The organism is Flavobacterium sp. Root935 (genome assembly GCF_001429295.1).
Lineage (GTDB): Bacteria > Bacteroidota > Bacteroidia > Flavobacteriales > Flavobacteriaceae > Flavobacterium.
Genome location: NZ_LMJL01000011.1, coordinates 464 through 58,134 on the forward strand (window position 1 = coordinate 464; position 57,671 = coordinate 58,134).

41 protein-coding genes (1 of these 41 cut by a window edge) are annotated in these 57,671 nt (G+C 33.0%); 15 read left to right on the forward strand and 26 right to left on the reverse strand.

The genetic code is table 11. From position 1 onward, the window contains the following. Window positions 1–224: 224 nt before the first annotated feature. Window positions 225–1,172 carry a thioredoxin-disulfide reductase gene (trxB, locus tag ASE40_RS13865; RefSeq protein ID WP_057117692.1) on the forward strand — a complete coding sequence of 316 codons (948 nt, stop codon included), beginning with the start codon at window positions 225–227 and terminating at the stop codon, window positions 1,170–1,172. A 167-nt stretch (window positions 1,173–1,339) separates the two neighbouring features. Here trxB and ASE40_RS13870 read toward each other — a convergent pair whose 3' ends face one another. From ASE40_RS13870 to ASE40_RS13890, 5 genes are all read right to left on the reverse strand, one after another. Then, a complete protein-coding gene (locus ASE40_RS13870) occupies window positions 1,340–2,173 on the reverse strand; it encodes a GIN domain-containing protein (RefSeq protein ID WP_057117693.1) in 834 nt (277 codons plus the stop codon). Between the two features lie 85 nt (window positions 2,174–2,258). Then, window positions 2,259–2,993: a head GIN domain-containing protein gene (locus ASE40_RS13875; protein ID WP_057117694.1), complete on the reverse strand. Its 735-nt coding sequence runs from the start codon at window positions 2,991–2,993 to the stop codon at window positions 2,259–2,261. 4 nt (window positions 2,994–2,997) lie between these two features. After that, entirely contained in the window at window positions 2,998–4,719 is a 1,722-nt protein-coding gene (locus ASE40_RS13880; protein ID WP_057117695.1) for a PspC domain-containing protein, read from the reverse strand. Between the two features lie 3 nt (window positions 4,720–4,722). Then, the gene (locus ASE40_RS13885; RefSeq protein ID WP_008464689.1) at window positions 4,723–5,055 is read right to left on the reverse strand and encodes a PadR family transcriptional regulator; all 333 of its coding nucleotides are present in this window, start codon (window positions 5,053–5,055) and stop codon (window positions 4,723–4,725) included. A gap of 122 nt (window positions 5,056–5,177) precedes the next feature. After that, on the reverse strand, window positions 5,178–5,633 hold the full coding sequence (locus ASE40_RS13890) for a DUF4870 domain-containing protein (RefSeq protein ID WP_057117833.1): 456 nt from the start codon (window positions 5,631–5,633) through the stop codon (window positions 5,178–5,180). Between the two features lie 254 nt (window positions 5,634–5,887). On the opposite strand from ASE40_RS13890, the gene ASE40_RS13895 reads away from it, so the two are divergent. Further along, complete coding sequence (locus ASE40_RS13895) at window positions 5,888–6,340, forward strand: DUF4442 domain-containing protein (protein WP_057117696.1); 453 nt, start codon at window positions 5,888–5,890, stop codon at window positions 6,338–6,340. 143 nt (window positions 6,341–6,483) lie between these two features. Here ASE40_RS13895 and ASE40_RS22045 read toward each other — a convergent pair whose 3' ends face one another. The 9 genes from ASE40_RS22045 to ASE40_RS13935 all read right to left on the reverse strand — a co-directional run bounded on the left by ASE40_RS22045 (window position 6,484) and on the right by ASE40_RS13935 (window position 15,402). After that, window positions 6,484–6,642 (reverse strand): hypothetical protein, encoded by a 159-nt coding sequence (locus ASE40_RS22045; RefSeq protein WP_157848512.1) that lies wholly within the window; start codon window positions 6,640–6,642, stop codon window positions 6,484–6,486. Between the two features lie 108 nt (window positions 6,643–6,750). Continuing rightward, window positions 6,751–7,305, reverse strand: a complete 555-nt coding sequence (locus tag ASE40_RS13900; protein WP_057117697.1) for a hypothetical protein — start codon at window positions 7,303–7,305, stop codon at window positions 6,751–6,753. A gap of 40 nt (window positions 7,306–7,345) precedes the next feature. Then, window positions 7,346–7,693 carry a hypothetical protein gene (locus ASE40_RS13905; RefSeq protein ID WP_057117698.1) on the reverse strand — a complete coding sequence of 116 codons (348 nt, stop codon included), beginning with the start codon at window positions 7,691–7,693 and terminating at the stop codon, window positions 7,346–7,348. A gap of 173 nt (window positions 7,694–7,866) precedes the next feature. Further along, window positions 7,867–10,107 (reverse strand): multicopper oxidase family protein, encoded by a 2,241-nt coding sequence (locus ASE40_RS13910; RefSeq protein WP_057117699.1) that lies wholly within the window; start codon window positions 10,105–10,107, stop codon window positions 7,867–7,869. Between the two features lie 3 nt (window positions 10,108–10,110). After that, window positions 10,111–12,642 carry a heavy metal translocating P-type ATPase gene (locus ASE40_RS13915; RefSeq protein WP_057117700.1) on the reverse strand — a complete coding sequence of 844 codons (2,532 nt, stop codon included), beginning with the start codon at window positions 12,640–12,642 and terminating at the stop codon, window positions 10,111–10,113. A gap of 314 nt (window positions 12,643–12,956) precedes the next feature. Continuing rightward, on the reverse strand, window positions 12,957–13,517 hold the full coding sequence (locus tag ASE40_RS13920) for a helix-turn-helix domain-containing protein (RefSeq protein ID WP_057117701.1): 561 nt from the start codon (window positions 13,515–13,517) through the stop codon (window positions 12,957–12,959). Between the two features lies 1 nt (window position 13,518). Then, window positions 13,519–14,046 carry a DUF3347 domain-containing protein gene (locus ASE40_RS13925; protein WP_057117702.1) on the reverse strand — a complete coding sequence of 176 codons (528 nt, stop codon included), beginning with the start codon at window positions 14,044–14,046 and terminating at the stop codon, window positions 13,519–13,521. Between the two features lie 92 nt (window positions 14,047–14,138). Further along, window positions 14,139–14,465 carry a hypothetical protein gene (locus ASE40_RS13930; protein WP_241774372.1) on the reverse strand — a complete coding sequence of 109 codons (327 nt, stop codon included), beginning with the start codon at window positions 14,463–14,465 and terminating at the stop codon, window positions 14,139–14,141. A gap of 103 nt (window positions 14,466–14,568) precedes the next feature. Continuing rightward, window positions 14,569–15,402: an AraC family transcriptional regulator gene (locus ASE40_RS13935; protein WP_057117704.1), complete on the reverse strand. Its 834-nt coding sequence runs from the start codon at window positions 15,400–15,402 to the stop codon at window positions 14,569–14,571. A gap of 101 nt (window positions 15,403–15,503) precedes the next feature. Here ASE40_RS13935 and ASE40_RS13940 point away from each other — a divergent pair, with 101 nt between their 5' ends. From ASE40_RS13940 to ASE40_RS13955, 4 genes are all read left to right on the forward strand, one after another. Continuing rightward, the gene (locus ASE40_RS13940; RefSeq protein WP_057117705.1) at window positions 15,504–16,670 is read left to right on the forward strand and encodes an MFS transporter; all 1,167 of its coding nucleotides are present in this window, start codon (window positions 15,504–15,506) and stop codon (window positions 16,668–16,670) included. Between the two features lie 626 nt (window positions 16,671–17,296). After that, the gene (locus ASE40_RS13945; protein WP_057117706.1) at window positions 17,297–20,548 is read left to right on the forward strand and encodes a SusC/RagA family TonB-linked outer membrane protein; all 3,252 of its coding nucleotides are present in this window, start codon (window positions 17,297–17,299) and stop codon (window positions 20,546–20,548) included. 19 nt (window positions 20,549–20,567) lie between these two features. Then, complete coding sequence (locus ASE40_RS13950) at window positions 20,568–22,364, forward strand: RagB/SusD family nutrient uptake outer membrane protein (RefSeq protein WP_057117707.1); 1,797 nt, start codon at window positions 20,568–20,570, stop codon at window positions 22,362–22,364. A gap of 43 nt (window positions 22,365–22,407) precedes the next feature. After that, the gene (locus tag ASE40_RS13955; protein WP_057117708.1) at window positions 22,408–23,991 is read left to right on the forward strand and encodes a DUF4957 domain-containing protein; all 1,584 of its coding nucleotides are present in this window, start codon (window positions 22,408–22,410) and stop codon (window positions 23,989–23,991) included. Between the two features lie 207 nt (window positions 23,992–24,198). Here ASE40_RS13955 and ASE40_RS13960 read toward each other — a convergent pair whose 3' ends face one another. The 3 genes from ASE40_RS13960 to ASE40_RS13970 all read right to left on the reverse strand — a co-directional run bounded on the left by ASE40_RS13960 (window position 24,199) and on the right by ASE40_RS13970 (window position 25,956). After that, window positions 24,199–24,399, reverse strand: coding sequence for a hypothetical protein (locus ASE40_RS13960; RefSeq protein WP_057117709.1), 201 nt, complete (start codon window positions 24,397–24,399; stop codon window positions 24,199–24,201). Between the two features lie 70 nt (window positions 24,400–24,469). Then, a complete protein-coding gene (locus tag ASE40_RS13965) occupies window positions 24,470–25,390 on the reverse strand; it encodes a helix-turn-helix domain-containing protein (protein ID WP_241774373.1) in 921 nt (306 codons plus the stop codon). Between the two features lie 2 nt (window positions 25,391–25,392). Beyond that, complete coding sequence (locus ASE40_RS13970) at window positions 25,393–25,956, reverse strand: DUF6642 family protein (RefSeq protein WP_057117710.1); 564 nt, start codon at window positions 25,954–25,956, stop codon at window positions 25,393–25,395. A 185-nt stretch (window positions 25,957–26,141) separates the two neighbouring features. Between ASE40_RS13970 and ASE40_RS13975 the strand changes: the two genes are divergently transcribed. The 9 genes from ASE40_RS13975 to ASE40_RS14015 all read left to right on the forward strand — a co-directional run bounded on the left by ASE40_RS13975 (window position 26,142) and on the right by ASE40_RS14015 (window position 42,685). Next, window positions 26,142–26,747, forward strand: coding sequence for a nucleosidase (locus ASE40_RS13975; protein WP_057117711.1), 606 nt, complete (start codon window positions 26,142–26,144; stop codon window positions 26,745–26,747). A gap of 63 nt (window positions 26,748–26,810) precedes the next feature. Continuing rightward, window positions 26,811–27,326 carry a hypothetical protein gene (locus ASE40_RS13980; protein WP_057117712.1) on the forward strand — a complete coding sequence of 172 codons (516 nt, stop codon included), beginning with the start codon at window positions 26,811–26,813 and terminating at the stop codon, window positions 27,324–27,326. 313 nt (window positions 27,327–27,639) lie between these two features. Continuing rightward, window positions 27,640–31,773 (forward strand): hybrid sensor histidine kinase/response regulator transcription factor, encoded by a 4,134-nt coding sequence (locus ASE40_RS13985; protein ID WP_057117713.1) that lies wholly within the window; start codon window positions 27,640–27,642, stop codon window positions 31,771–31,773. A gap of 303 nt (window positions 31,774–32,076) precedes the next feature. Beyond that, the gene (locus ASE40_RS13990) at window positions 32,077–35,103 is read left to right on the forward strand and encodes a SusC/RagA family TonB-linked outer membrane protein (RefSeq protein ID WP_057117714.1); all 3,027 of its coding nucleotides are present in this window, start codon (window positions 32,077–32,079) and stop codon (window positions 35,101–35,103) included. Between the two features lie 42 nt (window positions 35,104–35,145). Further along, window positions 35,146–36,738 (forward strand): RagB/SusD family nutrient uptake outer membrane protein, encoded by a 1,593-nt coding sequence (locus ASE40_RS13995; RefSeq protein ID WP_057117715.1) that lies wholly within the window; start codon window positions 35,146–35,148, stop codon window positions 36,736–36,738. Between the two features lie 156 nt (window positions 36,739–36,894). Further along, window positions 36,895–37,992 carry an endo-1,4-beta-xylanase gene (locus ASE40_RS14000; RefSeq protein ID WP_057117716.1) on the forward strand — a complete coding sequence of 366 codons (1,098 nt, stop codon included), beginning with the start codon at window positions 36,895–36,897 and terminating at the stop codon, window positions 37,990–37,992. A 216-nt stretch (window positions 37,993–38,208) separates the two neighbouring features. Next, the gene (locus tag ASE40_RS14005; protein WP_057117835.1) at window positions 38,209–39,108 is read left to right on the forward strand and encodes a PKD domain-containing protein; all 900 of its coding nucleotides are present in this window, start codon (window positions 38,209–38,211) and stop codon (window positions 39,106–39,108) included. A 165-nt stretch (window positions 39,109–39,273) separates the two neighbouring features. Then, window positions 39,274–40,686 (forward strand): hypothetical protein, encoded by a 1,413-nt coding sequence (locus ASE40_RS14010; protein ID WP_057117717.1) that lies wholly within the window; start codon window positions 39,274–39,276, stop codon window positions 40,684–40,686. A 196-nt stretch (window positions 40,687–40,882) separates the two neighbouring features. Continuing rightward, window positions 40,883–42,685, forward strand: coding sequence for a glycoside hydrolase family 2 protein (locus tag ASE40_RS14015; protein WP_082586813.1), 1,803 nt, complete (start codon window positions 40,883–40,885; stop codon window positions 42,683–42,685). 469 nt (window positions 42,686–43,154) lie between these two features. Here ASE40_RS14015 and ASE40_RS14025 read toward each other — a convergent pair whose 3' ends face one another. The 9 genes from ASE40_RS14025 to ASE40_RS14065 all read right to left on the reverse strand — a co-directional run. Further along, window positions 43,155–44,366, reverse strand: coding sequence for an McrC family protein (locus ASE40_RS14025; protein WP_057117720.1), 1,212 nt, complete (start codon window positions 44,364–44,366; stop codon window positions 43,155–43,157). Further along, window positions 44,359–47,016, reverse strand: coding sequence for an McrB family protein (locus tag ASE40_RS14030; protein ID WP_057117721.1), 2,658 nt, complete (start codon window positions 47,014–47,016; stop codon window positions 44,359–44,361). The genes ASE40_RS14025 and ASE40_RS14030 overlap by 8 nt, the downstream gene beginning before the upstream one ends. Before the next feature lie 44 nt (window positions 47,017–47,060). Beyond that, window positions 47,061–47,837 (reverse strand): hypothetical protein, encoded by a 777-nt coding sequence (locus tag ASE40_RS14035; RefSeq protein WP_057117722.1) that lies wholly within the window; start codon window positions 47,835–47,837, stop codon window positions 47,061–47,063. Next, entirely contained in the window at window positions 47,834–49,438 is a 1,605-nt protein-coding gene (locus tag ASE40_RS14040; RefSeq protein WP_057117723.1) for an AAA family ATPase, read from the reverse strand. Before ASE40_RS14040 ends, ASE40_RS14035 begins: the two co-directional genes overlap by 4 nt. Before the next feature lie 7 nt (window positions 49,439–49,445). Beyond that, entirely contained in the window at window positions 49,446–50,660 is a 1,215-nt protein-coding gene (locus tag ASE40_RS14045; protein ID WP_057117724.1) for a restriction endonuclease subunit S, read from the reverse strand. Next, window positions 50,660–52,120, reverse strand: a complete 1,461-nt coding sequence (locus ASE40_RS14050; RefSeq protein WP_057117725.1) for an N-6 DNA methylase — start codon at window positions 52,118–52,120, stop codon at window positions 50,660–50,662. The genes ASE40_RS14045 and ASE40_RS14050 overlap by 1 nt, the downstream gene beginning before the upstream one ends. An 80-nt stretch (window positions 52,121–52,200) precedes the next feature. Next, entirely contained in the window at window positions 52,201–55,419 is a 3,219-nt protein-coding gene (gene hsdR, locus ASE40_RS14055) for a type I restriction-modification system endonuclease (RefSeq protein WP_057117726.1), read from the reverse strand. Between the two features lie 437 nt (window positions 55,420–55,856). Further along, window positions 55,857–56,696: a DUF4249 family protein gene (locus tag ASE40_RS14060; protein WP_057117836.1), complete on the reverse strand. Its 840-nt coding sequence runs from the start codon at window positions 56,694–56,696 to the stop codon at window positions 55,857–55,859. Between the two features lie 4 nt (window positions 56,697–56,700). After that, window positions 56,701–57,671, reverse strand: the 3' end of a protein-coding gene (locus ASE40_RS14065; RefSeq protein WP_057117727.1) for a TonB-dependent receptor. Its footprint extends 1,651 nt past the window's final position; the window shows 971 of its 2,622 coding nt (coding positions 1,652–2,622); its start codon lies beyond the right edge, outside the window; the stop codon is at window positions 56,701–56,703.

Below are 57,671 nucleotides of genomic sequence, written 5' to 3' on the forward strand. Positions count from 1 at the left end.
CCTCCTGCTCCCAAAGCAGGCGCGATAACCGGGCTACGCTACACCCCGATGATGTATTGTGGTACTGCCCGAAAGCGGATGCAAAGATATAAATAATTTTTGTTTACAAAAGGAAAAAATGAAAATAAATAAAACTTATTTGAACATAGTTATTTAGGATTTATTTTAGCCTTAATTTTTTATAATAAAGTTTACATTTGCATCACAAAAAAACTATACACGTTATGTCAGATACAATAGAAAAAATTAAATGCCTTATTATAGGTTCTGGCCCTGCAGGTTATACTGCAGCTATTTATGCAGCCAGAGCAAACATGAATCCGGTTTTATATCAAGGAATGCAGCCTGGAGGTCAGTTGACTACAACTAATGAAGTAGAAAATTTTCCAGGGTATGTTGATGGAGTTACAGGACCAGAAATGATGGTTCAGTTACAAGAACAAGCAAAACGTTTTGGCGCAGATATCCGTGACGGCTGGGCAACAAAAGTTGATTTTTCTGGCGATATTCATAAAGTTTGGATTAATGATTCAATCGAATTACACTGTGAAACTGTTATTATTTCTACGGGTGCTTCAGCTAAATATTTAGGATTACCATCAGAACAACACTATTTAAATATGGGCGGCGGAGTTTCTGCTTGTGCTGTGTGTGATGGTTTCTTCTACAGAAATCAAGAAGTAGTAATTGTTGGAGCAGGTGACTCAGCTTGTGAGGAAGCTCATTACTTATCTAAACTTTGTAAAAAAGTAACAATGCTGGTTAGAAGTGAAAAATTCAGAGCTTCTAAAATCATGGAAGAAAGAGTACGTAAAACAGAAAACATTGAGATTTTAATGAATCACGATACTGTTGAAGTTCTTGGTGATAATAATGTAGTACACGCTATTAAAGCATTAAACAAAACAACTGGTGAAACGATCGAAATTCCAGCAACTGGTTTCTTCGTAGCAATTGGACACAAACCAAATACAGACATTTTTAAAGATTACATTACGCTAGACGAAACTGGATATATTGTAAATACTCCGGGAACATCTAGAACAAATGTTTCAGGTGTTTTTGTAGCTGGTGATGCTGCAGATCAGGTTTACCGTCAAGCAATTACTGCTGCAGGAACAGGATGTATGGCAGCTTTGGACGCTGAGAGATATTTGGCTTCTAAAGAATAAATTTTTTAGTTTCAAGTTTCAAGTTTTCTTTTGTTTCAGGTTATTGGAGCGCTGAAATCTTTACAATAAAAAAAATCCCAGTTAAATTAGGCTGGGATTTTCTTCTTTATATTAATGTCTTAATTTCAACTTGAAACTTGAAACAAGAAAGACTTGAAACAATAAGTTTATTTAACCTTTTTGAATAATTTCGCTTCTTCAGAAAAACGAGTCAATTCGATTTTTGGATTTCCAAAAAGAGAAAGTTCTGCTTTATCTCCGATAGCCAATGAAAGTGTTGTTTCGGCAAAAATAGTTCCTACAGCATAATTTTCTGCAGTAACATTTGCATCTTTCAGTGTGAATTTTGTTCCTGTAAATACAGAATTGTTGTCTAATCTAATTGTAGCTTTTTCGGCAATACCTTCAATCGCAGCATTTGCTTTTTGGTACAAATCACATTTAAATTTGATAGCCGAAACCAAAGTTTTAACAGATGCATTTTTACTTAGTTGTAAACTTCCATCATCTGCTTTTAAATTTAATTCAGTTTTAGATTTGTCATCTGCAATTAAAGCGAATTTTTTAGCATTAACATTCAAAAACAGTTTAGAAAAGTCAAGACAGTTCATCGTGATGTCGTCTAATTGTAATTCTTGAATAGCATAAACGATAGCCTCATTTTTTGTAATAACTTTATTCAATGAACTAGTATAAGTAACTCGAACAGATAATTTTTTAAAAATAGACGATTCTTTGTTAGTGTATAGTCGAAGCGTTTTTTCTCTTAAATCCATTCCAACAATATCGTGTAGATTATCATCGGCTTCAATTTTAATTTCATTTTTCTCTCCGCGTTCCAAATAAACTTCCAAATTATCATCGACTTCAATGGCGTCAAAACTACCAACTTCTTTTATCGAAGTCGTTACAACTTTAGAACCTTTAATTTTTTCTCTTTTTTGTGCAAAAGTTAATGTTGTAACCAATAATAATAGGAGCAGCGCTGTACTTTTTTTCATTAATTCTAGATTTGATTTTGACAAATATAAAAAAATCATCCACTTTTGATGAATGATTTCTTTTATATTTAACAGTTACTTCTTTTTAGCTTTTGTTAATGTTTCCTCCAGAGCTTGCTGATTTTTCAACTGTTTTTGGAGAACCGCTGTAATCGATGTTTCCTCCGCTTGAAGCTTCTGCTTTTAAACTTACTATCGGATGTATAGAAACAGTACCGCCGCTTGAAGCCTCTGCATGAATATCGTTTGCCATTAATTTAGCCGCATCAATACTTCCGCCGCTTGAAACCGAAGTGTTAAGATTTAAAGCTTTGCCTTCAATAGTTACAGAACTTCCGCTTCCAGAATCTACAGAGATCTTATCTGATTCAATGTTTACTTGCATCGATGCTGCGCTTGAAGCTTCTAAAATTATATCTTGCCCTTCAATAACATTTTTACTTTGAACAGATGATGCGCTTGAAGCCTCTATTTTGTCAACAACAGGCATTTTTACGGTTACTTTTTTCATTGTAATGTTACGGAAAGAATTGTATTTACAACTAATTACCAATGTTCCGTTTTCTACTTTAGTTTCAATATCTTTTTGAAGATTATCATCGGCTTCAACCGTAATTTCTCTAGAATCAGATTGTTCGATTACTACGTCAATAGCATTACTTACTCTTATATTTTTAAAATCACCTTGAACAGTTCTTTTTTCGGTGGTAACATTCCCGCTTCCTTCGATTGTGTTCATATTAAAATTGCAAGAAGCAAATAATAAGGCAGTAACAGCAGCAATTATAAATTTCGTAATATGAATGATTATTTTTATCATGGCTTTAGTTTATTTTGATTATAACTCCGTTTTTGTCAGTGGTTAGCTTTCCTTTAGTTTTTTTTCCGTTTAAAACTTCTTTTCCATTAATTTTAACCGAAACTTCATTTATTGTGTCGTTTTCAATAGTATTTACTTCGTCAGAATCATTGTCATCATTATCGTCTGCAGGACAATTTAAACATCTCACTTTTGATCCTTCAACTTTATAATTGTAATCTCCGTCATAATTTAGATTGAAGAAATCATCATCAGAATTATAGTAATCTCTTATTGAAGAATCTGGTTTAATTAATTGTCCGTCTGGAACGTACAAATAAACATCTACTTCTTGTCCTCTAAATTTGTTTTTAACATCTGTCAGAAAATAATTATCCAAAATTAATTGATTTCCGCTAATTTGAAACTTATAATTAATTTTTTCTGCTCTTTTTTTAGCGTTTGTAAAAGAATTTCCTCTTGCACTTTTTTCTATTTGAATAAAAGGAGTAGTTTCATCCGTATGTAAGATATGTAAGCGAACATCATTTGAATAAATTAATTCATTGTTTGCCGAGTCTTGTACAAATTCAAAATCTCTGTAATTATTTAGACTTTTTGTGTAATAGTCACTGTATTTAAACTTAATATATAATGTGTCAGCGGCTTTGATTCCAAAAAGTTTTTTCTCTACGACTTTGTTATCATAAGAAATTTCAGTTGCTTGTTTAATTCCGATACTAATTACAATTGCAATTGCAATAATCCAAACAGCTAAAAGAGTATACTTTGTAATATTTCCAATTGATTTTAAGTTCGGAGATAACAATTTGAATCCTAAAAGTGTTAAGAAGAAAAACGGAATTCCGACAGCAAAAAGCATCAATAAACCAAATGACCAGATTGGATATTCTGTAAAGTTTCCAGCTTCTACAAAGTTTTGCCAAGGGAAATCAATAAAAATGTTTGTTCCTAAAGTAAAAACACCAATCAATAACATGATTAAAGTTGAAATTCCAGCTATGATTAGGACAACTCCTAAAAACTTAGCAAAAATTTTAAAAACCGTCATGATAAAGTCTCCAAATGAACTACTTATTCTCCCAGCTCCCGACTTTACCTGGTTTCCCATTTTGTCATAATCTGCATTTTTGAATTTTTCAGATAATGAATCAATTTCTTCACGCACTTTTTTTTCGATGTTCGAAATAGTTACCGGCTCTCCAGTCATTTCTAATTTTTCTGAAGTTGTAACTGCTTCAGGCGTTACAATCCAAAGAACAAAATAAGCTAAAATTCCAGTTCCAAAACCTGCAAAAACGAAGATTAAGAATATAATTTTAATCCAAACAGCATCAATTCCAAAATAATGTCCTAGCCCTGTAGCGACACCTCCAATTAAACCTTTTTCTTTATCGCGGTATAATTTTTTGTGTTTTCTTTGCCCAAAATCATTGTAAGATTGATTGGTGCTTTCTTCGTCCTCAATTCTATAATCTTCAGGTTGTCCCATCACCGTAATCACTTCGTCAACATCTTTCAGTCCAACAACATGTTTCTCGCTTTTTTGTTTTTCTGATAATAATTCAGAAACACGCATTTCGATATCTTTAATAATTTCATCTTGTCCAGAAGAGTTGTTAAGTGATCGTTTTATTGCGTCAAAATAGCGTGTTAATTTTAAGTATGCGTCTTCATCGATATGAAAAAACATCCCGCCTAAGTTAATATTTACTGTTTTGTTCATGACTTATTGATTTTGATTGGTGATTAAGTTTACAGCGTCGGATAATTCTGTCCAAGTACCGCTAAGTTCGTTTAAAAATGTTTGTCCTATTTCGGTTAATCCATAATATTTTCGTGGTGGCCCAGAGGTCGATTCTTCCCAGCGATAATTTAGTAAACCGTCATTTTTTAATCTAGTTAACAACGGATAAACGGTTCCTTCTACAACTAGTAATTTTGCGTTTTTTAAAGTGTCTAATATTTCAGATGTATATGCGTCTTTTTCTTTTAATACAGATAAGATGCAAAACTCAAGAACACCTTTGCGCATCTGTGCTTTTGTGTTTTCAATGTTCATAATTTCATTTTGTTTTTTTTTGATTGAACAATTCGTTTTTTGATTGATGATGATTAATTGATGATTGATCTCGAATTTATTCTATTAGAATGAGTTCGTATAACTTTTAACCTTTTCGATGATTACTTTATAAAAGGAATCGTTAGCGGATATTTGTACAATTCTCCGTTTGAAGCTTTTATAGAAGCGTAAATCACTAAAAAGAATTCAACAAATTTTAGTAATCCAAAAAGCACTACAGCTGTAATTCCTACACTTAGCATTCCAATATGGGCTTGGAAATTAAAGTTTCTGATGTGAATATTGTGGTCATTGAAAACAGCTTCCACTGGAATATTCTGCAAGAAAACAGTTAAGAAAATTGGTATAGCAATAAGTGCTAAGATCAAACTGTAAAGCAAAATACTTAACTGAAAGTTTAAAGCTTGTTTTCCGTGATGATCTGCAAATTCAGACTTGTCTTTATAATTTGTCCAAATGATTAGCGGAAAAATATAGTTCCCAAACGGAATTATATATTGACTTAAAGTACTCAAATGAGTAAATGATGCTGTATTCTTTTCTGATGTTTTTTCCATGATGAGTGGTGTTGTTGTTTCCATGATTAAAAGTATATAGTAATTTCTTATGCAAATATATGTCTAAAAGACAGTATCTTGTTTTACATAGTACCAAATATTAACAAAATATTAACAATTATAAACTTTTAGAATGCGATTTAAATTGTTGAAAATCATTTCTAAGTATTGATTTTATTGAGGTTTTTTCCATATTTAAAGAATATATTGTGCGTGCATAGTTTTTTTGTATTTTTACATAAAAAATATATCACATGGCAGTTTCAGTTTCCAAACTCAACAAATTTGTATTATTCAAATTACCATCTGCATACATTTGCGGTGTACGTGTAAAAGCAATCGACAAAGACCGATGTGTGGTTAGTGTTAAGCACAGATGGATCAATCAGAATCCGTTTAATTCTATGTACTTTGCTGTTCAGGCAATGGCGGCAGAATTGACAACTGGAGCTTTGGTGATATCACAAATTCAAGAAAGCGGTAGAAAGATTTCAATGTTAGTAGCCAATAACAAAGGAAACTTTACTAAAAAAGCAACGGGCAGAATTACATTTGTCTGCAATGACGGACATTTAATTGCGGATGCCATTAAAAAAACAATTGAAACAGGAGAAGGGCAGACTTTCTGGATGAAATCTATTGGAACTAATGAAGAAGGAGTTCAAGTTTCTGAGATGGATTTTGAGTGGAGTGTTAGATTGAAATAGTTTTAAAACTTTGCCACGAATTTGCATGAATTATTTTTACAAATGCATTAAGCATTTCTAATTCGTGAAAATTCGTGGCGAAAGAAGACCATAAAAAAAGGCCTCAAATATTTGAGGCCTTTTTCTTTGAAATTGAGTTTCAATTATTTTTTTGCACAACAAGATTTTTTGTCTTTTTTATCTGTTGTTTTTTTACAGCACGATTCTTTTTTAGCTTTTTCTTTTGTTGCTGGTTTTGTTTCTTGAGCAGTTACTCCAATTGAAAATAAAGCGACAGTCAAAATTGTGATTACTTTTGTCATTTTGTTTAAAATGTTTATGTTAGAAAGATTATAATTGGTAAGTCAAATATAAATTGATTTTCTTCCTGTAAGAATAGTTTTAATGTTAATGTTTTTGTAAAATGAATACTAATCTTCAGAATAAAACTGAGAGACCCAATTGTCAAAATCAGCTTTGTATTTTTCTTGCGCGCTTTCCAGAATTGGTTCTGTTTCGTCTATTGGATCTAGATTAAAGTTTTCTTTTAACCAGCTAATATACTCTTGTAGATTTTCGCTTTCTTCATAATCTTCATCTTTATAAAAGTAAGCTTCTTCGTGATCAACGCTGATTTCAGTATCAAAGGTCAGTAATTGCATAAACTCAAAAATGTTTTTTGCAACAATATGATAACCGCCTTCGTCACCAAAAACCACTACAGGTAATTCGTTTAAAGATTTGTTCGAGTCATTATTCCATAAAACGTACATAGAACCCGATCCGTTTGCTTGTGCAAAAGGCATTAGTTTATCTAAAAAAGCTTCATCTTCAGACCAGCTTGAAATTCCAGATTTATCATCTTCATAAAGACCGAAACCTTGAGAATAATTTTCATATCCTAGTTCGTCGTTTATTTCGAAAAATAGTGCTAATTCATTTGTAATTTGGTTGTTGAAATTCTTTTTGAAATCTTCTAAAGTCATAGTTGGTTTTTGTAGATTAATTTATGTTTATTAGCTGTTTTTATTTGAAAAAATCGTCATCAATTTTAATGTTTAACGATTTCATGATGATGCCTTTATAATTTTCTTTCAGCAAATGATTTATTGCACTTTGTGATTTATAAATGATTTTATAGTTATCATTTTCTATTTCAATGCTTCTTATAGATTTGCTGATTTCACGTATGTTTTCATCATTCCATTTTCCTCTTCCAAAATAAATATGTCCGACTCTTTCTTCTGGATTATGGTGAATTAAATTGAAAACAATTGAATCTCCTTTTTTCATCTCATCCAATTTATCGTTTTTAACTTTCGGATTGATAATAAGTTTTACCTTGACATTGCTTTTTCCTTTATTAGTAAACAAAATACCCTGTGAAGGATCACAACTTGTTAAGAATATGCAACAGAAAAGGGGTAGTATAAAATATAGCTTTCTCATACGTTATATCCAGATTATTGATTTTGAAAACTAAGATATAATTTATTTCATTGTTAAAATGCTTTAAATGAAGTTAAATAAATTACATGTTTTAAAAATCAATAATTCAAATTAACCCCAAACCCAATTCCCATATCGCTGTCATAATGTGTTGTAATTCCGAAGTTTCTGGCTACTATATATTTCAGCCCAGCCATATATTCTTTATCCGTATTCCACATTAAATTCATTCGAAGTCTTTGCGAAAGAGGAATATCTTTTCGTTCAAATTGTAAACGAACATTTCCATCCGTATAAACCTCAACTTGTGCTTTTATGAGCATTGGTAAAGTATATTCTACACCCGCACTAAAAACCGAACGATTGTCTTTGGTGTTTTTTTGACCAAAAATATTTTGTTCCTGTTCGTCCATTCCCATTTTTCGGTATCGCCAGTCAAAACCTATAAAAGGCATTAACCATTGATTCTTTCCAATGTAACGTCCAATATGTGTTTCCGTTTCATAACCATGTTTGTCGTTATAACCCAATCTCCATTCCGTTCCAATGCTCCAACGGGTGTTGCTGAACATCGCTTCACCATCATTTCCGTTACTGGCAAAATCATTTTCTGCCATAAAATGAAACATACGGTCGTCCATTTTCAACATTTTGAAAGCCATTTCAGGATGATGAATCAACGGATTTGGTGCTGAATTTTCGTAACTGAAAATTCTACCCATTCCAGCCATCATATGATATAAAATATGACAGTGGAAAAACCAGTCACCATCAGCATTTGCCTGAAACTCGATTGTGTCGGTTTCCATCGGCATAATATCGATGACATTTTTTAGCGGTGAATAATCGCCATGTTCGTTCAATATTCTAAAATCATGTCCGTGTAAATGCATCGGGTGGCGCATCATCGAACCATTGTACAGCACAATTCGAACGTTTTCTCCTTTTTTAATTAAAATCTTATCCGTTTCAGAAACTACTTTATTGTCTAAACTCCATACATAACGATTCATATTTCCAGAGAGCGTAAATCGTAATTCTTTTACTGGCGCATCTTTTGGTAGATTGGTTTTAAAAGGCGATTTCAGCATTCCGTAATTCAAAGTCACAATTTCGGAGGTTTCAGTGCTGTCACTTTTCATTTCCATCCCTTCCATATTATGACCAGAATGATCCATTGGTTTTGAATTTTCATCTTCACCAGAAATTTCGGGATACATTACGGCGTTCATGTCCATTTTATTCAAAGACATATTCATACCCATATCGTTCATTTCGCCGTTCATTTTCATCATGTCGTTCATCATTTTCATGCCTTCAAAATATTTTAGTTTTGAAAGATGATGAATGGGCTGTTTTTCTCCATTTCCTAAAAATAAAGAAGCAGATCCTGTTCGATCTTCGGCTGTAGCCAAAAAAGCAAAAGATTTATTATCTTCCGGAATTGTAACCACAATATCATAGGTTTCAGAAACGGCAATAATTAAACGATCCACTTCTACAGGTTCAACATCATTTCCGTCACTAGCGACAACGGTGATTTTTCCTCCGCCATAAGTCAGCCAGAAATAACTCGAAGCACCTCCGTTTGCAATTCTTAAGCGGACTTTCGAACCGGGTTTAAAATCAGAAAGTTGTTGCTCGTTTTTACCATTTAGAAGAAACTTTTCATAATAAACATCACTCACATCCATGGCATTCATTCGCTTCCATTCGTTGGTAACCTTGGTTGAAAAATGTCCTTGTTTTACTGCTTCGGCGTAACTTTGCGTTGTTCCTTTTTTAATAGCAAACCAATCGTTGGCATTGTGCAGCATTCGCTGAATATTCTCAGGTTTCAAATCCGACCACTCGCTTAAAATAACTGGAATTGTCGGTAAATCGTCGATTCCCTTTCTGATTGTTGAATCGTCTTTTTTCTTATTGATGATAAAAAGTCCGTATAAACCAATTTGTTCCTGTAAACCAGAATGACTGTGATACCAATAGGTTCCGTTCTGAATAATCGGAAATGTATATTTATGAATTGTTCCAGGCTCAATCGGCATTTGAGTTAAATACGGAACTCCGTCTTCTTTATTAGGCAGAAATAACCCGTGCCAATGCATCGAAGTACTTTCTTTTTTGAGATCGTTATGAACATAAATTTCTGCAATATCACCTTCGGTAAAAGTTAGAGTTGGCATTTGAATTTGCCCGTTAACAGCAATCGCTCGTTTTTCTTTACCCGAAAAATTGACAATTGTATCGCGAACGTATAAATCGTATCGCACCACTTTTTGTGCTTTTAGCTGAAAAGCAATTAAAAAAAGTACAAGTATATATTTGATCTTACTCATAAATTATAATTTTAAATTTCTTAATCGCAGAGCATTTACGATTACCGAGACAGAACTCAAACTCATTGCAACCGCGGCTAACATTGGCGAAAGCAAAATCCCTAAAAAAGGATATAAAATTCCTGCTGCAATTGGCACGCCCAAAGTGTTATATATAAAAGCAAAAAATAAATTCTGTTTGATGTTTGACATTACAGCATGACTGAGGTTTTTTGCTTTTACAATTCCGTTTAAATCGCCTTTTACTAAAGTAATTTTGGCACTTTCAATCGCAACATCAGTTCCTGTTCCCATCGCAATTCCGATATTGGATTGCGCCAAAGCAGGAGCATCATTAATTCCGTCACCTGCCATTGCCACAATTTTTCCTTGTGCTTGAAGGCGTTCGATTTCTTTCAATTTATCTTCCGGAAGGCAATCGGCTTTAAAGGAACTTAAATGTAAATGTTCAGCAACGGCTTTTGCGGTATTGTGATTATCGCCCGTCATCATGATAACTTCAACACCTTGAGCGATTAATTCTTTAATTGCTTTTGCACTATTTTCTTTGATGGCATCGGTAATGGCAACATAGCCTAAAACTTCTTTTTCAATAGCAATATATGAAATGGTTTTTCCAAGATTTTGCTCGGCAGTTACTTTACTTTCTAAATCATCAGCAACAGAAGCGCCTATTTCTTCCATTAATTTTTTATTTCCTAAAGCGACTTTTTTGTTTTCGATCGTTCCAATAACTCCTTTTCCAGCAATGGTTTCAAAACCCTGAACTTCTTTTAGAGAACTGTTTTTTGCTTTCGCGAAAGAAACTACGGCCTGCGCCAAAGGATGTTCGCTATGTTGATTTAAAGAGGCAATATTTTGAAGCAGAAAATCTTCGTCATTATGAATTGCAAATATTTTTTCTACAGATGGTTTTCCTTCGGTAATGGTTCCTGTTTTATCGGTAATTAAAACATCAATTTTATTCATGTTTTCTAAGGCTTCGGCATTTTTGATTAAGATTCCGTTTTGAGCGCCTTTTCCAACACCAACCATAACCGACATTGGAGTTGCTAATCCGAGTGCACAAGGACAGGCAATAATTAAAACCGCAATGGCATTGATTAATCCGTAAACGTAAGCGGGTTCTGGACCAAATTTTGCCCATGCAAAAAAGGTTACAATCGAAATAATAACAACTGTAGGAACAAAATATTTAGAAACACGATCGGCTAATTTCTGAATTGGAGCGCGAGATCTGCTGGCATCATTTACCATTTGAATAATTTGCGACAACATGGTTTCTGATCCTACTTTTTCTGCAAGCATTACAAACGATTTTGTACCGTTTATAGTTCCAGAAATTACCGCATCGCCTGTTTTTTTATCTAATGGAATAGGTTCGCCAGTAATCATCGATTCGTCGATGCTGCTTTCTCCAGAAGTAATTTTTCCGTCAACCGGAATTTTTTCTCCAGGTTTTACACGAAGTAAATCGCCTTTTTTAATATTGTGAATAGAAATTACTTTATCATTTCCATTTTCGACCAAAGTTGCTTCTGTTGGTGCTAATTTTAATAATTCTTTTATGGCTCCATTAGTTTGTCCGTGTGCTTTGGCTTCTAGCAATTGTCCTAATAAAACTAAAGTGATAATTACGGTCGCAGCTTCAAAATACAAATGAATCGTTCCGTGATGCGATTTGAACTCTGCTGGAAAAATATCTGGAAAAAACATTCCAACAATACTAAATAGAAAAGCAACGCTGGTTCCTATTCCAATTAAAGTAAACATATTTAAGTTCCAAGTCACAATAGATTTGTAAGCGCGAACGAAAAACATCCATCCTGCATAAAACAAAACAGGAATCGAAAATAAAAGCTGAACCCAATTCCACTTTTCGATGGACATTATATTGTAAAGTGGATTATTCGGAATCATTTCTGACATAGAGATAATGAATATTGGAAGCGTAAATAAAATCGCAATTTTCATTTTTTTCAATAAATCAGAATAAGTTTTGTTTTCTTCAATTTCAGAAGCCTGCATCGGAACCAAATCCATTCCGCAGATCGGACAATTGCCTGGTTCGCTTGAAACAATCTCCGGATGCATCGGACAAGTAAATTGCGTTGCTGTTATGGCAACTTGTGGTACTAAATCCATTCCGCAGACTGGGCAGTCTCCGGGTTTGTTGTATGTTTTGTCGCCTTCGCAATGCATTGGGCAGTAATAAACACCATTTGCGCTGTGCTGATGTACTTTTTTAGTTTCTGTTTTATGATGATCGTGATTGTCTTTTTTATGACCAGAACAGCAAGATTTAGCAGCTTCGCCATGATTTTTAGGAGAATCCATTTCAATAGTATAATTTCCCGCCGCAGTTAAAACTTCTTGGAATTTTTCGGTTGGAACATGTTTGTCCATTGTTATGGTTGCGGTTGGTGGATTCAGAGTTACTTCTGCCTGAACGCCTTCAACTTCATTTAAAGTTTTTTCGACTTTGGTTCGGCATCCGTTACACGACATTCCTGAAATTATATATTGATGAGTCATTGTATTGGTTTTTAAGTATTACAATGCAAATTTCCGAAGTATCTGTGAGTTCGGTTTGTATAATTTTGGGAATGATTTGTAAGATTTACTAAATGCTGTTTTTTAACGCAAAGAGCGCAAAGATTTACGCAAAGCAAGCGAAGGGTTATTTTTTTAAGATTTAAAAGTTCTCAAAGCTTTAGCATTATGAACTTTGCACATAAAAGTTAGCCACAGATTAAAAAGATTAACACAGATTTAAAAATCCTTTTAATCCTTATAATCTGTGGCTAATAAACTTTGTGTAAACCTTTGCGCTCTTTGCGGTTAAATAACTACAAGTTCTCGATCTGGATACGCTTTTTATCTTTCGATTGTTTGAACGAAGTAGGAGTAAAGCCCGTAATTTTTTTGAATTGATTGCTCAAATGTGCCACATTACTGTAATTTAAAATATCAGCAATTTCACTAAGCGAAAGCTCATTGTAAATTAATAGTTCTTTTACTTTTTCGATTTTCTGACTAATGAAATATTTTTCGATTGTTGTGTTTTCAATTTCAGAAAAGAGATTGCTCAGCGAATTATAATCCTGACTTAGATTTTCGGCTAAATAATCGGACAAGTTGATTTTTAAATCATTGTTTTTATGATGAACCAAATCGACAATTAAGTTCTTTATTCTTTCGACGGTTTTTGTTTTTTTATCGTCAATTAAATCAAAACCTAAAACTTGAAGGTTTTCTAATAGAACTTCTTTTTGCTCGTCGCTGATTTCTTTTTCCAGTTCGACTTCACCCAATTCAACAGAAATAGTAGGAAGTCCGAGTTTTTCGAACTCAGACTTCACAACCATTTTGCATCGGCTGCACACCATATTTTTGATGTAAAGCTTCATATTATTTAATCGTTTCTACCACATTTCCGCAAGTCAGCATAGAAGAACCATAATATGGGTTTTTAACTGCTTTTTCTTTGCTCAACCAATCAGCATCTGCCATTGGGCAGTATTGTTTGTAAATTGGCTGTTCTGGACTAGAAACTTTTATAAGGTCATATGTGTTTTTAGATAAAGATTTAAAAGTCTCACGTTGTTTTTTAAGATCTGTTGTTGCCGAAATATTTTTGGCATCAGCAGTAAGTTTTTTTACAACTTTCATCCAAACCGTGTGCTCATTACTTTTTAATTTATCCATTTTTACCGCAGTAATGGCATTTAGTAAATCTTTGGCTTTCGCCGAAGTTAATTTGCTGTCACTTTTTATAAGTGCATCCTTTACGGTAAAATAAGCGTCATACACATTTTGCAATTGAGAATCTGCAGCTTCAATTGCTGTTATTTCAGATTTAGCTGTGTTAGCTTGAATGTTATTTGCAGAAAATAATAGAGTGACTGCTGCTGTGATAGCTATAATTGATTTTTTCATTGTTGTTATGTTTTAAAAAGTATTAAGAATGTCCTTTTAGTTAAAAATTCGTTTTAAAAAAGACCCAATATGGGCTGTCAAAAATAGAATAGTTATATTTTCGGCTTCAGCCAAATAGAAGTAAAGCCAGAAGAAATAGTTACTTCAGGATAAAATGAAAAAGTATTTTTTAGAGAAAAATTAAATACATCGTTAGGTAAATTAAAATCATTTGAATTTAAAATAATGTATTGTAATGCTGAGGTATTGCAGCCTGTGTGAGTGCATTTTCCGTTGCAATTGTGTTTTTCTTTTTTGGTGTTTTTGTTTTCACAGCATTTTTTAGAACAGAAGTTTTCCTTTTTAGAAGTCATTTCCATGTTGTGACCACTATTGCATGCATAATTAAAACTCGGAGTTAAAAGGAAACTGAGTGTCATTAAAAACATGAATATGTGGATTTTTCTAGGCAAGGAAATTATTTTTTGAAATACAAATTTAACTAAAAATACTCGAGTAAATCATTTTTTAAGATTTTGATAACTAGAGTTTTTTAAAATCAGTTGGTTTCATGTTTTTGCGTTTTTTAAAATAATTAGTTAGATGACTTTCATCGGTAAAACCAAATTCATATGCAATTTGTTTAATTGGTAATTGATTGTTATGGAACCTTTTCTCGATTAAAGTTGTTCTCAGATTATGAATGTACTCGCGATAACTGATACTGAAAGTCCTTTTAAAATAAGCACTGAAATAAGTCTGGGCAATATTAAAATGATCTGCAATAACTTTTATCTGCACCAATTTGGGCTGGTAAATATTTTGATGAATATAATTGGCAATCTGTTCATTGTCTAAATGCGTCGATTTCATCTGCAGATTCATACCGCGAATCGTTTCTTTAATCAAACCAAAAATGGAAAGGATCTGGTAAAAAACAATCGGCGAAGAGGTGACATCTATATATTTACCATAGGTAACGATGTTTTCAACAGTATTTTTCAGGATAGTTTTACAGGGTTCGTCAAACTTCAAAACCGTTTCTTTGAGAATTTTATCCCGCATAAAACTTTCTGGTGTATTCACGAGGAATTCATCGCAGGTTAGATTTTGTTTGGAGTTGAAATAATTATCTGTGAATTTGATAAAAGTAAATTTGGTGCTCTTTTTAATATCAAAATAGTGTTTGTCGTCTGGCGAAATTACAAATAGATCTCCCGCTTTATAGGGTAGTAGGTTGTTATTTAGGTGATGAATTCCGCTTCCTTTTTTGATGTAAATAATCTCATAATAGGTATGAGTATGCGGAGGCAGATGAAACTTTTCTTCCTCAAATTCATCCAGAACAAGGGTTTTAAATTGATTTAATTTTGGCATAACTTAAATATACAATTTTATATCACAAATATACAATTTCTATCACTGCTAATGATGTTAATTTTGCAACGTAGAAATTTATTCCTTTCTACTTTAATGAAATGAAAAAAAGTCTTATTGCACTCTCTTTAGGAGGGTTAACTATTGGAATCACAGAATTTGTAATGATGGGCTTGCTGCCTGATATTGCTTCGGATATGAAAGTTTCAATTCCAGTGGCAGGATATTTAATTTCTGCTTACGCTCTTGGAGTTGTTATTGGCGCTCCCTTATTAGTAATCGCAGGAAGGAATTATGCACCTAAAAAAATGCTTTTAATATTAGCTTTAATGCTGGCTGTTTTTAATGCTTTGTCTATTATTGCTCCAGATTATAATTTTCTATTTGCCTCTCGATTTCTTTCTGGTCTGCCGCACGGAGCATTTTTTGGAGTAGGAGCGGTAGTCGCAAGCCGTTTGGCAGATAAAGGAAAAGAAGCGCAGGCAATTTCGATCATGTTTGCCGGATTGACTATCGCGAATTTAATAGGTGTCCCAATCGGAACTTATATTGGTCATCACTTTATTTGGCGTTATACCTTTGTATTAATTGCTTTTGTTGGTTTGCTGACCTTTTTAGCTATTTATTTATGGATGCCGAATCTTGAAAAGGGTGAAAGTGTGAATATGAAAACACAACTCCAATTTTTTAAGAAAACAGAAGCATGGTTAATTATCGGAATTACAGCGATTGGTTTTGGCGGTTTATTTGCTTGGATCAGCTACATTGCCCCGCTATTAATTAATGTGTCAAAATTTTCGCCAGAAGATGTTTCTTATATTCTGATTTTAGCCGGATTAGGAATGGTAGTTGGAAATTTTGCAGGTGGTAAACTAGCAGATAGATTTTCTCCAGCGCCAACAACGCTAGCATTGCTTCTGGTTATGTCAGTTGACTTGGTTTTGGTTTACTTTTTCTCCTTTAACCAATATTTTTCATTATTTCTAACTTTCCTAACAGGAGCGATATCATTTTCGGTTATTGCGCCAATTCAAATGCTGATGATTCGTACTGCAAAAGGCGCAGAGATGATTGCTTCGGCATCGCTTCAAGGAAGTTTTAATATTGGAAATGCATTAGGAGCTTTTTTAGGCGGACTACCTTTGGCTGCAGGACTAAGTTATTCTTCTCCCAATTTAATTGGAGTAGGAATGTCAATTATCGGAATGATTATAACGTTCATTTTGATGAAGCTACATCGTAAGCAATTAGCTGTACAGCACATTTAATAAATCTTTATAATTTTTTAAAGCCCTTAACTTTTGTTTAAGGGCTTTTTTTTGCTTTAAACGCACTGGTCTTAAATGAGAATTTTATTTCTAACCCTTTTACAATGCGTTTAAGTCAGAAAATACATTTTAAATTCTAAAGGGTTTTCGATTAAAAATTAATTTTTTTTTCGCCTTAGGCTCAATTTTAAGTGTAAAAATAACACCTAATAATTTCATAATTAATATTCATGTAATCGATTGTTTTTTTTATAAAAATCGAATCAAATGAACGATTAATAATAATATATTTAATATTTTATATTGGTTAAAATTATATATACCACATAAAAAATAAATAAAATTTTTGATATGTAATTTTTTTTAGGAATTTTTTATGACTTTTTATTTTTCGTTTAAAAAAAATATCTATGTTTGTGTAATCGATTACAACAATTTTTTTTAAGATACGAAATCGATTAAGTAATAAAGGCTGAAAAAAGATAAACAGGACACTATTATTGAATATTAAAAAATTCTCCTTCAAAAAAAAATCTGTAATAAATAAAATAGAATGAATTGAACGTAACCACAAAAAACCACTTAAACTAAAACGAAAAAAAATTAATTAACTTAAACAATCAACCATGAACTTTAAAGAACTATTAAACAAAGGAGCAGATTTTTGCTTTAAACTTGTTTTCTTACTGTGCTTATTGATCGGCAGTCAACTACACGCGCAGGGCACAACGATAGAGGGAACCGTGAAAGACGCTGCAGGACTTTCTTTACCAGGCGTAAATGTCTTGGAGAAAGGAACTAAGAACGGGACTTCTACTGACTTTGACGGTCACTATAAAATAAAATTAACCAACCCGAAAGCTGTCTTAAGTTTTTCTTTTATAGGATTTAAAAGTGTTGACGTTTCGACAGAAGGAAAATCTAAGGTAAATGCTACTTTGACTGAAGATTCTAATAACTTAAATGAGGTTGTTGTAATTGGATACGGAACATCTAAAAAATCTGATTTAACTGGAGCTGTTGCTACTTTTTCAGGAAGTGAAGTTAGAAAGATTCCAGTTCCAAACGTGGCAGAGGCTCTAACAGGCCGTATAGCTGGGGTTCAAGTAACTTCTTCTGAAGGATCGCCTGATTCTGAAGTTAGAATTAGAATTAGAGGAAACGGTTCTCTTACACAGGATGCATCTCCTTTGTATATAGTAGATGGTTTTCCAGTAAATAGTATAAATGATATTTCTTCTTCTGATATTGAGAATATGACAATATTAAAAGATGCTTCATCTACAGCGATTTATGGTTCAAGAGGTGCTTATGGGGTAATTATTATTACAACTAAAAAAGGTAAAGACGGAAAGATTGCTGTGAACTATAATATGTTTTATGGCATGAAAAAAATCGCAAATACTTTTGATGTTTTATCTCCGGAAGATTATGTTAAATGGAATTACGAATATGCTTTGCTTAAAGATAATACTGATTTAAGTTCTTATGAAAAATACTTTGGTAATTGGCAGGATTACGATATGTATAAAGGGATGAAAGGAAACAATTGGCAGAAACAAACTTTTGGACGTACTGGAGAGGTTCAAAGCCGTGATTTGTCTATAAGAGGGGGTACAGAAAAAATGAACTTCAATTTTAATTATGCTCATTATGACGAAGATGCTATAATGATTGGTTCAGGATATAAAAGAAACAATTTGTCTCTTTCGTTAAATTCTAAAGCTTCTGATAAAATTGATCTTTCTTTCACGGTACGTTATTCAGATACCGAGATTGATGGTGGAGGTTTAAACGAACAAAATGAAGTTTCTTCTGCAGATTCACGTTTAAAACATAGCGTGGGTTATGCGCCAATTCCACTTCCTGGTTTAACTACAGATGATACTGATGAAGCAGTTTCTGGTTATTTAGTCAATCCATTTGTAGCTATTGCAGATACAGATCGTCAGCAATTTAGAAAGAACTTTAATACTCTAGGTAGTTTTTCATGGAAGTTAACTGATAAACTGGTATTTAAAAGTGAACTTGGTTTAGATAATTATAATTATCAAGATTATCGTTTTTTCGGACGCTCTACTTATTATGTTAATAATAATCCTGCAGCCGAAAGACAAGGTATGCCAGCCTTAATGATGGGAGATAGAAAAGATACTCGTTTCAGAAATGCTAATACATTAAATTACGACTTCAAAAAATCCCTCGGTGAAGATCATAGCTTGAGAATTCTATTAGGAGAAGAGTCTATTAATTACGAAAGAAATGATGTTAGTAGTGTTATACAAGGCTTTCCATTGTTCTTTAACTTTGATCAAGCTCAAAAGTTAACAACTCAAGGAACTCCAATATCTGTTGATAATTACTATGCACCAGATGATAAATTACTTTCTTTCTTTGGCCGTGTAAATTATGACATTAAAGATCGTTACCTTTTTACAGCAACTTATCGTGCAGATGGTTCTAGTAAATTCTTAGGTGACAATAAATGGGGATTCTTTCCTGCTGCAGCAGCAGCTTGGAAAATTTCTGGGGAAGAATTTATGAAAAATGCTTCGTGGGTTAATTTACTTAAATTGAGAGTAAGTTATGGTGAAGCAGGTAACAATAATATTCCAACTGGACAAATGGTGCAGAGTTTCTTTTCATCTACCTCAACTTGGATTAATGGAGTTGATAATTATTGGGCTGCTTCTAAAACAATGGCAAATCCTGATTTGAAATGGGAGACAACCGTAACGCAGAATTTAGGATTAGATTTTGACTTGTTTAAAAATAAGGTAACCGGATCTGTTGAGATCTATAAAAATATCACAAAAGATTTATTAATGAATTTTCCAACTCCAGGAAGCGGTTATGATTTTCAATACAGAAACATGGGAGAAATTCAAAATTCTGGTGTAGAGGCGACTTTAAACTTAAATCTTATAGAAAAACCAAAGTATGGATTAAGTCTATCTTTTAATGCTGGATTTAATAAAAACCGCATCAATTCTATTGGTGTAATGGATAATTATGGATTTCCTTCAGGTTGGGCCTCTACTGCAATTGGAAATGATTATTTAGTGAATGTTGGACAACCTGTCGGTATTATGTACGGATATAAAAGTGCAGGACGTTATGAAGTATCTGATTTTACATATGATGGAACAAAATACACTTTAAAACCGTATTTCTTGCCAGATGGTGTTACAAGAAATCCAGAAGGAGTTGCAAGCGCATCAACAGTTGTAGGGACAATAGCACCAGGTTCTATGAAATTACAAGATGTTAATAATGATGGTGTCGTTGATGTAAATGACCGCACAATTATTGGAAATGCAAATCCAAAAAGTACCGGAGGTATAGTTTTAAATGCAAATGCTTATGGATTTGATCTTTCGGCAGCATTCAATTGGAGTATTGGGAATGACGTTTACAACGCTAATAAAGTTGAATTTACTACTTCAAACCCGAATGGACAATATAGAAATTTAACTTCAGAAATGGCAGATGGACAAAGATGGACAAATTTAGATCCTGCAACAGGACAATTAGTAACAGATCCAGCAGCATTAACTGCGCTTAATGCTAATACAACCATGTGGTCTCCATATATGGCTAGATATGTTTTTAGTGACTGGGCAGTAGAAGATGGTTCATTCTTAAGATTAAATACATTGACTTTAGGATATACCTCTCCAAGTTCCTTAACTTCTGCATTAGGAATATCTAAATTGAGATTTTATTTTACTGCAAGTAATGTTTTCACTATTACGGGTTATTCTGGACCAGATCCAGAAGCTTCTACAAGAAGAAGTTCGGCTCTTACACCGGGTGTAGATTACTCTGCATACCCGAGAAGCAGACAATTGATTTTTGGTTTAAACCTTAATTTTTAATTAAACAAAATTTCACAAGATGAAACATAAAATATTTATAGCAGGATTAATTTTAGCAAGTATTTTTACTTCCTGTTCAGACGATTATTTAGATGGAGAGGCAAAATCAACATTAAATGAAGCTTTAATTTTTTCTACCCCTGGATTAGCTGAAGGTGCAATAGATGGAATTAAAATTCCATTTGCAGAAACTAACTCTTACAGAGGTCGTTTTCTTCCTTTTTATGGTTTAAATACAGATGTTGAATGGTATAACTCTTCTCAGACTGTTAGTGATGCATCAGATTTATGTACTTATGATCCAAAACCAGAGAATTCTCAAATGAATACCACAAATAATGCCTGGGCAATGATGTACTCGGGAATTGAGCGTGCTAATGTTTGTATTCGTGGTTTGCGTGCATATGGTGATCCTCGTCCAGGTACTGAGTTAGGGTATTTGCTGGGAGAAGCATTAACGTTAAGAGCGATCTATTACGCAGATTTAGTAAAAGCTTGGGGAGATGTTCCTGCTCGTTTTGAGCCTATTGAATCAGCAACAATTTATATTCCTAAATCTAGTCGTGATGTTGTTTATAAACAAATTATTGCCGATTTAGGAGAAGCATCAACTTTAGTTCCTTGGCCTGGAGAAACTCCAGCTACAAGTAGTGTAGAAAGAATTAATAAGGCATTTGTAAAAGGTTTTCGTGCACGTTTAGCACTAGCCGCTAGTGGTTATCAGCAATATCCAGACGGTATAAGAAGAAGTACAGATCCAGAATTATCTGTTGCAAATATGTATGCATTGGCTTTATCAGAAGCTCGTTCTGTTATTTCAAGTGGAAAGGCTCATTTAGAATCTTCATTTGAAACATTTTGGAAAAAATACAATCAAGAATATTTAGTAGCGGGAGGAGAATCTTTATGGGAACTTCCTTTTTCAGATGGTAGAGGCCGTATGTTATTTACTTTTGCTGTTCGTCACACCACAAACGATCAATTCCATGCTAATGGAGCTAATCGTGGAGGAACTGCAGGACCGCTTCCTACTGTATTTTATGATTACGATCAAGCAGATACAAGAAGAGACGTAACTTGTGTTCCGTACAAATATGGAACAGCTGTAAACAACATTGCTAAGCAAGAATTAGGAGCGCTAAACACTTGGTATTTTGGAAAATATCGTTACGAGTGGATGACTCGTTTTGTTACTTCAACAAACGATGATGGAGTGAATAAAATTTACATGCGTTATGCAGAAGTTCTTTTGATTGCCGCTGAAGCAGCAAACGAATTAGAAGGCCCAGGTGCAGCAGCTCCATACTTAAAGGAAATAAGAAGAAGAGCTTTTCCTGCTGCAGTTCAATCAGTAAAAGTTGATAATTATGTAGATCAATTGACCAGCAAAGAAGCAATGTTTAATGCGTTGGTTGAAGAAAATAAATTTGAATTTACAGGTGAAATGGAGCGTAAGCAAGCGCTTATTCGTTGGAATTTGTTAAAAGTAAAATTAGACGAAGCTAAAGTAAATATGAAAAATTTAGCTGATCGTACTGGACGATATGCTGATGTCCCTGCCACTCTTTATTATAGATATAAAGCAGATAATGTAAGCTTGGAGATTTATGGTCTTAATCGTGGTGAAAGTACTAACCCTGGTACAGGTTATTCATCTATTCCGTGGACTTGGACGGGCGCAACTGCAGATACTAAGATAAATACTTTGTATAAACCAGGTATGAATCCAAATGATAGACAATTCTGGCCAATCTGGCAGGTTTTTATTGAATCTAGTAATGGAAAATTAGTTAACGATTACAATTATACTAAGTAAATCTCAAGAAAGAGTATCATTAATTTATTAAGACATTATGTTTATGAAAACAAAATATATATTTAAAGGATTAATAGTTATGCTATTGCTGGCACTGTCTTTTTCAAGCTGTGAAAGTTATAACGAAGCTTTAATAAATGAATTGGATGTAAGCAGAGAATTTTCACCAATTGGACTGAAGGCTACAGTTAGAAATCAAACTACAGTAGAATTAAATTGGACTGTTAAAGAAGATGCAGATCATTATGTAGTAGAATTTAGCGCAGATGATCCAGATTTTAAAACGATTTTTAAAACAGTAAATGTTGCTCCAACAGAACTACCTGTTCAAGTAGCGCTAGAAGGAGAAACAGTTTATTCTATTAGAGTGAAAGCAGTAAGTGCTGCAGGTTTAGAAGATTCTAAATGGTCTATTACTTCAGCGACGACTTTATCTGAACAGCTTTTCTTGGCTTCGATTGATGGTGATATTGAAGCAAAACAAGTTACTTTAAGATGGACACCAAACAGCAACGTTACACAAATTGTTGTTAACCCTGGAGCAATAACACATGTTATTACACCAGCCGAAAAAACAAGTGGTGTAGCTGTAGTAACAGGATTGACAGGAGAGACTTCTTACACAGCAGATTTGTTTAATGGTACTAAGAAAAGAGGAAATAAAGCTTTTACAACTGCAATTGATATCGGAACTGGTATTTTAGTTAAGAAAACAGATGACTTAATGCAAAAAATTGCAGACGCAGCTTCTGGAGCAGTTCTAGTTTTAGAGCCAGGAGATTACACAGCCGATAATCAAACGGGAGCAATTACGTTAAATAAATCAATTACATTAAGAGGATTACGCTCTTATGACAAACCAAAACTTCATGTGAATTTCGTATTAACAAATGGTTCAGCTAATCTAAGTTTAATAGATTTAGATTTAAAAGGTGACAAAGGAGCTGCCGGTGCTGCTGTTTCAGTTGTTAAATACAATGATAACAATGTTACATATGGTGCGCTTTTAATAAGCGGCTGTAATATTCATGACTATGGGGTATCATTGATTAGTGCAAACTTAGCCGCTTCTAAAATTGCTTCTGTTATAGTAGAGAATACTTTTGTAACAAATGTTCTTACAACTGGGGGAGAATTTATTGATGTTAGAGGTTCGCAAGTAGCTCAGCTTACTCTTAAAAACAGTACGTTTAATAATTGCGCAACAGCGAGGTATTTTATTCGTATGGATGCAGGACTTACTGGTTTAACATCAAATGTGTTAATTGATGCTTGTACTATTTCTAATCCAAATATGCTTGCTACTAATGGTAACGCAATTTTATACACAAGATTTGTTACAACTGCGGGAATAATTGTACGTAATACATTGTTTGCAGCTACGCCGGCACCTTACACAAGAGAGGCAGCAACACCAAATCCGACATTTACAAATAACAACTATTTCAATTCACCAAACTTAAATAGTACGGTTAATGCACTTGCAAATAACAGACCAGATTTGTCTGCATCTGCAACAGCATTAGATCCTCAATTTGTCAATGCCGCAAGTGGAGATTTTACACTTAAAAATCAAGCTTTAATTGATAGAAAAGTTGGAGATCCATATTGGTATGGTGGTAGATAACTAGAATTCATGGTTAATAAATAGGAAAAGCGGTATACAAGTAAAATTGTATATCGCTTTTTCGTTATTATTTTCATTTTCCAGTTTTACCGTAACTGAAAACTGTCAGTGAACACTAAAAAAATTATTCAATAACTAAATCAAACTTTTGCAATAAAATTTAGTTTCCATATTATCTGGTAAAAGATGTTGAAGGCGTTTTGATTTTTATTCCAATTCGATGCATTCAAAAATGCCATTGTTTAGAATTAGATTTGGAATATCAAGTTCACTGTCAACCCTTAAAATATTGTCGCAGTCTTCAAGATCAAAATTCCATAAAGTATTTGGCAATAATTCATGAAGCAGAACAGAAGCCGACTCAAATTTTGATGGACTGTCAACAGAAGTTTTAAATACATAAATCATAATTTGCGTTTTTGAACTGGCAAATTTCTGAAAAAAGTAAAGCTGTTTGTTAGGATTCTTTAATCAATAATTAGGACTTATCAATCATTTTTCGATAACGAATGGGTGAAATTCCTTCTGCTTTTTTGAAAAAACGACTAAAGTACGATTGGTCTTCAAATCCTACTTGTACTGCGATTTCGCCTACAGAAAGTGAAGTTTGAAACAGTAAATATTTGGCTTCTAATAATATGTTGTCGTCAATCCATTTTACTGCCGATTTTCCAGTTACTGTTTTGACACATTTATTTAAATGGTTAGGTGTTACGTTTAGCAATGACGCATAATAATTAACTTGATGCTGTGTTTTTATTTGATCATGAATAAGTTCCTTAAATTTTCCTGTGATTACCTCAGCGGCCGAAATCCCTTTAGAAGTTTTAACAGCATTTTTATTCATTTCATAAAATAAAGTAATCAAATACGACTGAACGATATTCAAATCTGTAAATGCAGTTTCTGAATATTCTTTTTTCAATCGATCCAAAATATTGGTAATAGGATTTATTTCTGGAGGAGTAAGTGTAATTTTAGGATTCCCAGATATTTTTAAAAAATCAAAATCATTCAGCAATTCACGGCTGCCGTATTTTCGAATTAAAATATCGGGATGGAATTGACAGACATAGCCTTTGTGTATATTGTTAACATTGTCAAGCGAAAAAATCTGACCCGCAGGTATCATAATCATTTCATTATCGGTCGTTGTATATTCCTGATAACCCAGTTTCATGACATGTCTTCCTGATGAAATGAAAATTAAGGTATGACAAGAATGTTTAGAAGGCGGAACAGGATGCTGCATCTGCATTACTTCTTCAATCTCAAGACAAAAGAAATGATCAGAATTTGATTTGAAAAGCAAATGTATCGGATTGTCTTCTCCTAAAAATTTCTCCCGAAATCCTTTTGCTTCGTAGGTCTTTATTTTTTCGACTCCCTTTGTTTTCATGCTTAATAGTATAATCTAAAATCAAGCAGTTTGCACAAATTATAGTGTTTCATATAAAGATCTTCGACAACCTCAAAAAGATTATCGTTCTCTTGATACAAACTAAAGAATGCTTTGTCAATCGTACTGCAGCTCGCAATTTTATTATAAGTAGATCCGTAACCAGAGATGGCTCTTGCACCCGTAATGTCTAAAAAATATTGGGCTTCATCTTCATTTAAATCTAAAACTTTAAGATTTGCAAAATGAATAATTTTGCCTTTCATTTTTCCTTCAAAAAGTTCGGCAATTTCTTCTAAACTGTAATAATAGTCATGAAGGCAAATGTTATTTTCTTGTCCCGGCATTGCCAGATAGATGATTTCATAATCCTTGAAATTATGGTCTTCATAAAGTAAAATATTCAAACTTTCTTCTAAACCTTCAATCGTGTCGCAAGTTTTATGAATGCTCGAAATGCCTTGGTCGATTGCCAGTTCTTCCAGACATTTTACCACATGTGTTGGGCTAACGTCGTCTATATCTTTAACACCTTCAAGGCAGAAAATAAATTTTTCATTATCCATACAGTTGCGCTTTCTGATTTTTTAAGGATTGAAATTCCTTGTTTTTTGATTTTAACAAAAGTATTTTTTCTAACTTAAAATCTACCATAGAAAACAGAATTTAACGTGTTTTTTAGAAATTAACCAGAAGCTTTATTACGTAATCTTTTAAGCGTATTTTTGTAGACTGAAAATTACCATTACGCATGATACAAATTAATCAAACGGCATCTTTTGCCATAGAAGACATATTATTCTCCTTTGCCCTAGAATCTGAAGCGGCCGAAGTTTTTAAAGGCCATAATACTTTAATTACTGGAATCGGAAAAGTAAATGCGGCTTACGAATTGACAAAAGCAATTCAAAAGAAAAAGCCTTCGATAATTATAAATCTTGGATCGGCGGGAAGCGGCTGTTTTCAAAAAGGCGAAGTTATCTGTTGTACCAAATTTGTGCAGCGTGATATGGATGTTCGCGGATTAGGTTTTGCATTATACGAAACGCCATTATCTGGTTTGCCTCCAGTTCTAGAATATGGTTTGTTAATGGATAATTTAAATGAAGGAATCTGCGGAACCGGCGATAATTTCGAAATGGGTCATTGTTCAGATGCTTACCAAGTGGTAGATATGGAAGCTTATGCTTTAGCCATGATTGCCATGAAAGAGAATATTCCGTTTTTATGCCTTAAATATATTTCAGATGGCGCCGATGATAATGCAGCCGAAGATTGGACCGTTCAGGTGCATAAAGCCGCTATTGCTTATGGTAAGATTTTGGGATTGATAAAAGAATCAGAAGCCATTTCTTAGTTGAAATGTTTTTTTTGTTTAGATTGCATAAACAGAAACTCAGATATTTTGAAATAAATAATTATGGAAGATTTTATTAATGAGCTTTTAGGAGATGATCTTGAAATAGTTAAAAAAGTAGATTTTAATGATCTCATTTTTGTTTTTTTTAAACCCAAAGGCTATAGTAATCCATATAAGGATGAAAGACTAAATTTAGTATCAAGTTCAGGGCCGTTAAAAATAAATATTAAGACAAGGGAGTATGAATTTACTCACATATATGAGTTTTATTCAGAATATGGAGATAACGAAATAATTTTTCCGAAAAAGGATGAAGTTGCTCTTGATTGGGGCGAGGTTCTGTACAATATTAAAATGCGGGAACGTTTTAATTCGGAAGATTTTTTTTTACTATTAAAAAATTATAATCTACCTCTTGATAGTTTTGATATTTATAGCATTAATAGTCGAGATACTATTGAGATTGAAATAAAACATGATGAAGCTGTTAACTATTTAATAGAGTTTCTCGAGAAAATTAATGGTAATTATATAAAAAAAAACACCAATCATTTTCTCATACAATTAAATATATAAGTTTTAAGTGATAATTAGATGAAGTAAAAAAAAGCAACAGGAGTATTTCTAACTCCCAAGCTCTAAAAAATGTTCTTGAAATAACTTAAACACGCTGCGCAAATATCTCTGAGTTTGAGTTGCTCAGTCGGAGTGAGCTCCAAATTTAAAAAATACTCTTAAAAATAACTCAATAAAGTACATCTACACCCCTTAAAAAGAAAAAACTGCCACCTCTTTTTTTTGCATAAGCTCTATTTTGCAAAGCATTCGATTGATTTTTTTCATAGGTTTATTGCAATTAAATTACTCGAGCTTTTATTAAATTTCGTTTATGAAAAACATTACAAACGGCATCTTAAGTTTTATTCTATTTTTTGCAATTGCTGTGAGTTCGTGTGCTCAAAGTTCAGATTTGTATTTTGATCATATTAATTATGATACCCGTTTTTCGCAGAGCATGATTTCGAGCATTCATCAAACCAAAAAGGGATTTATCTGGATAGGAACAGCGAATGGTTTGATTAGTTACGATGGCTATGATTTTCTGCGATATGTGTATAATAAAGACATTCTCAACAGCATCAGCAACAATCATGTTAATGTAATTTTAGAAGATAATAAAAAAGAAATTTGGGTAGGAACGAATAATGGCTTAAATCTTTTTAATAAAAACGAAAAGAGTTTTCTACGAGTTGATGTTCAGAAAATCAAAGGTGGACGAAACTACATTTCATCCATAATTCAAGACGATCAAGATAGGATCTGGGTTGGGACTTTTGGCGGTATTAAACGTCTCGACAGACAAAAATATGTATTGGAAGAAATCTCAAACGATCATAATTCGCCATTTAGGAAAAGCAGAGTTTTGTCTTTGTTTTACGATCGTAATTATGGCGTTTTAGTCGGTACTTCTAAAGGTTTAGAATGTTTTGATCCTAAAAACGGTTCGAAGAAAACTTTGCCAAAAATTTGGAGTGATAATACAGCTTTGTTAAAATCTAAAATCTGGAAGATTCTAAAAGAAAAAAATGGCGATGTATGGTTTGCAACCGAAGCCAATGGCGTATTCCATTTTGATGCAAGTCAGAATTCAATAACCAATTTTCTGCTAAATATGAGTAACAGAAAAAGTTTATCGTCAAATTGGGTAAATGATATTGTTGAGGTTGATGCCAATACAATCTGGTTTGCTACAAAAAACGGACTATGTGTTTACAAGAAAGACAGAAATGAATTCACGAAATACGGTCATAATGCGCTGGAGAGTTACAGTCTTTCAGACGATGATGTAAAATGTTTTCTTAAAGACCGCCATAATGATATTTGGATTGGAACAAACGGCGGCGGTGTCAACTTTTTTCAAAAAACCAACACCAATTTTACCAGCGTAAGAGAAGTTATAAAACCCAATTTCGGATTAAATACTGCTTTTGTCAATGCAGTGGCACGAGAAAATGACGGATCGGTTTGGGTGGGAACCAACGGCGGCGGTTTGAATTATCTTGATTTTAGAAACAATAAAAGTACTTCGTATGCTATTGAAAGTTATGATTTTGACAAAAGCGTAAATATGATAACTGCTTTGGTCAATCAAAACGAGCAGTATTTGTTTTGCGGAACTTTCAACGGATTATTTAAGTTCAATAAAAACAGTAAAACGTTTCAATTTATATCGCTTTCGCGAAAAGATTCCAAAGAACGAGAACGTCCAATTACGTCTCTTTTAATGGATAACGGCGATTTGTGGGTCGGTACAAATGGCAACGGATTAAAAAAAGTAATGCCAGATGAAACGGTTGAAATTTACATGGCAGATGGAACTTCCAATTCACTAAGCGATAATTTCATTACGGATATTATCAACAGGAAAGACGGACTTTGGATTGCCACACAATATGGCTTAAACTATTTTGATAAAAAATTAAAACAAGTCACCAAAGTATTTAAAACAGGTTCTGCAAACGGATTGTCGAACAACAGTTTAACCGTTATGTTTACCGATTCTAAAAATAGATTTTGGATTGGTACCGAAAGCGGAGGCGTAAATTTATTTGACGAACGAAAAGGCCGTTTCTTCGAGATCAACCGATCAATGGGTTTTACGGATGAGACCATAAAAAGCATTTCGGAAGATTCTGAGGGAAATATCTGGATTAGTGACAATAACCTGCTTTATAAAATAAAAACCAAAAAGCTAAGTCCATCTTTTAGAATTTCTGATTTTGAGATTACGTCGTATTCTTCCAAAGATGGTTTAAAAGTAAAACAGTTTTCAAACAACTGCAGTTTAAAGCTCAATGCAAAAGAATTGGTTTTTGGATGTTCGAATGGTTTGGTGCTTTTTAATCCTTCGAAATTAATTAAAACAGAAGATAAAGCGCCAATTGTCCTGACGAAGCTTATCGTAAATAACGAAGAAATTAAACCAGGAAATAAAGAAGTTACGCTGGAAAAACGAATTAGCGAAACTTCAGAAATCACTTTAAAACACGATCAAGGATATATCGGAATAGAATTTAGTGCGATGAATTTTATTTCGCCCGAAAAAAGCGAATATGCTTATAAATTAGAAAGTTCGTTTAATAAAGACGATTGGCATAATATCGGGTCGCAGCATTATATCAATTTGACGAATTTGAATTCTGGAACTTATCTGTTAAAAATAAAAACTTCAAATGGAGGCGGAGAATGGAACCCGACAATTAAAACCCTAAAAATTATTATGCTGCCACCGTGGTGGAAAACGTGGTGGGCTTATGTTCTTTATCTAGGATTATTGACCGGCGCCGCTGTTTTATTATTTCGTTTTTTACGAAACCGAGAATTATTAAAACAAACCTATTATTTGGATCAGGTCGAGAAAGAAAGACAAGAAGAATTGTATAAAATGAAACTCGATTTCTTTACGAATGTTTCGCACGAAATTAGAACGCCTCTTACGCTTATAAGCGGACCCGTTGAAGAACTTTTGAGCGGTGCCGAAAAGAATTCGAATCTGGAACATAAATTAAAAACCATTAAAAGTAATTCTGACCGCTTATTAAAATTGGTCAATGAATTAATGGATTTTAGAAAAGCCGAAAAAGGCAGTATGAAAATCTATTGCGAACAGCAGGATATTGTTTCGTTCTGTTTTGATATTTACGAATCGTTCCGCGGAATTGCCGTTGAGAAAAAGATTGATTACAAATTTGTGCTTAATATTAATACCGCGTTGCTTTATTTCGATAAAAATCAGATGGAAAAAGTGATTTACAATCTTCTTTCGAATGCATTTAAATTCACTAGTAAAAATGGAAAAATCACTTTGGCTGTAGAGCAAAAAGAAGATTCTGATTCTATCGAAATAAAAGTAAAAGACAATGGAATTGGTATTCCAGAAAATAGAAAAAAGAAAATCTTCAAAAACTTTTTTCAGTTAGACGAACGCGGCAGCGCCAATTTAGGCAGCGGTATTGGTCTGGCTTTGAGTAAAAGTATTGTAGAACTGCATCACGGAGAAATTAAAGTACAAACAGAAGCCGATGCCAATTTCAATACGATTTTTACCATTACATTAAAGAAAGGGAAAGAGCATTTTAAAAAATCGCAGATTGTTGAAAATGCAATTAAAATAGATGAAAACGCCAATCCGATTTCTGATGTTAAAACCGAAATTGATATTTATGAACCGGAATATCTGGACGAACATGAAAACAGTACAAAAAAGACAGTTCTCGTAATTGAGGACAACGAAGAAGTACTTTCGTTTATAAACGATATTTTATACAGCGATTATAAAGTGCTGCAATTTACAGATGCCATAAAAGCTTTGGAATATATGGAGAAAGAAATTCCAGATCTTATCCTGACAGATGTTATGATGCCCGAAATGGATGGTTTTGAATTGTGTAAAATTTTAAAAACGAGTCAAAATACCAATCATATTCCAGTGATACTTTTAACGGCAAAATCTTCGACTTTAAATAGAATTGAAGGACTTTCGACAGGCGCAGATGCTTATATTTCGAAACCTTTTAGTATTGAAGAATTAAAATTAACCATTGCCAATTTATTATCTGCCAAAGAAATAATGCGTCAAAAATACGGCGAAGGTTTTATCGCAGATGCTGAGCAGGAAAATGCAAGTACACCGGAAGGTCAGTTTGTAAAAAAACTAACTCAGATTATCGAAGCCAATCTCGATAATACAGATTTTGATGTAAATGATTTAGTAAATGAAATAGGAATGAGCAGAACTGTTCTTTACAAAAAAGTACAAATGCTGACCAATCATTCCGTAGCAGGATTTATCAAAAACATGCGTTTAAAGAAAGCGGCAAGTCTTTTGTCCAATACCAGTTATTCCGTTTCCGAAGTAACCTATATGGTTGGCTTTAATGATCGAAAACATTTTAGTAAAGAATTTAAAAAGTTTTATAATTTATCTCCTACTGAATATAAAAGCGCTCAGGTTAAGAATTAACCGCATATTTCACCGCAAAGATCGTCAAGGTTTACGCAAAGTCCGCAAAGTTTAATTTTAAGCTTTGCGGACTTTGCGGTTAAAATTTTAATTATAAAAAATTGAAATTAAGTACCCAATAATTTTTTAAGGTTTTTATTACGAATACCGTTTTTTAAGGCTTTGTCACGTGTTAAATTCACAAATAAACACATTGACGCCCCCAAATGCGAATGTTTTTCTCCCCTGTAAACTTCATTTATTAGTCACATTTGCAACATAAATCATGACTGATTTCTATCTAACTAACCAAAAAAATAACTTATGAAAAAAAACAAACATGTAAAGATGTTTTTTCTTGGAGGAAATTATCTAAAACTAGTTTTATTGCTTTTTATGTGTATTCTCTCAACCACAGTGAGTGCACAAGAAAGTTCGATTACAGGAAAAGTAGTCGACAAGGCCGGACTTCCGCTTCCGGGTGTAAATGTACATGCTAAAGGAACCTCAAAAAGTACACAAACCGATTTCGATGGGAATTTTACAATCAGCGTCCCAGCAAAAAGTACGTTAGTTTTTTCCTTTATCGGAATGGACGAAGTTTCTGTTGATACCGAAAACAAGAAAAATTTAAAAGTAGTATTGAAAGAAAGTTCTCAAGCGCTTGACGAAATTATCGTTGTAGGTTACGGCACCAAAAAGAAAAGTGACGTAATTAGTTCTGTTGCATCGGTAAAACCGGGAGACATGACCAAAGTAGCAACTTCGGATGTTGGTGAAATGCTTAGAGGTAAAGCAGCAGGAGTTCAGGTAAGTTTGGCCGATGGCGGACCGGGAAGTTCTTCTTCAATCCAGATTAGAGGAAAAAAATCTATTAATGGAAGCAACGAACCAATTGTAATCGCAGATGGAATCGTAATTGGAAATATTAATGATATTAATGCGAATGATATTGCTTCTTTAGAAATCTTAAAAGATGCGGCTGCACAATCTATTTATGGAGCAAGAGCATCCAACGGAGTTATTTTGATTACTACCAAAAGAGGAAAAACAGGAAAAGCAAAAATCGCCTACAATGGTTTTTCTGGCATTCAAACTGTCAATAGAAACTTTGATGTTTACAGCGGAGAAGAATTTGCACAGCTAAAAAGAGAAGCGTACAGAACTAGTAATAATGGTGTTTACAGACCAGATAATCAGGTTTTCACTCCATTAGAATTAGAATCTGTTCAATCTGGAAAATATATTGATTGGGAAAAATTGGTTTTGAGAACAGGCGTGACTAATAACCATAGTTTGAGTATTTCATCTGGAACAGATAAAACAAGTATATTTTCGAGCATCAACTATATCAATACTTCAGGAGTTGTTCCAAATTCAGACTATGATAAAGTAGCAATGAGAATAAATGTGGATCAAAGAGTTAGAGATTGGTTAAAAGTAGGAATGAATGTTTCGCTTCAATTCTCAGAATCAAATCGTCCGAATGTGGGTAACATCTTAAATAATGCTATAAATACATCACCGTTAGGGCAGGTTTATAATCCAGACGGTTCTTTCCGTTATCTTCCAGGAGGAATTCAGGAAACACCAAACCCGCTTATTGATGTTTATGAAACCAACACAAATGAATTGAATAGAAATGATATCATGAATGTCTTTCTGGATATTAATCTTGCAAAAGGTTTTACCTATAAATTAAACGCCAGCCGCAGATCGTGGAATTATAAAGCATTGTCTTTTAATACTTCAAAATCGCTTTCTGGGATTGCTAATTCAGGGCAGGGAAGCGGGAGTATTACCTATAAAGACAATGTAGAATATCAGTTAAGTAATATTTTGCATTACAACTTCAACTTAGCTGAAAAAAATCATTTTAATGCAACTGGGGTTTATGAAATTACCTCATCGGAGTACAGTGATTTTAGTAATTCAGCGAGCAGAATTCCAAGTGATATTTTGGGTATTTACGGTTTAGAAAGTGCTTTCTTGAATACCCCTTTAATTGGAGGAAACGAAAGATCTCTTATTTCGTTTGCAGGAAAATTAGAATATGATTTTGACAGCAAATATTATTTCACAGTTTCAGGAAGAGCCGATGGATCTTCAGTATTTGGAGCGAATAATAAATGGGGATTTTTCCCAGCAGTAAATGCAGCATGGAATGTTTCTAATGAAGAGTTCATGAAAGAACACGTTCCAGTTATCAGCAACTTAAAATTAAGAGCAAGTTATGGTAAAGTAGGTAACCAGCCAAAAGATCCTTATCAGAGTATGGCAACTGCCGTTCAGAGAGATTATATTATCAATGGTGTAAAAGTTTCAGGATATGTGCCAGGCACGCAATTATCGAATCCCGATTTAAGATGGGAAACCTCAACACAGCTCAACCTTGCAACCGATTTTGGTCTATTCAAAAACAGATTAACAGGTACAGTTGAGGTTTATAATACGGACACTTCAGATTTGCTGATTTATGAAACATTAAATGCCAATACGGGATATACCTTGAAACTTTCAAATATTGGAAAAGTAAACAATAAAGGTCTGGAGGTTACTTTGAACGGAGACTTAATTAAAAATAAAGATTTCAGATTAAATGTTGGAGCAACTTTTACTAAAAATAAAAACAGCATAGTAAGTATCTACGGAAAAGACGCAGATGGCGACGGAAGAGAAGATGATGCCGTTGGAAACTTATGGTTTATTGGAAAACCAATTGATGTTTATTACCGATATAAAGCAGTTGGAATTTATCAGGAAGGCGAAAATATTCCGCTAGTTACAGGAACAACTTTGTATCCTGGAGATATTAAATTATATGATGCAGATCCGTCAAATGGTGCCAATCCAAATCCGGATCAGGACAGAGTGATCACTTCCAAAATGCCGGATTGGTTTGGTACTTTCTCTCTGGCTTTAGAATACAAACAATTCGATTTCTCAGCAGATATTTATACGGTTCAGGGTGTTACCAGAGATAACTTGTTTTTATACGATTATGTGCGTGGAGGATCTTTAAGAGGCGTTAAAAATGGTATCAAACAAGATTATTGGACACCAGAAAATCCAGGAGGAAACTGGCCGAGACCAAGAGATGGAAATGATCCGCCTTACATCAATACTTTAGGACTACAAGACGCTTCCTATGTTCGTCTTCAAAACGTTTCGGTTGGATTTAAATTTCCAGAAAATACAATTAAATCGCTGGGGTTAAGCAATATGAGACTTTATGTAACAGGAAGCAACTTGGTTACCATTACAGATTACCAGTCTTATAGTCCAGAAAAAGAAATAAACGATTATCCTGAGCCTGTTACTTGTGTTATTGGCTTACAGGTAGGTTTTTAACACAGCTTAAGACATTCAATAAAATAAAAAAATAACAAGATCATGAAAAATATAAATTTTCTATTTGTTTTGATATTCGGGCTTTCTTTGGGACTTACTTCGTGCGAAGATTTTCTAGAGGAAACGGTAAAAGATCAAGTTTCTGTAGATTATGTCTACAGTTCTCCAGCAGGATTAGAAGTTGGAGTTAATGCACTATACAACCAGATGCGTTATTACAATCTGCCATCTGGTGACAACAGCGATTTGTGGGCCAATGTATTCTTTATGGTAGCCACAGATTTAGGATTGCACAGAACGTGGAATACACCATACGGGACAGGTCATAATCCGCAGTCGTTCACAGGTTCGAAATGGATTCAGGGCTATAAGATTATCGACAGATGTTCGGCAATTATCACTGCGGCAAGATCAATTCAAATGGATGACGCGGCTAAGAAAAGATTAGTAGCGCAGGCAAGAGTTATTAGAGGTGAATTGTATTTGGATTTAAAACAAATGTATGGCGGTATTTTAATCGATACAATTCCAACAACACCTCAAAATATTAACGATCCAGTAGAGTACAAAGTAGCAAGCGACGCAGATGTGTACAGACTAATCGATGCTGATTTGGATTATGCAATTGCCAATCTTCCTTTTAAAGTAGATCCAGGACGTTACGGGCAGGGTGTTGCCCGACATATTCGTGGTAAAAGTGCTTTATGGCAGCAAGATTGGGCAGGGGCAGCGGCTCAGTTTGATGCTATTATCAATGACGGAACTCACGGTTTAGTTGCACTTGCAGATGTTTGGGGACAAAACGGAAATCATAAAGAATCTCTTTTTACCTATCAAAAAGACTTTTTATTAGGTCCTGATGATAATTTAGCCGGAGGCGGCGGTTCTTGGCTGAGCAGTGTTTTTACACACAGAACTTATGAATTGAATACCAGCGAATTGGTTCAGGATGTGGCATACGGAGGTCAGGCTTTAGGCTGGTTTTACCCAAATAATTATTTGAAATCACTTTACGATCAAGCAAACGATTTGAGATTTAAAACTTATTATTATTCCGATAATTATCAGGATTATAAAATCAATGTTCCAGGAAATCCAAAATTCGGACAGCCAATTACAAATCCCGCAATTGCAGCTCCAAATGGAAATTACAGAGCTTGGCATTGGAGTTTGAAAAAATACCACGATACAGAAAAACTGCCAATGACTTCAAACAGTTACAAAGATTATATGTATTACAGATTGGCAGAAACGTATTTGTTGGCTTCTGAAGCTTATCACAATTTAGGAAACGATACAAAAGCCCTTGCTTACTTAAATAAAGTAAGAAGAAGAGGTTACACCGGAAATCCTGAAAGCACCGTAACCACTTTTGATTTAACAGCTTGGACTTTAAATAATTATTTAGACGAATCGGCTAGAGAATTAGCATTTGAAAACAATAGATGGTTTCTCTTAAAAAGACTTGGACTTTTAGTAGAAAGACAGAATTTATATTTCCGTTCAAGTCCATCTGGAACTATTACTGGAGAAGTGCCCTTAAAAATGACTCCTGCAATGATCAATATGCCAATTCCGCAAAGTCAAATCGATTTGATGGGAAAACCAGAAGGATTTAATGTAGGATACAATTAATATTTAGCACATAAAAACATAGATTGAACGCCTTTTTCAAGTTTGAAAAAACGATGTTTTTATATGTTTTCCAAAGAGTTAAGGTTAAAGTTAGTAATAACCCGATCCGGGAAACAAAGTAAAATTTGATTTCCGGATCAAACTAAAAAAAACACGATGATAAATAAACAATATATTTTAGGTCTATTAACTGTTTTGCTGTTTGCTTCTTGCAGCAACGACGAAAAAGTAGTTTTTATAAATGCAGATGAAGACGGCGGTACAGGCAATCCAAATCCGATTACTCAAACCTTGAAAGAAAAGGCAAAGTTTAAGATTGGTGCAGCAGTTAAAATGAAAGATTTACAAGGAGAAGCCAATTATAAAAATGCAGTTTTAAAACATTACAGCCAGATTACGGCTGAGTTCGAAATGAAAATGGCTAGTATCTGGTCATCTTCAACAACCTATAATTTTACAGCCGCCGATTATTTAGTTGGTTTTGCAAAAGACAATAATATGGAAGTGCACGGACATACTTTAGTCTGGTACGATTCATTTCCAGAATGGTTTAAAAATGCAAAATACGATTCCATTGCATTCGAGTCAAAAGTCAAAATTTACATTACAGATGTTGTCGGTCGTTATAAAGGAAAAGTAAAAAGCTGGGATGTTGTAAATGAAGTTTTTGCCGACGGCGGAGCTTTAAGAAATGAAAACGTAATCAAACCAATTTTTAATGACCCAATAGGTTTTTACGGCAGATGTTTTAAATATGCAAAAGCTGCAGATCCAGAGGCTAAATTATTTTACAACGATTACAGCGTAGTTCTCGATGGTGGAAAAAGAGCTGCCATTAAAAAAATGATAACCAGATTCAAAGCAAACGGAATTCCAATTGATGGTGTAGGAGATCAATTTCACTATTCAACAGATACAAACAGACAAACCATGAAAACTGGGTTTACTGATATGGCTTCCACAGGATTGTTAATTCACATTTCAGAATTAGACATCAAAGTAAACACAGCTAAATCGGATTCGTATGTTTTTACAGATGCCGAAGCACAAAAACAAGCTGAAACTTATAAATACATCACAACGATGTACGAAGAATTGCCTCAAACCCAAAAATTCGCCATCTCAACTTGGGGTGTAACTGACAAATATACTTGGTTAACAGGTTTTTGGCATTCAAAAGAGTACCCGTTACTCCTAGATGCCGACTATAATAAGAAACCAGCTTACCAAGGATTTTTAGATGGATTGAAATAGAGTTTTTAGAGTGTAGATTATAGAATATAGAGAATAGAAAATAGAGGCAAGAAGCAAGATCTGAGATTTAGAAAAATCTTTTCTCTATGTTCTATAATCTATATTCTGAAAAGAAGCAGATTTTGCTGAAAAGTCTTGCTTCTTGTCTCTTGCATCTTGCCTCTACCATCTACCATCTACCATCTCTCAAAAAAATTAACCAAAAAACACAAAACCATGACTATAAAACTAAATCATATCGCTAAACTGAAATATTTCCTTTTAGTACTTTTTGTAAGTTTGTTTTCCTGTGAAGATGATGTACGCGAAGTATATCTTTATAAAAAAGGAGAATTAAAAGCAGAATCCACCAATACCTCTGTTAAAGCAGGAGAAACCATTACGTATACCGATTCGTCGACAAAAGTGCGTGCTGTAAAATGGACTTTTCAAGGCGGCTCTCCAGGTTCTTCTATTGAACCGAACGTTGAGGTAAAATATGCTAAAGGCGGTACTTTTACAACCACTTTAGAAATTACTTTTGTTGACAATACCACTCAAAAGAAAACTTTTACGGTTGAGGTTGAAGCGCCTGCAACTCCGCCAATCGTTATTCCGGCTGATGCCCTTAAGATTTATTCTGAAAATCCTGATTTCACAAAAACAGCGCCTGTCTTAAACTGGGTTTCAAGCAATCAATTTGTAATTAAAGAAGTCGCTGCTGATGGCTATGAAGGAGCTTTTAGAAATTTTTCTCTTCCAGCCGCACCGCCTGCAGCCGAAGCTAAATGGGCAATGGCAATTCTATCGTTTGTAAATTTCACTGATATTTCTTCTTACACGCATATCAATATGGCGGTAAGAACTACCAGCACTGGAAAAATCAGATTTAGAATGAAAGATGCTTCCAACACTGGATATGTAGAATTTGATGCCACAAGTAATTTATACGGATTAAAAAGAGACGGCAGCTGGAACATGGTTAAAATTCCAATTGCTGATTATAAAAAACAAAATCCGTCATTAGACTTGACAAAAATCAAAGATATTTTGGTATTAAGAAGTGTTGATCCAGAAGATGTAAGAGCTTTAAATAACTACACTTTCGATTTCGATCATATCTATTTATCTAAATAAAATTTTTAAACACATAGTGACATAGGTTTTTTAGACTTGAGAGAGTTTAAAAGAAACTAGTTTTCACACATAGAAAATCTATGTGCATGCAGCAGCTGAAACGCCTTTCTCAGCCAAAAGAGAATCTATGTTTCTATGTGTTAAACATATTAAAAAACAAATTTAATGAAGCACTCCATTTATGTATTGTTCTGTTTTATAAGCCTCATTACTGCAAATGCACAGAATAACATTACGTACCAAAAAGTAGAAGCCAGACAAAATGCATTAGATCCAAAATGGGTGGCGTACGATGCCAAAACAATCGATAAACTGCCTGGATTTAAAATTAAAAAACAAGGACCAATTTCGATTTACGGCGGATCGAAAGTCTGGCAGAAAGAAGCAACGGGATTTTTTAGAACAGAAAAAGTAAACAACAGATGGTGGATTATTGATCCAGAAGGTTATCCGTTTATTTACAAAGGTGTTGCAGTTTTTAACGCAGGACGCTCTGTAAATCAGCAGAAAGCATTCGATAAAAAATACGGAAGTCCAGAAAATTGGCTGAAGCAGGAAACAAAATTACTTTGTGACAATGGTTTTAATGGAGTAGGTGCGTGGTCGAATATTGATTTGGTTCGAAAAGCTGAAAATCCATTGGTTTATACCATAATTATTTCGCCAATGGGAATGTATCATTCCGATCATATTAAAAAATACGGCGGAAAATACAAAGAAGCCAGCTGGCAGAATTACCGTTTTGATCTCGTAATGGTTTTCGATAAAGAATTTGATGCCTATGTAGAAAAATCCGTAAAAGACGTTTCTCAATATAAAAATGATAAGTATTTGATGGGTTATTTTACTGATAATGAACTGCCTTGGTATAACGACGCATTAGATAAACATTTAACTTTATTGGCCAAAGATGAACAGGGATATATGGCAGCAAAAGATTGGCTGGACAAAAGAAAAGGTTTTAATGCTTCAATTTCTGATGTAAATCAAGAGGATAGAATGGCATTTACCGCTTTTTATTTTGAAACTTATATGAAGAAGGTCACAGAAGCGCTTCTAAAAGCAGATCCGAACCATCTTTATTTAGGATGCCGTTTCAATCAGGATAAGGAACAGGAATTGACAAATCCGGAGATTTTTAAAGTGGCTGGAAAATACATGGATATCATTTCAATAAATCATTATAGAAAATGGGAGCCAAGTCAGGAATTAATGAACAATTGGGGAGAATGGTCAGGAAAACCTTTTTTAATTACAGAATGGTACACCAAAGGAGAAGATTCTGGACTGCCCAATAATACCGGCGCGGGCTGGCTGGTTCGAACGCAGAAAGAAAGAGGACTTTTCTATCAGAATTTCACTTTGGAATTACTTAAAAATAAAAATTCTGTCGGCTGGCATTGGTTCAAATATATGGATAACGATCCAGAAGATTTAACTACCGATTATTCCAACAGAGATTCGAATAAAGGAATTGTCAACAGCAAATTCGAACCGTATGAGCCTTTGTTAAAAGAAATGAAAGTGATTAATGATAATGCTTTTGAACTGACGCGTTATTTTGATAAAAAGAATTAAAAATTAAAAATTAAAAAATCCGCTTAATCTGCTAGCGAAATTTTTTTCCCGCAGATTTTACAGATTAACAGATAAAAGTGAGAATATAAAACCAGCTATGTTTATTTAGACAAGTGAAACGCCTTTATCCACAAAGCTAATCCTATGATTCTATGTGTTTAAATTAATTAGACCTATATAATTAAAAATAAAAACTATGAAAAAAATTGTAATGCTGTACTGTACTTTTCTGCTGATGGGGAAAGCAATGGCGCAGGAAATTCCGTTAGTTTCCAATATTTCATCGAGGAACAATATTACATTAAACGGAAAATGGAGTTATATCGTAGACCCGCTCGAAAACGGATATTACGATTACCGTTTAATGCCGTTTAAAAACAACGGATTCTTCGAAAATAAGAAATGGAATACCACAGATTTAACCGAATATAATTTTGCGACTTCTGCCACGATGGATATCCCGTCTGACTGGAATAGTAAAGACGAAAGATTGTTTTTTTACGAAGGAACAGTTTGGTTTCAGAAAGACTTCAATTACCAAAAGAATTCTCAAAGCAAAGGTATTCTTCATTTTGGAGCAGTCAATTACGACGCTAAGGTTTATGTAAACGGAAAACTGGCAGGAACTCACGTTGGCGGTTATACACCATTCAATTTTGATGTAACCGATTTATTGGTGGACGGCAATAATTTTGTGGTAGTAAAAGTCGACAACAAACGCCATAAAGATAATGTCCCGACCGTAAATATGGATTGGTGGAATTACGGCGGTATTACAAGAGACGTGACTTTAGCGCAAGTCCCGAATACTTATATAGAAGATTATTTGGTACAATTGGACAAAAAAGAAAAAGGAAAAATTTCCGGCTGGATAAAGTTGAATAGTGAAACAGCGAACCAATCTGTTTCGGTTTCGATTCCTGAATTAAAAATCAAAAAGAACGTTACTACTGATGCCAAAGGAATGGCGTATTTTGAAATTAAAGCCAATCCTATTTTATGGACGCCAGAAAAACCAAAATTATATGAAGTAAAGATTAGCAAAGCCGATGAAAATATCGCAGATCAAATTGGTTTTAGAACTATAGAAACCAAAGGAAAAGAGATTCTGTTAAACGGAAAAAAGGTCTTTTTACGCGGTATTAGTATTCACGAAGAAGCGCCTTTCAGATCTGGAAGAGCTTGGTCAGAAGAAGATGCTGTTACTTTATTGACTTGGGCAAAAGAATTAGGCTGTAACTATGTTCGTCTGGCGCACTATCCGCATAACGAAAAAATGGTAAAAGAGGCTGAAAAAATGGGATTGATGATCTGGTCTGAAGTTCCAGTTTATTGGACCATTTCATGGACGAATCCAGACACTTACGCGAATGCAGAACGTCAATTGCACGATATGATTTACAGAGATAAAAATCGCTGCGGCATTGTAATCTGGTCAATTGCAAATGAAACGCCGCATGGAGATGACAGAGATATTTTCTTAAGTAAGTTGGCCAAATATGCTCGTACACAAGATAATTCTCGTTTAATCAGTATGGCGATGGAAGTAACCAAAAGTCCGAACAATGTTAATACACTTCACGATAATATGAACGAATATGTAGACATTGTGAGTTTCAACCAATATTTAGGCTGGTACAGAGGAACCAACGAATCGTGCAAAGACATGCAATGGGTAATTCCGTATAACAAGCCGGTTATCATCAGCGAATTTGGAGGCGAAGCTTTGCAAGGTCGTCACGGCGATAAAAAGGAACGCTGGAACGAAGAATATCAAGAAGAATTATATATTCAAAACACACAGATGTTCAATCGTATCGAAGGTTTAGCAGGAGTTTCTCCCTGGATTTTAGTCGATTTCAGATCACCAAGAAGACAATTGCCAAACATTCAGGATTTCTTCAACCGTAAAGGTTTAATCTCCGATCAAGGAATTAAAAAGAAAGCTTTTTATGTAATGAAAGATTGGTACACTCAGAAAGAAGCCGAATATAAATAAGAGTTTTAGATAAAGTGAAAAGCCTTCAAAGTCAGTTTTTGATTTTGGAGGTTTTTTGGTTGTTTAATAAATTTTATTTTCACTTTTTTAAGTAGTTATCACGTGTGATAACCTGTATTTCAAAATAATAATTCAATTTTGACTTATCAAAAAACGTCAATTATAATTATGGAAACACAACAAAAAGCCGTAACAGAATTATTAGAAATAATGAATAAAGGAAACTATTTTAATAAACTCAAACCTAACAATGATTCTTTATCCGCAACGCTGAATGTATCTTGTTACAGTGAATTAAATATTATGATTATTGCTTTGTTACTATGCTCCAAAGCGAAAATTCTACCAAGCCTTTCTCTGATGCTATGATTTTGGTTGAAATGGCTTTGCAACTTTTGCCTAATGATGAAATGGAGTTGTTGGATGAGGTGCGTAGGGTTAGTTTAAATTATAAATAAGAAGATTTTCTTTAAGTTTTCTCGATAAACCAATTTATAATATCATCGCCAATTTCATCATTTAAACAGTCCTCATCTTGTTTAAAAATTGAAATTTTTCCCAAACCGCATTGATGTTTGTTATTGTGATAATCTATAAATTTTTCAAAATATGTTTGATTGGAAGGATATAATAACATCGCTTTGGGCGATTTCCAATAATCATTGTAAACATACATTTGTCGTAAATCATTTGTTGAAGGGTTAGTGCAATCGATGTTTTTCCATTTGGTGTCAATGATATAAGTAGCTTCGCTATTTCTCATTACAATATCAGGGCGGATAGAAATTCCGTTCCAAAATGAATTTGATTCTTGTCCTGATATAATAAAACCTTTATCAGATTGTTTGAGTCTTGCTAAAATGTATTCTTCCCATAAAGAATTCATATCAAATAATAGCGCCAGCATATTTTCTGAACCACTTGAGATATTTGGTGCAAAATTGAGAATTATGAATTTCGAAATTGCTAATGGAGTTTCGTATGGTGCAGTTTTTCTATTTTTAGGAACTTTCGAAAAGGTTGCCTCACTGACAGAAATGTTTTTGACTTCAGGAAAATCGAGTTGAACTGTTTTGCATTTGGAATATAAATAATTTCCTTTTGAACATTTTTCTACAATTTCCAAAGCTTTAAAAAGAATTTGGTGAATTAAATGGTCTTTTTCATATACCTGATGTGTAGTGTAAAAACGTTCCTTATGTACTAAGTTTTTGCTAATATGTCCAGCAAATTCGAGCTTACCTTTTAATGCTTTTACATTGTTGGTTTCTTTATAATATTGTTTTATTAAACCTTGATGAATTAAAGTCTGCACTTCATTTAAAAACCATTCAAAATAAAGGTCAAGCAGATGTATTTTTTGTCTGCTTACATTTGCTTCTCCAACTTTTTGAACTTTTAGTTTTTTAGTTATGTGGAGCATTTCAATTAATGCTGTTTGCCATACATTTATGCTTTTCCCATCATTATCAATTTTTGGTAAAATTTCAATTGTTAAACCCGCAACCTGAATTACACCAACATATTGTTTAAACTTGATTCCGTTATGACGCAAATCAAAATATTTATCGTTGTGCAGTTCATTTAGCTTGGATAAAGCTATAAAATGACGCTCCTCAAATTTTCCTTTTATAGGAAGAAAACTATGCTCAAAAACTTGTATGGCTTTATTGTTAATCAAGATTTAATAAACTTTTTAGTGCTGTTGATAAATTAATGTCTTCAATTAATTCAAATTTTTTTTCTACTGCTGGAAAGTCTAACGATTTTGAAAATTTTGCAAAAATCTGATTATCTTGTTTTACTTCTAAGCAAGTAACAAATCCTTCACCTAAAACTAAAGCAATTTTTTGATAATCATTATAGAAATATTCTTGTAAAAGAGGAATTATCTTATTTTTAAAAACATCCAGTAATTGAATTTCTGTTTTTATATTAATAAAATAGGCATGACCAATTAAATGATCTCTATCTAATAAAAGTTCAATCCTATTATTGATAGTTTCTAGTATTGTTTGAAGATTTATTCCCGTATATTTGAAACTATTAAAATAAGAGAAATTAGCGCGATTATTATCCTTTTTCATTGTTTCCCAAATAGATTTCCTATTGGATTTTAATTCATCTGAGACTTGAAGAAAATCAAATATTTTATTTTCTTCAGATACGAATTCAGAATCATTCCAATCTACACCTTGATACTTCCATAAAAGCTGACAATACAATGCGGAAGGTGTTAATAACTTTGATTGAGGAGTCATTTCTGAAAAGTTAAAACGTCTTCTCAAGGCAGTATCTAAAGCTTCAACACTTCTATCAGCTGTGTTCATTGTACCGATAATATATAGATTTGATGGGACACCAAATTTTTTCTTACTGTATGGTAGAGTTACTTCTAATTTTTCATCCCCTCCTAAGCGTTTATCCTCTTCAATTAGAGTAATTAATTCTCCAAATATTTGCGAAACATTGCCACGATTAATTTCATCTATAATTAAAATATGTGGTAATAGACGTGATTCAATATTTTCATTAATATTTTTTGACCTTTGATTTATTTTATTGTTTATATAATTCAATACAGACCAATAAGCAGTAGAGTTTGAACCGCCAATTACAGTTCTAAATTCTTTATCAATATTTTTAACAATAGATAAATCAGGAAATACTTCGTGAAGTTTTTTTGTTCGGTCGTAGGATACAGTATAAACCTTTGATTTTTTTGAATAAATTGGCTTCAATTTTAAATTTCCTTTTTCAGAAACTTCAACAACATCAAGTCCTAAATTTGGCGTTTGAATTTTTAGAGTCAATAATTTCTCATCTTCAAATTTCATTTCAGACTCATTTACCAAATCATTCCAAGCATCATTAAAGTTATATTTTTCAATAACTTCTTTACTGATTGTTCTTTCCTTTTTGGCACTTTCTACAATTTGTTTAAAAATACCATCTTCAACCTCATAAATTACTTGTTTATTCTCTTCTGCATCCTCAATGATTTTCGGTTTTATTCCTTCAATAAAATCTTCATAACTCATGCTTTGGTGAAAGGTTGTAAAAACAATCTGACCATTATTGATATATTCGTCAAATTTATTCTTTAAAACTTCTCTTTTCTCTGAATTAATTTCGTTCTCAGTTTTAGATTCAATAATTGACAATGCTTTATTAATAGTATTGAAAGTTTTTCCTGTTCCAGGAGGACCGTAAAGGATTTGGTTTTTTGGAATATACATATTAGATAAATTATTATTTTTAAAAGAATCATTTTTACTTATTTCACCTTCACTGTTCCATATTACTTGAATTTGATCTTTTTTAGTAACTTCTTTAATCGTCTGCATATATCCTCCAAAATTAACTTCGAAAGGTGTAAAGTCTTCCTCCCATTGAACTTCTAGAGTTTGACCATCGTTTAGATTGCCTATTACAATTCCCCTAGCTTTTATTACCATAACAGCTTTTGTTTTTTCACGAATAAATGCTGATTTAATAGCGATATTACTTCCTACTGGAACACTATTCACTTCTTTAAGGAATTTGTCGGTATAGCCGTTCAACCAAATGCTTTCTTTTAAGAAGCGATCTGTTTGATCTTGCGGATTTTCGGAATCCCAAAATGCTCCAACAAGAAAATACTTTTCGTTGTTTTTATATTCGCAAAAAAAAGTATCATAAAAACGTCTTAATCCAATTTCCTTGTGGGTAACTGTAGAGGGAAGATTATTAGCAGCTTTAAAGAAAAAATCTAAAACTGGATCTTTCATTTTAGCACCATTTCCCCTTTTATCCAGATTATCAACAAATTGTTCTTTAATTGAGCCATCTATGAATTCATTGTCAACTAATTTTAACTCGTTGTTTTCGAATGTTAATTGAATATCTTCGGAGTTTTTAATGACATCTCCACTTTTGACAATCTTAATTGATCTGTATAATTCAGGATTTTCATAAAAATGTGCGCTAGATAAATCGGCTAAAGGAATGTCTTTTAGTAAATCAAGTTTGAAAAACGCTTTGCTTCGGGCAGATCTAGAAGTTAGTACCGCTAGAGATTTAGTTATACGTAAATATTTTAAAGCAATTAATTGTGAAACATTAATTCTTAGATCAGGATTTAATATATCAAACCTTAAAATATCTGAACTATTTTTAGTATCCCATCCTCGTGCTTTCCAAAACTGTATTTTGTCACCACCAATCAAATAAACAAAATCACCTATTTTCAAATCTCCATACCATGATGAACCTTTTGGAGCTATATAATAACCTTCATTTATTTGATTGATATCCACTTTTTGTGAAATCTTACCGAAAAATATATTCATTATTTTAAATATTTTACTAAATTAGTTTCAGAAATAATAATTGCCTAAACTAGTGTGCCGTTTTTTAGATTCTCTAAAATCATTCCTGAAAAAGGTTCTTTTTTCTTAACTTTAATTCTAACACGATCATTTGCTTCATCAATCATTTTTTTTGTTATTGAACCCATAGCATGAGGTAGTTTTGATATTTGAAAAGACAAATCATATATATCAAAAATATCCTTTCGGTTTTGTTTTATATCTGCTCTTGTACCTAATTTAAGAACTTCAATAGTTTCACGTCCTCTTGAATGTAATGATATGGGATCAGATTTATAATAGGAAATAAATGTTGACGGATCTTCTTCGTAAGGGTTAATAAGATTACAGTTTTCAGCATTAATACTACATGTAGGGCTAAAAGCTCTAATACCATTTATTGGAAATAAATTTCCTTTTTGGCCTGATTCATTGCAATCAGTGCATGATAATAATAAATTTCTCCATCGATACGCAAGCCAATAATAACCAGGTCGACTAATTGGATCACCAGGATTTTGCTGCCATCCTTTTTTAGGTCTGAAATGTTCTATGACACCATTTTTAATAGCTTTTTCGCAAAAGCAACACTTTTCTCCCTGATTATTTATTAATTCATTTTTCCATTTAGTATATGATGGATGTGTAGGAAATACATATTCTCCATTATTAAAAATTAAAGGATTACTTTTATATGCTTTAATTACATTGGCTTCAGCTACTCTCCATCGAGAAACCCCTTTATTAATTCCTATTTCGTATATATCAACTGGTGGTAAATTATCTCTATTTATTTTTCTCATTCTTTAGGTATTTTTGAAACCATATCTCTCAATAAACGGATTGTTTTAAAATCATTCAATGTTTCTCCACTTGGCAATAATCCTTCTTCTTTATCAATTTTTTTTAAGTATTCAATATCTTCTTTAGTAACTATTTCTTTTGAAAGGATTTCTTCTCGAATTTTCATGAAACCATCTAAGCTTGTTGGACGGACATTAGATAGTCCAAAATATTCACTCTGTAATACTTGATCAATTCGCCAATTTTTTATTTCATGACTTTCAGTATCAATTACAACTTGATTACCTTCTTTTCGATGAAGAAGAATTTCAGAATCAATTGAACTCTGAACAATCAAAGGGCTGTGTGTTGCTACAAAAATGTGACTTGCATAACCATTTGTATTAAATTTTTTTAAAAGTTCAATATAATCTCTTTGCCAATCAGGATTTAGATGTGTATCTGGTTCGTCAAGAAGAAATAAACATTCATCTGTTCCAGCAACTAATAAAAGCCCCAAAACAGTTAATAATTGTTGTTCTCCCTCACTTAATTGGTCAAATTCGATGAGATCTTCAATATTATTTTTTTTAACCTTAAAAGTTATTGATTTAAGAACATCTATAATAGTTGCTGATTCAAGTGCATCAAAAAAATCAATTGGGTGTTCATAATACTTAACCACTTCTTCTATAAATATGTCAAATTTTATTTTATTAAAGAGCAAAAATTCTTTCACAAATTTTCTATGATCTTCTCCTTCATTATCATAGTAAATTGGTTCTGAGCTATTATCAATCTGATGATTATAGAGACGAGTTAATAATTTATCTATTTTACCTTTAAGATTCCAAAAGGGGTTTTTGATTTCTTCTTTATCTCCAATGTTAGAAATCAAAAAATCCATTCCTTTATCTTTTCCATCTATATTAGAGTAATCCCATGCTGGATTATTGAAAAGAATACTAAAATTTTCAATACTTTCTATATCTAAGTAATTTGTAAATAAATCTTCAATTTTATCTGTGAAGTCAAGATGCTTTCTAAATAAAATAAGAGTTAATAAAAACAATTGACTATGATGGTTTTCTGTAAAAAATATTCTTCTTAATCCAGAATCCGGTTCTTCTTTTTTTATACGATGAAAATTTTTTAAAATATCTTTTTGCTGATGTTCGTGTTCTTTTAATATACTTCCAATTCTTTTATTTTCTCCTGAATAATAACCAATAATATATTTTGGAATATATTTTATTTTTCGATTAGTAATGAATTCTTTAAAAGGAAGTATTTCAAATGGAACTTCTTCTGAAGAACCTACTGGCTTTATTTTTAATATGAAATTAGTTTCATTACATTCAATTAAAATATCATTATCATAGCATTCGTAATTAATAATATATTGAAATCTTTTTCGTTCAGTTCCATATTCCCAATAAACAAATTCTTCTTCTGTGTTTAGTAAATCAAAATTTTTGAATAATAATCCTAAAATTTCTATTAGGTTTGATTTGCCCATGCCATTTTTTCCAACCAAAAGAGTAATAAGATTTGAATTGAATTTCAGATCAATTTTTTTTAAGTTTTTATATTCTGAAACCCACACTGATTTAACTTTCATAACTTTATTATTTCTTATTTTTCTTTATTGACATACCTTTCAAATCTTGTACTGGTGGTGGTAATTTGTTGGTATGACTATCACTATCCAACTGCGATACTAACTCACCTTTAAAAGTTTTAGCCAAAATGGAAGGAGAAAGTTTTTCCAACGAAGTTTCCTTAAGAACACTTAACGAATTCAAAGTAATATTAAAGCCTTTTAGGAAATTTTCTGCGAAATTTTGAATTTTGATTGGGGCAATTGGCATTCTTATTTCTGATAATGCTTTAAAATATAACCGTGCTCTAACACTGCCTTTAGTATTAGCACCAATTTCTAACAATCCTTGCTCTGATTTTAAAAAATTCAACAGCAACCTTGAGGAAAGATGCTTGTTAACTCTAAATACAACATAGTCAGGGCTAGTAAGAGCATTTTCAATTCCATCATATATTGCAATTGATCCTATATTAACTCTCATCGTATTGTATATGAAATCTCCAGGCCTTACAATTTTGTATTTTTCAAAAGATTCTTTTTGTCCAATCCTTAAGTCTGTTATGCCTTCTTTAGCAGAAACACCAATAAGCCTTAGATTTTTCCAATTGGTTCCAATTCTATCAGTTCCCTCTTCTAAATATTTCCCTATTTTTTCTCTGTCATGAAATTTATTGTTCTTTAAATCGGTCAAACAAGAATATGTCAAACTATTTGAAATGTTCTTTAAATTCTCAATTCTTGTTTTTATGCTTTCGTGCTGAGCAAAAAGGGTATCTAACTTATCTGCAATACGATTTTGTTCTTCAAGAGGTGGGATTGGAAAATCTATTTCTTTTAATATTGCAAAATGCCTGCTGTATCCGAGATTAGGAACTTTTAGACTTTTAAAATAATAATAATAAAATTTAGGATTATAAAATGGTTTAGGTTTTAAAACTTTTGTTCCATCTGCACCAGTAGCGAAAGGAAAATCAATATATTTTACATTTCGAGTGTGATCTCCAAAAATAATTACAGGCAATTCACCCTTGTATAGTAAATCTTCATCATTTACAAAACCTGAAATAAATTTATCACCTTGATCAACGACTGGAAATTTACCTTCATCAAAATAATCTTTTGATTTTAATTTTGTAAATGATCCTGCTTTTTCAAGTGTGTCTTCAATTTTAAGTTTTTCCCAACCATCAAATAATTTTGGTTGAACTTCATTTATATTTATATCACCTCTACTTGCCATTACCTTAATTCTTTTATCATGGCATTTAATTGCTCAGTAATACTTTGCAATTCTAAAAGTGCATATTTGGCAATATCAATCGGCTCATCTAAATCTTCAGCGCTAGTTAAAGAGCTATCTGCAATTAAACCAAGATCTAAATTGTAATTCTTTTTCTCAATTTCGGCACGAGATACACACTGCCATCTTTCGTCCTTAATAATTTTTCTTTTTTCATCAGAAACCAAGCCATCATACTCTTTCTCCACTTTATCCAAAGGTATTCCACCAGTATATGCTAAAACAAAATCTTCAAAAGCTTTTTCTGTAAATGGTGTACGTTTACCGTAATTTGGTGCATTTGTACGCATATCATAAAACCAAACATTTTTAGTGTTATTGGTTTCAGTTTTTTCTCTGGTAAAAAATAGCACGTTTGTTTTTACACCTGCAGCATAAAAAATACCAGTTGGTAAACGTAAAATAGTATGTAATTTACATTTATCCATTAAGTCATGACGTATTTTTTGCCCATCACCGTCTTCAAACAAGACGTTGTCAGGTAGAACTACTGCAGCTCTTGCCTTTCCATCTTTTTTTAAGCTACGATAAATATGTTGCAAAAAGTTCAACTGTTTGTTACTCGTCGGAAATGTAAAATCATCACGCGTTGGACGTTCACCACCTTGCTTAGTTCCAAATGGAGGATTTGCTAGCACACCATCAAAATCTTTCAAGCTTTTACCAAATTCTGTCAAAGTATCATTTAGATAAATAGTACTTTCCATTCCATGTAAACGTGCGTTCATCAATGCTAATCTATGCGCATCTGGAACTAATTCTACACCCGAAAAAGCTTGTGTTATTTGAAATTCTCGATCTTTTTCAGATAGATGATAGTAATTATCGTATTTACTTCTTAGATAATGATCTGCGGAAATCATAAAACCAAAAGTTCCTGCAGCAGGATCTGTCCAACGCTCTTTTAATTTCGGTACCATCAAATCAACCATTATGTTAATCAAAGGGCGAGGAGTAAAGTATTGTCCAGCACCACTTTTCTTCTCGCCTGCATTTTTCTCTAACAAGCTCTCGTATATGTCTCCCATCACGTCACGATCGTCTTCTTCGTACCAATCCAGTTTATCGATTGCTGTGATAAGAGAACGGAAATTTACTGGTTTACGTAAACTTGTAGAGGCGTTGCTGTATATTTCTTTGATACTATTACTTTTAGTTTTGTCGCTAACAGTTGCTAAGAATTGACGATAACGAGCGAAAGCTTCATTATTGTCGTGTTCGTTTACAAAATATTGCCATTGAAATTCTAGTGGAATTTGATCATCAAAACCTTTTACTTCACTTAGTTTTAAAAAAAGAATATAGGTCAATTCATTTAAGTATTCGTGATAGGTAACACCATCATCACGTAATACATTACAAAGATTCCAGAGTTTATTAGCTATTTCTTGTGCACTCATTGCTTATTAATTGCGAGGAAATTCCTCAAATTATTTGTTAGGGGTATTATATTTTCTGCAAAGAAGGGAAAAAATTTTGTTTATGCAGTATATAAATTTTCATTTAATGTCGATAAAATTTTATCTAAATCATTTTCGAATATTTTATTCAATCTTGTGAATCCTCCTTCATCACTAAATGGTTTTGAATCTAAATCAGCCTTTGTTAGTACAGTTTCTACTAATAACTGTTTTTCAAAACGATCTAACCATTTTAATTGGGTAGCATTCCATTTACGACTATTTTTTATTTTATTAATAGCATTTTTAATTCGATCTTCATGACTTACTAAATCAGTATCTAAAGCCAATGTTCTAATAAAGGATATAATATCAGCAGCTAAATCTTGATTTTTTACTGTTTTCCATGCTGTCGAAAGTGTAATTTCATTATAGCCTTTTTGATCCAGTAAAAGCTTTAATTCTTTAAGTGATTTACGGTCAAGGTCAGCTGGTTTAGTGCAGATCGTTTTTAATGCCAAAATTTGGTTGCGGTTTTCTTCAATAAATTTTTTGAAACCTTGAATATAATCTTCTGGTTTTTCAGCCTTTCCATAACCACGTTCGATCCCAGTTACTTCATCAAAATGCTCAGAAACTAATTGCATTTTTGGTTGATATATCTTTTTATCTAGAAAATCCCATAAGCTAGTATAAGTTACAAGTACCTTTTTTATGTTTTCGTTTTCTATTTGTAATAAATTTTCAATAAATTCTTCGGGTGTTTCTCCTTTAGCCAAATACATAAATTGTTCAATTTGACCATCGTTAATTTGTTTCTTTTTACGTTGTAATTTGGCTACAATCTGTTCAATTTGCTTTCTAGCACGTTCAGGAGTTTCGATAAATTCTAATTCTTCAATAAGTTGCTGAAAAGAAATTGAGGGATTTGAAACTGTTTTCATTTGTGTATAATCCTGCAAAGCTTCATAAACACGGACAGCATCATAAATTCTGAAAAACTGTTTTCCAATTTTTGTACATAATCTCGTAGCTCTTCCCAACATTTGTTCAAAAAGTATCCGTGAACGTACTCTACGAAGAAAAACTAAATTTACTATTTCAGGCACATCAATACCAGTCGTTAGTAAATCGACTGTAACTACTATATTTGGAAACTTTTCGTTTTTAAAACGTTTAGTTAAATTTTCTACATCGTAAACATTGCCAGTAAGTTTTTGTATAGAATCTTGTGGAACTTCAACGCCAATTGCTTCAAATTCTTCAAACAATAATTGAACAATTAAATCTGCGTGACTATCACGAACAGCAAAAATTAATGTTTTTTCATCACCTTCTGGATCCAGTTTTTGAACTAATTCCTTAATAACTGCTCTATTGAAAGATTCTGTAATTACTAATTTATTGAATTGTTCAATTTCAATATGTAGTTCATCTTCTAATTCGGCTAGTTCTTCAATTTCATTAGTTTCAGAATTTAATATTTTTGGTTTTTCACCCTTCTCCCATAAAATTCCTTCTTCACTTAATCTAGTTTTTATGATGTATGGAGGTTCATGATCATTTAAAAAGCCATCGATAACTGCTTCACGATAGGAATAATTGTGCACTGGTTTACCAAAAATTTCAGTTGTATGAAGGGCAGGTGTTGCAGTTAATCCAACAATGTATGAATTAAAATATTCAATAACTTTTTTGTATTGTCCCACATAGTCATTCTCGTCTTTAAAAGTTAAATCTTCTTCATTGATTTCTTTATCTAAGTTATAACCTCTGTGAGCTTCATCAATAATAATACAGTCGTAAGTATCAATTGGTAAAACATTATTTTCTGAATAGAATAATCTTTTTACCATACTTTGTACAGTTGCAAAATGAAGTCGCGTGTCCGATTCGGGAATGACATTTTTCATTTCCTCCATTTTATAAATGTTAGCAAATGTATTAATGTCTTCTACTTTATTATCTTTAAAACTTCCTAAAGCTTGGCTTGCTAATAATCTTCGATCTGTTAAGAATAAAATACGTTTAAAACGATCCGATTTAATCATTCTGTAAACAAAACCAATAGTTGTTCTTGTTTTACCAGTTCCTGTTGCCATAACTAATAGAGAACGCTTGTCGTCTGGATTATTGATGATTTTATCTTCAACAGCTTTTATTGCATCAATTTGATAATAGCGTAATGCCAAACCGTTAGGATCTTGTAAATAATCATAATCGCTTTGCTCTAATCTTATATTTGCTTTATCAATATCTCTGTTAAATAATTCTACTATTCCTTCAGGAGATATCCAGCCTCGTAATGCATGTGCTCTATTACGATCTTTTCGAACATCTAAAAACCAAATACCACTTCTTGTTTTTATCTGCTCCAAATAAGTTCTTCCATTTGTCGAAAATAGAAATGGAACTTTATAAGAATTCCATTGCCCTAATGTTTTGAAATTTGATGTAACTTCTAAACATTCAGCATAAATTTTAGATTGATGCAAATCGGTTGAAATATCTGTAGCGTATTTTTTTGCTTCTACAATTCCATATAATTCTGTTCCAACGAAGAGAGCATAATCTGCCCATTTACCATTGCAAGGCCATTCTGCAATAGCTTTATTTTTACCTTTTTCAGGAAGTGTTTTGTTGTTTTTATAGTTAATAGAAATTGAATCACATTCCCAACCTGCAATAGATAATTGATGATCAATTAATAGTAACCGAGTGTCGGCTTCATTTAAGCTTATTTTGCTCGCATTTTGATTAGATTTTACTTTACGAGTTGATATAACAGCTGATGAATCATTTAAAGAAGCAATTTTGGTTTTGTAATCTGTTACTTCCTTTGAAAGTTTATTTAATTCATTATTTAATGTTTCAACAGTTTTGGCATGATCATTTTCAGGAAGGATATAATCTTCTCTTTCTAAAAAATTATTTTCATAAGTTTCATAGAACCATCGGGCTAATTGATAGCATTTTTTTAGAACAAATAAAGCTTCTCTATCAGAACTATTTCCATCATGAGTTGCTCTATTTCCTGATTTTCTAACGGAATGAAGTAAATCTTTTACAACTTCAGGTATATTGTTATTATAGTATAATTGATTAATACGTTCAACTTGGTTTCCTTCAAATGAGCCTAAATCTTCAAATTGCCATACTAGGATAGACATTTTTTCAGAAAATAAACGTGATTTTGCTAAAGAAGAACTTGGGTCAAAATGGTATAACTTTTCAGAAAGTTCACTTATAGCAAAAAGTTCAGGATAATTTTGTTCTAAAAAAGAAAATTGGGATACCATTCTTGTACTTAAAGTTTTTCGTTAATTAAATCTTTCTTTAGAAAAATACTTACATACAAACATACATAAAAAGCTTTTAATTTGAATTGTGGAAAACCGTAATCTAATATAAATTCTATCAGTCTTTTGAGAAGATATTATAAAAACAAAAAACCTTCAACAAAAGTTGAAAGTTCAAAATTCATCTTGAAAAAAACAACGCTGGATTATCTTTCTCAATATGTTTCAAAAGTGAAATTTCATATTGGTTCAGAAAATATTAGATTCAAATAGCAATCTCTAGAATAGGAGCCAGAAAAGCTGCGGAAGAAGAAGTCGCTTATTTTGGCGAAAAACCAAAATTGAACTTTGTGTATCAGATTGATAAAAAAGATTGGAAAACACAAAAGCCCTAAACATTCTCGTTTAAGGCTTTTGTATTTTTATGGATAACCATTTTACTTCACCAAATAATCAACCTGATCAGCTTCGCAAAGTCTAAAATAACCCATTGCATAATTATTGGCATTGTTGGTATTGATTATATTCCCGCGAATGTTTCCAGGAGGAACAGAAAACGGATTTGAATTTGAAGCTTCTAAAATTAATTTCATGTAATTGAAAAAGTTTTTAGAAACACCTCTATGTGTAATTTTTACCGTATTTCCTGACTTCATATCTTCATCGGAAAACCTTGTACTGATTTCATTTCCATTATAAAATTCATCGTTTGTGATTTCATATTCTGGAAAAATTAAAAACTCACTTTGATAATCGGTTAAATAAAAATTCACTTGATCTGCGGGATCAGTATAGTAAAAAGTCAGTTCAATTACATCTTCTCCTCCAAAATCTGGAACAATGGCTTGGTCCACTTTCGTAATTGGCGTTACAGAAGTTAGTTTTTCAGTTGCTGTAAAACTTTGTCCTTCGGCTTCAACAAATAATTTATAATCCATATCGATTACAGGAACAAAATTATTGCATTTGTAAACCCCTGCTTCAGATTCAGTAAAAGTAAAAACGTCGCCATTACTATTTTCAACACGCACTTGAGCTCCCGAAACTTTTGGTGTTGTATCGTTGTAATAAGGAGCCGTTTTACTGATTTTTATAGTTTGTTCATTTCCTGCAGTTCCTTTTTTCCAGATAATTTCAGCATCAATTACCAATCTTGTTTCGCCAGTTTCCAAATCAAGGTTTACAACATCTTCACAAGAAGTAAAAGACAAAGCCAGGAAAAGTGTTAGTAATGCCAGCGCTTTGTTTATTGTACTATATTTTTTTAATCTGTTCATCGCATTAAAATTTAAAATTATAAGAAATTCCGGGTACAATTCCGAAGATCGAAAGTCTTCTGGTTTCATTTGCTCCTGTATCGTCATTAGTTGTAAAACTCATAGAAGCAGCATTTTTTCTGTTGTAAATATTATAAAGGCTGAATACCCAATAGCTTTGCCATCCTTTCTTTTTGTCTGGTTTTGGAGTGTAAGTTGCAGCAACATCCAAGTGGTGGAAAAGAGGTAATCTGTTTTCGTTTCTTAAAGAATAATTAGGAACATTGATGCCTCCAAATTCATAATATCCATTTGCATAAGTAACCGGCTGACCCGACTGTAAAGTGAAATTACCATTAAAAGACCATTTCGGATTCAGTTCGTAACTTCCAACAACGCTTAAATTATGAAGTTTGTCATATCCAGATAAATACCAATCTCCATTTGCAATTCCTGGTTCTTCAGGCGTTCTTCCAACGGTTTTTTGTTCTGCTCTAGATAAAGTATAAGAAACCCATCCGGTGAAATTACCAGCGTTTTTTCTAAATAATAATTCCAGTCCGTAAGATCTGGCTTTACCATTCAGGATTACTTGTTCGATATTATTGTTGGCCAAAACATCGGCTCCGTCTATATAATCGATACGGTTTTGAACTTTTTTATAGAATAATTCTCCTTCGAAAGAATAATCACCGTCTTTAAAATTTTGGAAATAACCCATTGCGTACTGGTCCAAAAGCTGAGGTTTGGTAAAAGGGCCGCTTGGAGTCCAGATGCTCATAGGCAGGGGAGATTGTGTATTTGATAAAATATGAATGTACTGCGCCATTCTATTATAACTTGCTTTTACAGAAGTTTCATCATTAAAAGCATAGGACAAGGCAGCTCTTGGTTCAAAATTATTGAAAGTGCTTATCGCTTGTCCTTTTTTATAACTTATTGTTCCCGTTGGAGTACCTTCCTCATAAATTTTATAAAGCGGATTAAATACTACAG

Coding starts and splice junctions, on each gene's coding strand:
- ASE40_RS13950 (WP_057117707.1), top strand. CDS start 20,568: ATGAAACATAAAATATTTATAGCAGGATTAATTTTAGCAAGTATTTTT.
- ASE40_RS13940 (WP_057117705.1), top strand. CDS start 15,504: ATGAAAAAAAGTCTTATTGCACTCTCTTTAGGAGGGTTAACTATTGGA.
- ASE40_RS13890 (WP_057117833.1), bottom strand. CDS start 5,633: ATGGAAAAAACATCAGAAAAGAATACAGCATCATTTACTCATTTGAGT.
- ASE40_RS13870 (WP_057117693.1), bottom strand. CDS start 2,173: ATGAAAAAAAGTACAGCGCTGCTCCTATTATTATTGGTTACAACATTA.
- ASE40_RS13955 (WP_057117708.1), top strand. CDS start 22,408: ATGAAAACAAAATATATATTTAAAGGATTAATAGTTATGCTATTGCTG.
- ASE40_RS13885 (WP_008464689.1), bottom strand. CDS start 5,055: ATGAACATTGAAAACACAAAAGCACAGATGCGCAAAGGTGTTCTTGAG.
- trxB (WP_057117692.1), top strand. CDS start 225: ATGTCAGATACAATAGAAAAAATTAAATGCCTTATTATAGGTTCTGGC.
- ASE40_RS13935 (WP_057117704.1), bottom strand. CDS start 15,402: ATGCCAAAATTAAATCAATTTAAAACCCTTGTTCTGGATGAATTTGAG.
- ASE40_RS13930 (WP_241774372.1), bottom strand. CDS start 14,465: ATGACACTCAGTTTCCTTTTAACTCCGAGTTTTAATTATGCATGCAAT.
- ASE40_RS14045 (WP_057117724.1), bottom strand. CDS start 50,660: ATGGCAAGTAGAGGTGATATAAATATAAATGAAGTTCAACCAAAATTA.
- ASE40_RS13945 (WP_057117706.1), top strand. CDS start 17,297: ATGAACTTTAAAGAACTATTAAACAAAGGAGCAGATTTTTGCTTTAAA.
- ASE40_RS13975 (WP_057117711.1), top strand. CDS start 26,142: ATGATACAAATTAATCAAACGGCATCTTTTGCCATAGAAGACATATTA.
- ASE40_RS14005 (WP_057117835.1), top strand. CDS start 38,209: ATGACTATAAAACTAAATCATATCGCTAAACTGAAATATTTCCTTTTA.
- hsdR (WP_057117726.1), bottom strand. CDS start 55,419: ATGGTATCCCAATTTTCTTTTTTAGAACAAAATTATCCTGAACTTTTT.
- ASE40_RS13900 (WP_057117697.1), bottom strand. CDS start 7,305: ATGACTTTAGAAGATTTCAAAAAGAATTTCAACAACCAAATTACAAAT.
- ASE40_RS13915 (WP_057117700.1), bottom strand. CDS start 12,642: ATGACTCATCAATATATAATTTCAGGAATGTCGTGTAACGGATGCCGA.
- ASE40_RS13965 (WP_241774373.1), bottom strand. CDS start 25,390: ATGAAAACAAAGGGAGTCGAAAAAATAAAGACCTACGAAGCAAAAGGA.
- ASE40_RS22045 (WP_157848512.1), bottom strand. CDS start 6,642: ATGACAAAAGTAATCACAATTTTGACTGTCGCTTTATTTTCAATTGGA.
- ASE40_RS13990 (WP_057117714.1), top strand. CDS start 32,077: ATGAAAAAAAACAAACATGTAAAGATGTTTTTTCTTGGAGGAAATTAT.
- ASE40_RS14035 (WP_057117722.1), bottom strand. CDS start 47,837: ATGAGAAAAATAAATAGAGATAATTTACCACCAGTTGATATATACGAA.
- ASE40_RS14060 (WP_057117836.1), bottom strand. CDS start 56,696: ATGAACAGATTAAAAAAATATAGTACAATAAACAAAGCGCTGGCATTA.
- ASE40_RS14040 (WP_057117723.1), bottom strand. CDS start 49,438: ATGAAAGTTAAATCAGTGTGGGTTTCAGAATATAAAAACTTAAAAAAA.
- ASE40_RS13920 (WP_057117701.1), bottom strand. CDS start 13,517: ATGAAGCTTTACATCAAAAATATGGTGTGCAGCCGATGCAAAATGGTT.
- ASE40_RS14015 (WP_082586813.1), top strand. CDS start 40,883: ATGAAAAAAATTGTAATGCTGTACTGTACTTTTCTGCTGATGGGGAAA.
- ASE40_RS13895 (WP_057117696.1), top strand. CDS start 5,888: ATGGCAGTTTCAGTTTCCAAACTCAACAAATTTGTATTATTCAAATTA.
- ASE40_RS14000 (WP_057117716.1), top strand. CDS start 36,895: ATGATAAATAAACAATATATTTTAGGTCTATTAACTGTTTTGCTGTTT.
- ASE40_RS13970 (WP_057117710.1), bottom strand. CDS start 25,956: ATGGATAATGAAAAATTTATTTTCTGCCTTGAAGGTGTTAAAGATATA.
- ASE40_RS14030 (WP_057117721.1), bottom strand. CDS start 47,016: ATGAATATATTTTTCGGTAAGATTTCACAAAAAGTGGATATCAATCAA.
- ASE40_RS13995 (WP_057117715.1), top strand. CDS start 35,146: ATGAAAAATATAAATTTTCTATTTGTTTTGATATTCGGGCTTTCTTTG.
- ASE40_RS13910 (WP_057117699.1), bottom strand. CDS start 10,107: ATGAGTAAGATCAAATATATACTTGTACTTTTTTTAATTGCTTTTCAG.
- ASE40_RS14050 (WP_057117725.1), bottom strand. CDS start 52,120: ATGAGTGCACAAGAAATAGCTAATAAACTCTGGAATCTTTGTAATGTA.
- ASE40_RS13875 (WP_057117694.1), bottom strand. CDS start 2,993: ATGATAAAAATAATCATTCATATTACGAAATTTATAATTGCTGCTGTT.
- ASE40_RS14010 (WP_057117717.1), top strand. CDS start 39,274: ATGAAGCACTCCATTTATGTATTGTTCTGTTTTATAAGCCTCATTACT.
- ASE40_RS13880 (WP_057117695.1), bottom strand. CDS start 4,719: ATGAACAAAACAGTAAATATTAACTTAGGCGGGATGTTTTTTCATATC.
- ASE40_RS13985 (WP_057117713.1), top strand. CDS start 27,640: ATGAAAAACATTACAAACGGCATCTTAAGTTTTATTCTATTTTTTGCA.
- ASE40_RS13980 (WP_057117712.1), top strand. CDS start 26,811: ATGGAAGATTTTATTAATGAGCTTTTAGGAGATGATCTTGAAATAGTT.
- ASE40_RS13960 (WP_057117709.1), bottom strand. CDS start 24,399: ATGATTTATGTATTTAAAACTTCTGTTGACAGTCCATCAAAATTTGAG.
- ASE40_RS13925 (WP_057117702.1), bottom strand. CDS start 14,046: ATGAAAAAATCAATTATAGCTATCACAGCAGCAGTCACTCTATTATTT.